Annotated in this window: 51 protein-coding genes, 1 tRNA gene and 1 pseudogene (1 of these 53 only partly in view); 32 read left to right on the top strand and 21 right to left on the bottom strand. The window is 70.1% G+C overall.

Translation table 11 applies throughout. The annotated features are described in order from the left end of the window. The 3 genes in view from FKV25_RS10965 to cysS are tightly spaced (at most 54 nt apart) and all read right to left on the bottom strand, a layout consistent with a single transcriptional unit that may run on beyond the window. Positions 1-424, bottom strand: partial view of an MFS transporter gene (locus FKV25_RS10965; RefSeq protein WP_141518842.1) — the beginning only. Its footprint begins 815 nt before the window's first position; 424 of the gene's 1239 nt are visible here — the first part of the coding sequence; the start codon lies at positions 422-424; its stop codon lies off the left edge, out of view. Then, a complete protein-coding gene (locus FKV25_RS10960) occupies positions 421-858 on the bottom strand; it encodes a SufE family protein (RefSeq protein WP_170218618.1) in 438 nt (145 codons plus the stop codon). The genes FKV25_RS10965 and FKV25_RS10960 overlap by 4 nt, the downstream gene beginning before the upstream one ends. Positions 859-912: 54 nt before the next feature. Further along, entirely contained in the window at positions 913-2295 is a 1383-nt protein-coding gene (gene cysS / locus FKV25_RS10955) for a cysteine--tRNA ligase (RefSeq protein ID WP_141518840.1), read from the bottom strand. Between the two features lie 186 nt (positions 2296-2481). Here cysS and FKV25_RS10950 point away from each other — a divergent pair, with 186 nt between their 5' ends. From FKV25_RS10950 to FKV25_RS10905, 10 genes are all read left to right on the top strand, one after another. After that, positions 2482-2955 (top strand): hypothetical protein, encoded by a 474-nt coding sequence (locus tag FKV25_RS10950; protein WP_425462627.1) that lies wholly within the window; start codon positions 2482-2484, stop codon positions 2953-2955. A gap of 316 nt (positions 2956-3271) precedes the next feature. Continuing rightward, positions 3272-4285, top strand: a complete 1014-nt coding sequence (locus FKV25_RS10945; RefSeq protein WP_141518839.1) for an N-acetylornithine carbamoyltransferase — start codon at positions 3272-3274, stop codon at positions 4283-4285. 76 nt (positions 4286-4361) lie between these two features. After that, positions 4362-5618, top strand: coding sequence for an argininosuccinate synthase (locus FKV25_RS10940; protein ID WP_141518838.1), 1257 nt, complete (start codon positions 4362-4364; stop codon positions 5616-5618). Positions 5619-5630: 12 nt separating this feature from the next. Continuing rightward, on the top strand, positions 5631-6728 hold the full coding sequence (locus tag FKV25_RS10935) for an acetylornithine deacetylase (protein WP_141518837.1): 1098 nt from the start codon (positions 5631-5633) through the stop codon (positions 6726-6728). A gap of 8 nt (positions 6729-6736) precedes the next feature. Beyond that, a complete protein-coding gene (locus tag FKV25_RS10930) occupies positions 6737-8095 on the top strand; it encodes an acetylglutamate kinase (protein WP_141518836.1) in 1359 nt (452 codons plus the stop codon). Further along, a complete protein-coding gene (locus FKV25_RS10925) occupies positions 8092-8718 on the top strand; it encodes a GNAT family N-acetyltransferase (protein WP_246072058.1) in 627 nt (208 codons plus the stop codon). Before FKV25_RS10930 ends, FKV25_RS10925 begins: the two co-directional genes overlap by 4 nt. Before the next feature lies 1 nt (position 8719). Beyond that, entirely contained in the window at positions 8720-9691 is a 972-nt protein-coding gene (gene argC / locus FKV25_RS10920; RefSeq protein ID WP_141518835.1) for an N-acetyl-gamma-glutamyl-phosphate reductase, read from the top strand. After that, the gene (gene argH, locus FKV25_RS10915; protein WP_141518834.1) at positions 9692-10981 is read left to right on the top strand and encodes an argininosuccinate lyase; all 1290 of its coding nucleotides are present in this window, start codon (positions 9692-9694) and stop codon (positions 10979-10981) included. Next, positions 10978-12141, top strand: a complete 1164-nt coding sequence (proB, locus tag FKV25_RS10910; RefSeq protein ID WP_141518833.1) for a glutamate 5-kinase — start codon at positions 10978-10980, stop codon at positions 12139-12141. The genes argH and proB overlap by 4 nt, the downstream gene beginning before the upstream one ends. Next, positions 12138-13406 (top strand): glutamate-5-semialdehyde dehydrogenase, encoded by a 1269-nt coding sequence (locus FKV25_RS10905; protein WP_141518832.1) that lies wholly within the window; start codon positions 12138-12140, stop codon positions 13404-13406. Before proB ends, FKV25_RS10905 begins: the two co-directional genes overlap by 4 nt. Before the next feature lie 152 nt (positions 13407-13558). On the opposite strand, the gene FKV25_RS10900 is transcribed toward FKV25_RS10905, so the two are convergent. After that, positions 13559-13635 (bottom strand) — tRNA-Pro (locus FKV25_RS10900). Positions 13636-13804: 169 nt separating this feature from the next. Between FKV25_RS10900 and hisS the strand changes: the two genes are divergently transcribed. Both hisS and FKV25_RS10890 read left to right on the top strand, forming a co-directional pair. Beyond that, complete coding sequence (gene hisS / locus FKV25_RS10895) at positions 13805-15196, top strand: histidine--tRNA ligase (protein ID WP_281286226.1); 1392 nt, start codon at positions 13805-13807, stop codon at positions 15194-15196. 154 nt (positions 15197-15350) lie between these two features. After that, positions 15351-17246 carry an HAL/PAL/TAL family ammonia-lyase gene (locus FKV25_RS10890; protein WP_141518830.1) on the top strand — a complete coding sequence of 632 codons (1896 nt, stop codon included), beginning with the start codon at positions 15351-15353 and terminating at the stop codon, positions 17244-17246. 7 nt (positions 17247-17253) lie between these two features. Here the strand turns inward: FKV25_RS10890 and FKV25_RS10885 are convergent, their stop codons facing one another. Beyond that, the gene (locus FKV25_RS10885) at positions 17254-19098 is read right to left on the bottom strand and encodes a sensor domain-containing diguanylate cyclase (RefSeq protein ID WP_141518829.1); all 1845 of its coding nucleotides are present in this window, start codon (positions 19096-19098) and stop codon (positions 17254-17256) included. 184 nt (positions 19099-19282) lie between these two features. Here FKV25_RS10885 and FKV25_RS10880 point away from each other — a divergent pair, with 184 nt between their 5' ends. Genes FKV25_RS10880 through FKV25_RS10830 form a run of 11 tightly spaced genes read left to right on the top strand, consistent with a single transcriptional unit; the run spans position 19283 to position 28910 of the window. After that, a complete protein-coding gene (locus FKV25_RS10880; RefSeq protein WP_141518828.1) occupies positions 19283-19606 on the top strand; it encodes a YerC/YecD family TrpR-related protein in 324 nt (107 codons plus the stop codon). Beyond that, positions 19603-20517, top strand: a complete 915-nt coding sequence (hisG, locus tag FKV25_RS10875; RefSeq protein WP_141518827.1) for an ATP phosphoribosyltransferase — start codon at positions 19603-19605, stop codon at positions 20515-20517. The genes FKV25_RS10880 and hisG overlap by 4 nt, the downstream gene beginning before the upstream one ends. Continuing rightward, the gene (gene hisD, locus FKV25_RS10870; RefSeq protein ID WP_141518826.1) at positions 20514-21812 is read left to right on the top strand and encodes a histidinol dehydrogenase; all 1299 of its coding nucleotides are present in this window, start codon (positions 20514-20516) and stop codon (positions 21810-21812) included. The genes hisG and hisD overlap by 4 nt, the downstream gene beginning before the upstream one ends. Continuing rightward, positions 21809-22894: a histidinol-phosphate transaminase gene (gene hisC, locus FKV25_RS10865; RefSeq protein WP_141518825.1), complete on the top strand. Its 1086-nt coding sequence runs from the start codon at positions 21809-21811 to the stop codon at positions 22892-22894. The genes hisD and hisC overlap by 4 nt, the downstream gene beginning before the upstream one ends. Next, positions 22891-23976 (top strand): bifunctional histidinol-phosphatase/imidazoleglycerol-phosphate dehydratase HisB, encoded by a 1086-nt coding sequence (gene hisB, locus FKV25_RS10860; RefSeq protein ID WP_141518824.1) that lies wholly within the window; start codon positions 22891-22893, stop codon positions 23974-23976. The genes hisC and hisB overlap by 4 nt, the downstream gene beginning before the upstream one ends. Beyond that, positions 23976-24575, top strand: a complete 600-nt coding sequence (hisH, locus tag FKV25_RS10855; protein ID WP_211345420.1) for an imidazole glycerol phosphate synthase subunit HisH — start codon at positions 23976-23978, stop codon at positions 24573-24575. Before hisB ends, hisH begins: the two co-directional genes overlap by 1 nt. Then, positions 24572-25324 carry a 1-(5-phosphoribosyl)-5-[(5-phosphoribosylamino)methylideneamino]imidazole-4-carboxamide isomerase gene (gene hisA / locus FKV25_RS10850; RefSeq protein WP_141518823.1) on the top strand — a complete coding sequence of 251 codons (753 nt, stop codon included), beginning with the start codon at positions 24572-24574 and terminating at the stop codon, positions 25322-25324. Before hisH ends, hisA begins: the two co-directional genes overlap by 4 nt. Then, entirely contained in the window at positions 25318-26094 is a 777-nt protein-coding gene (hisF, locus tag FKV25_RS10845; RefSeq protein WP_141518822.1) for an imidazole glycerol phosphate synthase subunit HisF, read from the top strand. Before hisA ends, hisF begins: the two co-directional genes overlap by 7 nt. Beyond that, positions 26084-26689: a bifunctional phosphoribosyl-AMP cyclohydrolase/phosphoribosyl-ATP diphosphatase HisIE gene (hisIE, locus tag FKV25_RS10840; protein WP_141518821.1), complete on the top strand. Its 606-nt coding sequence runs from the start codon at positions 26084-26086 to the stop codon at positions 26687-26689. The genes hisF and hisIE overlap by 11 nt, the downstream gene beginning before the upstream one ends. Positions 26690-26745: 56 nt before the next feature. Then, positions 26746-28335 carry a calcineurin-like phosphoesterase C-terminal domain-containing protein gene (locus FKV25_RS10835; RefSeq protein ID WP_246072057.1) on the top strand — a complete coding sequence of 530 codons (1590 nt, stop codon included), beginning with the start codon at positions 26746-26748 and terminating at the stop codon, positions 28333-28335. After that, on the top strand, positions 28332-28910 hold the full coding sequence (locus tag FKV25_RS10830) for a YdeI/OmpD-associated family protein (protein WP_141518820.1): 579 nt from the start codon (positions 28332-28334) through the stop codon (positions 28908-28910). The genes FKV25_RS10835 and FKV25_RS10830 overlap by 4 nt, the downstream gene beginning before the upstream one ends. A 32-nt stretch (positions 28911-28942) precedes the next feature. On the opposite strand, the gene mtnC is transcribed toward FKV25_RS10830, so the two are convergent. From mtnC to nhaC, 5 genes are all read right to left on the bottom strand, one after another. Continuing rightward, positions 28943-29665 carry an acireductone synthase gene (mtnC, locus tag FKV25_RS10825; protein WP_141518819.1) on the bottom strand — a complete coding sequence of 241 codons (723 nt, stop codon included), beginning with the start codon at positions 29663-29665 and terminating at the stop codon, positions 28943-28945. Continuing rightward, a complete protein-coding gene (locus tag FKV25_RS10820) occupies positions 29662-30219 on the bottom strand; it encodes a 1,2-dihydroxy-3-keto-5-methylthiopentene dioxygenase (protein WP_141518818.1) in 558 nt (185 codons plus the stop codon). Before FKV25_RS10820 ends, mtnC begins: the two co-directional genes overlap by 4 nt. Further along, complete coding sequence (locus tag FKV25_RS10815) at positions 30216-30848, bottom strand: methylthioribulose 1-phosphate dehydratase (protein ID WP_141518817.1); 633 nt, start codon at positions 30846-30848, stop codon at positions 30216-30218. Before FKV25_RS10815 ends, FKV25_RS10820 begins: the two co-directional genes overlap by 4 nt. A gap of 65 nt (positions 30849-30913) precedes the next feature. Next, positions 30914-32269: a sodium-dependent transporter gene (locus tag FKV25_RS10810; RefSeq protein WP_281286227.1), complete on the bottom strand. Its 1356-nt coding sequence runs from the start codon at positions 32267-32269 to the stop codon at positions 30914-30916. A gap of 64 nt (positions 32270-32333) precedes the next feature. Then, complete coding sequence (nhaC, locus tag FKV25_RS10805) at positions 32334-33794, bottom strand: Na+/H+ antiporter NhaC (RefSeq protein WP_246072056.1); 1461 nt, start codon at positions 33792-33794, stop codon at positions 32334-32336. A 282-nt stretch (positions 33795-34076) separates the two neighbouring features. Here nhaC and FKV25_RS10800 point away from each other — a divergent pair, with 282 nt between their 5' ends. Continuing rightward, positions 34077-34676, top strand: coding sequence for an NUDIX hydrolase (locus FKV25_RS10800; RefSeq protein WP_141518814.1), 600 nt, complete (start codon positions 34077-34079; stop codon positions 34674-34676). 63 nt (positions 34677-34739) lie between these two features. Here FKV25_RS10800 and yeiP read toward each other — a convergent pair whose 3' ends face one another. Further along, positions 34740-35306 carry an elongation factor P-like protein YeiP gene (gene yeiP, locus FKV25_RS10795; RefSeq protein WP_141518813.1) on the bottom strand — a complete coding sequence of 189 codons (567 nt, stop codon included), beginning with the start codon at positions 35304-35306 and terminating at the stop codon, positions 34740-34742. Between the two features lie 100 nt (positions 35307-35406). Then, positions 35407-36177, bottom strand: coding sequence for an SDR family NAD(P)-dependent oxidoreductase (locus FKV25_RS10790; protein WP_141518812.1), 771 nt, complete (start codon positions 36175-36177; stop codon positions 35407-35409). Between the two features lie 194 nt (positions 36178-36371). On the opposite strand from FKV25_RS10790, the gene FKV25_RS10785 reads away from it, so the two are divergent. Then, the gene (locus FKV25_RS10785; RefSeq protein ID WP_211345418.1) at positions 36372-37436 is read left to right on the top strand and encodes an acyltransferase family protein; all 1065 of its coding nucleotides are present in this window, start codon (positions 36372-36374) and stop codon (positions 37434-37436) included. 24 nt (positions 37437-37460) lie between these two features. Here the strand turns inward: FKV25_RS10785 and FKV25_RS10780 are convergent, their stop codons facing one another. The 5 genes from FKV25_RS10780 to FKV25_RS10760 form a co-directional block, all read right to left on the bottom strand. Next, positions 37461-40028 (bottom strand): sensor domain-containing protein, encoded by a 2568-nt coding sequence (locus FKV25_RS10780; RefSeq protein WP_141518811.1) that lies wholly within the window; start codon positions 40026-40028, stop codon positions 37461-37463. Continuing rightward, positions 40028-40927 (bottom strand): hydroxymethylglutaryl-CoA lyase, encoded by a 900-nt coding sequence (locus tag FKV25_RS10775; RefSeq protein ID WP_141518810.1) that lies wholly within the window; start codon positions 40925-40927, stop codon positions 40028-40030. Before FKV25_RS10775 ends, FKV25_RS10780 begins: the two co-directional genes overlap by 1 nt. Further along, positions 40924-41613: a hypothetical protein gene (locus tag FKV25_RS10770; RefSeq protein ID WP_141518809.1), complete on the bottom strand. Its 690-nt coding sequence runs from the start codon at positions 41611-41613 to the stop codon at positions 40924-40926. Before FKV25_RS10770 ends, FKV25_RS10775 begins: the two co-directional genes overlap by 4 nt. After that, entirely contained in the window at positions 41610-43613 is a 2004-nt protein-coding gene (locus FKV25_RS10765) for an acetyl-CoA carboxylase biotin carboxylase subunit (protein ID WP_141518846.1), read from the bottom strand. Before FKV25_RS10765 ends, FKV25_RS10770 begins: the two co-directional genes overlap by 4 nt. Positions 43614-43775: 162 nt before the next feature. After that, positions 43776-44555: an enoyl-CoA hydratase-related protein gene (locus FKV25_RS10760; protein WP_141518808.1), complete on the bottom strand. Its 780-nt coding sequence runs from the start codon at positions 44553-44555 to the stop codon at positions 43776-43778. A 147-nt stretch (positions 44556-44702) separates the two neighbouring features. Here FKV25_RS10760 and FKV25_RS10755 point away from each other — a divergent pair, with 147 nt between their 5' ends. From FKV25_RS10755 to FKV25_RS10745, 3 genes are read left to right on the top strand one after another with little or no spacing between them, the layout of a single operon-like run. After that, complete coding sequence (locus tag FKV25_RS10755) at positions 44703-44957, top strand: FeoA family protein (RefSeq protein ID WP_141518807.1); 255 nt, start codon at positions 44703-44705, stop codon at positions 44955-44957. After that, positions 44954-46822 carry a ferrous iron transport protein B gene (gene feoB / locus FKV25_RS10750; protein WP_141518806.1) on the top strand — a complete coding sequence of 623 codons (1869 nt, stop codon included), beginning with the start codon at positions 44954-44956 and terminating at the stop codon, positions 46820-46822. Before FKV25_RS10755 ends, feoB begins: the two co-directional genes overlap by 4 nt. Further along, positions 46819-47085 carry a DUF6587 family protein gene (locus tag FKV25_RS10745; RefSeq protein ID WP_425462626.1) on the top strand — a complete coding sequence of 89 codons (267 nt, stop codon included), beginning with the start codon at positions 46819-46821 and terminating at the stop codon, positions 47083-47085. Before feoB ends, FKV25_RS10745 begins: the two co-directional genes overlap by 4 nt. Positions 47086-47095: 10 nt before the next feature. Here FKV25_RS10745 and FKV25_RS10740 read toward each other — a convergent pair whose 3' ends face one another. Beyond that, the gene (locus FKV25_RS10740) at positions 47096-47977 is read right to left on the bottom strand and encodes a M28 family peptidase (protein ID WP_141518805.1); all 882 of its coding nucleotides are present in this window, start codon (positions 47975-47977) and stop codon (positions 47096-47098) included. Between the two features lie 149 nt (positions 47978-48126). Here FKV25_RS10740 and FKV25_RS10735 point away from each other — a divergent pair, with 149 nt between their 5' ends. After that, entirely contained in the window at positions 48127-48771 is a 645-nt protein-coding gene (locus tag FKV25_RS10735; RefSeq protein ID WP_141518804.1) for a response regulator, read from the top strand. Positions 48772-48879: 108 nt separating this feature from the next. On the opposite strand, the gene FKV25_RS10730 is transcribed toward FKV25_RS10735, so the two are convergent. Further along, a complete protein-coding gene (locus tag FKV25_RS10730) occupies positions 48880-52089 on the bottom strand; it encodes an Rne/Rng family ribonuclease (RefSeq protein WP_141518803.1) in 3210 nt (1069 codons plus the stop codon). Between the two features lie 488 nt (positions 52090-52577). On the opposite strand from FKV25_RS10730, the gene FKV25_RS10725 reads away from it, so the two are divergent. Beyond that, complete coding sequence (locus tag FKV25_RS10725) at positions 52578-53555, top strand: RluA family pseudouridine synthase (RefSeq protein WP_141518802.1); 978 nt, start codon at positions 52578-52580, stop codon at positions 53553-53555. 12 nt (positions 53556-53567) lie between these two features. Here FKV25_RS10725 and FKV25_RS10720 read toward each other — a convergent pair whose 3' ends face one another. Continuing rightward, positions 53568-53984 carry an energy transducer TonB gene (locus FKV25_RS10720; protein WP_141518801.1) on the bottom strand — a complete coding sequence of 139 codons (417 nt, stop codon included), beginning with the start codon at positions 53982-53984 and terminating at the stop codon, positions 53568-53570. Positions 53985-54004: 20 nt separating this feature from the next. After that, positions 54005-54346, bottom strand: coding sequence for a 4a-hydroxytetrahydrobiopterin dehydratase (locus FKV25_RS10715; RefSeq protein WP_141518800.1), 342 nt, complete (start codon positions 54344-54346; stop codon positions 54005-54007). 123 nt (positions 54347-54469) lie between these two features. Here FKV25_RS10715 and FKV25_RS10710 point away from each other — a divergent pair, with 123 nt between their 5' ends. Next, the gene (locus FKV25_RS10710) at positions 54470-55066 is read left to right on the top strand and encodes an NfuA family Fe-S biogenesis protein (protein WP_141518799.1); all 597 of its coding nucleotides are present in this window, start codon (positions 54470-54472) and stop codon (positions 55064-55066) included. A 12-nt stretch (positions 55067-55078) separates the two neighbouring features. Further along, positions 55079-56328, top strand: a pseudogene (locus tag FKV25_RS10705) (hypothetical protein); the annotation flags it as partial.

Below are 56328 nucleotides of genomic sequence, written 5' to 3'. Positions count from 1 at the left end.
CCCGCGGCAGCACGCGCGCGAACAAGGCCATGTAGACCGGGGTCAGGAAGGCCCGGACGAGCCCGTTCAGCGCGACCGCCAGGTAAATGGCGGCCGTGCCCCAGGCCGGCACGTGGCCGCTGGAGACGCCGGCCAGCCACAGCGTGGTCGCGCACAGGCCCAGGCAGGCGAACATGCCCAGCTTGCGGCGCGGGAAGTGATCCACGGCGTAGCCGGCGAACAGCGCCATGCCGATGTAGGGAACGACTTCGGCCAGGCCAACCAGGCCGAGCGCCAATGCATCGCGGGTCAGGCCATAGATGTGCCAGCCCACCGTGACCGCGACGATCTGGTACGACAGCATCGCCAGCAGGCGATAGACCAGCAGGCCGCTGAAGCCGGGATTGCGCAGCAGCGCCCAGGCCGTGGGCGCCGGCGCGGTCACAGGTGCCGGGCGGCCTCGGCCCGGATGAACGCCAGCAGCGAGGCGAGGCCGTTGCTGCGGGTCGGGGAGAGGTGCTTGGCCAGGCCGATGTCGGCGATGTAATCGGCGTCGGTCTCCGCGATTTCGCGCGCGCTGCGCCCGGAGTAGACGCGCAGGGCGAGGTAGATCAGGCCCGAGACGATCGCCGAGTCGCTGATCGCGTGGAAGTCCAGGCGCGAGGCGTCGCCCTGCGGCACGATCCAGACCATCGACTGGCAACCGTGCAGGCGGTGGGTCTCGGTCTTCCAGTCGTCCGGCAGCGCGGGCAGCTTGCGGCCCAGGTCGATCAGGTACTGGTAGCGTTCGGACCAGTCGCCGAAGAAGGCGAACTCGTCGCGGATCGCGGCCTGCGCGTCGGCGGGCGTGGCCTCGAGCGGGAACGGCGTGTGGGGCAGGGGCGTGTCAGTCATCGACGCAGACTCCTGGGAGCGGGACCGGGACGGGCCCGGTCATGCGCGCCTGACCCAGCGTACGCCCTGTGGCGTGTCCTCCAGGACGACGCCCTCGGCGGCGAGCGCGTCGCGGATCGCATCGGCACGCGCGAAGTCGCGCGACTGCTTCGCCGCCACGCGTTCGTCGACCAGCGCCTGGATGCGCGCATCGTCCTCGACCGACGCGCCGCGTGCGAACCACGCGGCCGGATCCTGCTGCAGCAACCCCAGGGCCAGGCCGGCGCCCAGGAGGTCGGCCTTCAGCGCCGGCAGCCCCTCGCTGCCCCGGCCACTGGCCAGCAACGCGCGCGCCTGGCTGGCGATGGCGGCGATCTCGGCGAGCGCCTTGGGCGTGTTGAGGTCGTCGTCGAGCGCGGCTTCGATGCTGGCCGGGATCGCCGGCGCCGCTTCGATGCCGGCCAGGTCGCGCAGGGTCCCGTAGAGGCGGTCGAGGGTGCGCACGCTCTGCTCGATCAGCGCGTCCGACCAGTCCAGCGGGCCCCGGTAGTGCGCCGACAGCAGCGCGTAGCGCAGGGCCTCGGGCGGATGCGCGCGGACGAGGTCGTGGATCCGGGCGATGTTGCCGACGGACTTGGACATCTTGGCGCCGTCGAAGTTGAGCATGCCGTTGTGCAGCCAGAAGCGCGCGAAGGGCTTGCCGCCGTGGGCGCATTCGCTCTGGGCGACCTCGTTCTCGTGGTGCGGGAACTGCAGGTCGACGCCGCCGGCATGGATGTCGATCGTCTCGCCCAGGTGGGCGGCCGCCATCGCCGAGCACTCGATGTGCCAGCCCGGCCGGCCGCGGCCCCACGGCGACTCCCAGCCCGGCAGCGCGTCGGTGGAAGGCTTCCACAGGACGAAGTCGCCGGGGTTCTTCTTGTAGGGCGCGACCTCGATGCGGGCGCCGGCCAGCATGTCCTCGAGTTCGCGGCGCGAGAGCTTGCCATAGCCGTCGAAGCTGTCGACGGCGAACAGGACGTGGCCCTCGGCGGCGTACGCGTGGCCCTGCTCGATGAGGGTGGAGATCATTTCGATGATCTGCCCGATGTGGTCGGTCGCGGCGGGTTCCAGGTCCGGCGGCGCGACGCCCAGCGCCGCCATGTCCTCGCGATAGGCGCGGGTGAAGCGCTCGGCGATCACCGAGATCGGCACGCCCTGTTCGGCGGCCGCGGCATTGATCTTGTCGTCCACGTCGGTGATGTTGCGGGCGTAGGCGAGGGTGCCGAAACGGCGCCGCAGCAGGTCGGCCAGTACCCCGAACACCACGGGCCCGCGGCCGTTGCCGATGTGGACGTAGTTGTAGACCGTGGGGCCGCAGACGTACATGGTGGTACGCGCCGGATCGGCCGGCGAGAAGGCTTCGACCCGCCGGGTCAGGCTGTTGTAGAGATGCAGACTCATGGGTACGCGGTCTTGGGTTCGCGCCATTCTAGCGGTTTGCACGGCCTGGCTGGCGCCCCGACTGCGTTGGAGGGACGAGGGCCGCTGCCCGTGCCGGCGATTGCCGTCCGCGACGACAGCACAGGTTCACCCCACCGGCGGGCCGAGCATTTACAATTTTTGAACAGATACGACCCTGCGAGCGCGATGATCCGTCTCTTCCCCCTGCCATGCCTCCTGCTGGTCGCGGCCCTGTCCGTCCCGGTGTTTGCCCAGGACCGTGTCGTCATCCAGGCCGAGAACGTCCGCTACGACTACGCGCAGGTGCTGCGGGTCACGCCGGTGTACCAGACCCTGACGGCGACGCGGGTCGAGGAGAGGTGCGACCAGACGCCGCGCCCGGAGGACGAGGGGGACTCCCGCCTGTCGCGCATGGTCGGCGCGGTGAAGGACGTGTTCACCCGCGGCAACGACGAAGCGGACGAGGATGCAGGGGCCGCCACGACGGCCAATTGCCGCTCGGTCCCGGTGGAGCGCGAGTTCCAGCGCCCGATCGCCTACGACGTCGACTATCTCTACAAGGGGGCCAAGTTCCGCTCCCGCCTGCCGGAGGACCCCGGCAACCGGCTCCGCATCCGGGTCTCGATCACGCCCGTGGCCACCAGCGTCGAGCGGCCTTGAACCGGCCGTGCCCCCGCGTGGAGATTTCGGTCGCTTGCGTGCTGCCCGGCGGCATGCGAGCATTCGCGTCCTGATGAGCCGCCACTACGCCGACGCCGACGTTCTGACCTCCGCCTGGATGGCGGCGGGCATGACCTCGCGCGCGCGTCGACCGTACCCGCCAACACCGGCTGGGTAGGCGTCATCGCCTGTTTCTGGAGTCGCCCCCCGAACGGGTGACACGAGAAAAGCCCAGCCTGACCGCTGGGCTTTTCTGCTTTCTGGCCCGGCAACCCTCCGACCGGCGCCGGCATGGCGCCCCCTTCTGGAACCCGCGATGAAGCACTTTCTGAATACCCAGGACTGGTCCCGCCCGGACCTCGACGCGCTGCTGGTGCAGGCGTCCGAGTTCAAGCGCAGCAAGCTGGGCAACCAGCTCAAGGGTCGCTCGATCGCCCTGGTGTTCTTCAATCCGTCGATGCGCACGCGGACCAGCTTCGAACTCGGCGCGTTCCAGCTCGGTGGCCACGCGGTCGTGCTGCAGCCGGGCAAGGATGCATGGCCGATCGAGTTCAACCTCGGCACCGTGATGGACGGCGACACCGAAGAACACATCGCGGAGGTCGCCCGCGTGCTCGGCCGCTACGTCGACCTGATCGGCGTGCGCGCCTTCCCCAAGTTCGTCGACTGGGCCTACGACCGCGAGGACATCGTCCTCAAGAGCTTCGCGAAGTACTCGCCAGTGCCGGTGATCAACATGGAGACGATCACCCATCCCTGCCAGGAGCTGGCGCATGCGCTGGCCCTGCAGGAGCACTTCGGCACGGCCGACCTGCGCGGCAGGAAGTACGTCCTCACGTGGACTTACCACCCCAAGCCGCTCAATACCGCCGTGGCCAATTCGGCGCTGACCATCGCCACCCGCATGGGCATGGACGTGACATTGCTGTGTCCGACCCCCGAGTACGTGCTCGACGAGCGCTACATGGACTGGGCCGCGACGAACGTCGCCGAGTCGGGCGGCTCCCTGCAGGTCAGCCACGACATCGAGTCGGCGTATGCCGGCGCCGACGTCGTCTACGCCAAGAGCTGGGGCGCGCTGCCGTACTTCGGCAACTGGGGGCCGGAAAAGCCCATCCGCGACCAGTACCAGCACTTCATCGTCGATGAAGCCAAGATGGCGCTGACCAACAATGGCGTGTTCTCCCACTGCCTGCCGCTGCGTCGCAACGTCAAGGCGACCGACGCGGTGATGGACTCCCCCAACTGCATCGCCATCGACGAAGCCGAGAACCGCCTGCACGTGCAGAAAGCGGTGATGGCCGCGCTGGTGGGTGCTGGTGATTCGTGATCGTTGCTGCGTGACCCTCCGACCACGCCCCCCGCTTTGAACTGATCCCTTCATTCCGAAATTCCTGGACGCTCCCATGCCGCAGCAAACCGCTCCTGCCAATCCCGAATCCCGAATCCCGAATCACGGCGCCAAGGACATCGTCCTGGCCTTCTCCGGCGGCCTCGACACCAGCTTCTGCGTGCCCTACCTGCAGGAGCGGGGCTGGAACGTGCACACGGTGTTCGCCGACACCGGCGGCGTCGATGCCGAGGAGCGCGCATTCATCGAGCAGCGCGCCGATGAACTGGGCGTCGCCTCGCACGTCACCGTCGACGGCGGACCGGCGATCTGGTCGGGCTTCGTCAAGCCCTTCGTCTGGGCGGGCGAGGGCTACCAGGGCCAGTACCCCTTGCTGGTGTCGGACCGCTACCTGATCGTCGAGGCGGCGTTGAAGCGCTGCCAGGAGCTGGGCACGCGCGCGATCGCGCACGGCTGCACCGGCATGGGCAACGACCAGGTCCGCTTCGACCTGGCGGTCAAGGCGCTGGGCGACTACGAGATCATCGCGCCGATCCGCGAGATCCAGAAGGAACACACCGAGGTCCGTGCCTACGAACAAGCCTACCTGGAAGAGCGCGGCTTCGGCGTGCGTGCCAAGCAGAAGGCCTACACGATCAACGAGAACCTCCTGGGCGTGACGCTCTCCGGCGGCGAGATCGACCGCTGGCAGGCGCCGGGCGAGGGCGCGCGGGGCTGGTGCAAGCCGCGCGCCGAATGGCCGGCCGAGGCGCTGCGGGTGAAGATCCGCTTCGAGAACGGCGAGGCCGTCGCGCTCGATGGCGAGGCGATCGCGGGCCACGCGATGCTGGCACGGCTCAACGGCCTGTTCGCGGCCTATGGCGTCGGCCGCGGGCTGTACACCGGCGACACCACCATCGGCCTGAAAGGCCGCATCGTGTACGAGGCCCCCGGCCTGTTCGCGCTGCTGACCGCCCACCGCGCCCTGGAAGAAGCGGTGCTGAGCAAGCAGCAGAACCGCTTCAAGCCCGACGTCGCGCGCAAGTGGGTCGAGCTGGTCTACGAGGGCTTTTTCCATGACCCCCTGAAGACCGACCTCGAGGCGTTCCTCGCGTCGAGCCAGTCGACGGTCAATGGCGAGGTCACGCTGGAAACCTCGGGTGGCATCGTCAACGCGGTCGCGATCGAGTCGCCCCACATCCTCAATGCCAAGGGCGCGACCTATGCGCAGGCCGCCGACTGGGGCGTGGCCGAGGCCGAGGGCTTCATCAAGCTGTTCGGCATGAGCAGCACGCTGTGGGCCGAGATCAACCGCGGCCCGGCGAAGGACTGAGGACGCGACGACGTGCTGGCCAAGACCCTCAAGCACCTGGACGCCCTGGTCGGGTTCGACACGCGCAACCCCCCGCGCGAGATCGGCACCGGCGGCATCTTCGACTACCTGCGCGCGCAGTTGGACGGCTTCGACATCGAAGTCGTCGACCATGGCGCCGGGGCCGTTTCCATGCTCGCCGTGCGCGGCACGCCCACGCGGGTGTTCAACGTCCACCTCGACACCGTGCCGTCGTCCGAGGCATGGTCGGCCGACCCGCACGTGCTGCGCGTGGAGGGCGACCGTGCGATCGGGCTGGGCGCCTGCGACATCAAGGGCGCCGCGGCCGGCCTGCTGACCGCCGCGTCGGTGACGGAAGGCGACGCCGCGTTCCTGTTCAGTACCGACGAGGAAGCGAATGATCCGCGCTGCATCGCCGCGTTCCTCGCCCGCGACCATGGCTTCCGCGAGGCGATCATCGCCGAACCCACCGGTTGCGAGGCCGTGCTGGCGCACCGCGGGATCAGCTCTGTGCTGATGAAGTTCAAGGGCATGGCCGGACACGCTTCCGGCGCCAACGCCATGCAGGCCAGTGCCTTGCACCAGGCCATGCGTTGGGGCGGCCGCGCGCTGGACCATGTCGAGGCGCAGGCCCACCAGCGCTTCGGCGGCCTGACCGGGCTGCGCTTCAACATCGGCCGGGTCGAGGGCGGGATCAAGGCCAACATGATCGCGCCCAGCGCCGAGCTGCGCTTCGGTTTCCGGCCCTTGCCCTCGATGTCCATCGACGGCCTGCACGACACCTTCCGCGGCTTCGCCGACCCCGATGCACTGGCGCACTACGAGGAAACGTTCCGCGGTCCCTCGCTGCCCGGTGGCGACGTCGCCGACGCCGAACGCAAGCGCCTGGAGGCGCGTGACCTGGCCGACGAGCTGGGCCTGCCGATCGGCAACGTGGTCGACTTCTGGACGGAAGCCTCGCTGTTCTCCCAGGCGGGACTGACGGCCTTCGTGTACGGGCCCGGCGACATCGCGCAGGCGCACACGGCCGACGAATGGGTCGAGCTGCGGCAACTCCAGCGTTACACCGAATCCATCATCCGCATCCTTGATACCGGGCGACCGACTTGAACATCGCCATGAACGACATCCGCGAAGACAGCCGCGACATCCAGACACGGCAGACCATCGTCCGCCTGCTGTCCAGCATGGCGAGCGCGAAGGAGATCTCGCAGTACCTCAAGCGCTTCTCGCAGCTCGACGCCAAGCGCTTCGCCGTGGTCAAGGTCGGCGGCGCGGTCCTGCGCGACGACCTCGACGCGCTCACCTCGTCGCTGGCCTTCCTGCAGGACGTGGGCCTGACCCCGATCGTCATCCACGGCGCGGGCCCGCAGCTCGACGGCGAACTCGCCGCGGCGGGCATCGAGAAGCACACCGTCGATGGCCTGCGGGTCACCTCGCCGGAGGCCCTGGCCATCGTGCGCCGGGTGTTCCACGCGCAGAACCTGAAGCTGGTCGAAGCGCTTCAGGCCTTCGACGCGCGCGCCACCTCCATCGTCTCGGGCGTGTTCGAGGCCGAATACCTGGACCGCGACACCTACGGCATGGTCGGCGAGGTCAAGCGCGTCGACCTGGCACCCATCGAGGCCAGCCTGAAGGCCGGTTCCATCCCGGTGATCGCCAGCCTGGGCGAGACCGTCGGCGGGCAGATCCTGAACGTCAACGCCGACTTCGCCGCCAACGAGCTGGTGCAGATGCTCCAGCCCTACAAGATCGTCTTCCTGACCGGCACCGGGGGGCTGCTCAACGAGCGCGGCAAGGTGATCGATTCGATCAACCTCACCACCGAGTACGAGCACCTCGTCGCGCAACCCTGGGTCAACGGCGGCATGAAGGTGAAGATCGAGCAGATCAAGGACCTGCTCGATTCGCTGCCGCTGACGTCCTCGGTCTCGATCACCAAGCCCTCCGAACTGGCGAAGGAGCTGTTCACCCACAAGGGCTCGGGTACGCTGGTGCGGCGCGGCGAGCGAGTCCTGCAGGTCTCGAGCTGGGACGAACTGGACCTGCCGCGCCTGCGCGGCCTGATCGAGTCGGCCTTCGGTCGCGAGCTGGTGCCCGATTATTTCGACACCACGCGCCTGCACCGCGCCTACGTCAGCGAGAACTACCGTGCCGCCGTGATCCTGACCGCGGAGGACGCAGGGACCTACCTCGACAAGTTCGCCGTGCTCGACGATGCGCAGGGCGAGGGCCTCGGACGCGCGGTCTGGCAGGTCATGCACGAGCAGAATCCCAGCCTGTTCTGGCGCTCGCGCAACGGCAATCCGGTCAACGCGTTCTACCACTCCGAATCCGACGGTTGCCTGCGGCAGGGCAAGTGGCGCGTGTTCTGGTACGGCATGGACGGCTTCGATGCGATCGGCCGCTGCGTGGCGCATTGCGCGACGCGCCCGGTGACCCTGCACGACCGGACGGCGACGGGAGCGCAGGCATGACCGCCAATGTCCCCGCCCACATGCACGAGGCGCCGCTGCTGGAAGGCGAGGGCGTGCGCCTTGAACCGATGCAGGCCCACCACGCCGGGGGCCTCGCCCGCGCCTGCGCCGACGGCCGCCTGTGGGAGCTGTGGTACACCGGGGTGCCGCGACCGGAGGCGATGACCGAACACGTGGAGGCCTGCCTGCATCGCCGGGCGCGGGGGCAGCAGTTGCCCTACGTCGTCGTCGGCCGGGGTGATGGCCGCGTCCTCGGCCAGACCAGCTTCTGCAACATCGATGCCGGCAACCGGCGTGTCGAGATCGGGTACACCTGGTACGCCGCCAGCGCGCAGCGCACCTCGACCAACACCGAGACGAAGGCGCTGATGCTGGCGCAGGCCTTCGAGGCATGGCGGTGCATCGCGGTGGAGTTCCGAACGCACTGGTTCAACCAGCGCTCGCGCGAGGCGATCGCGCGACTCGGCGCCAAGCAGGACGGCATCCTGCGCAACCACCAGCGGCTGGACGACGGCAGCTACCGCGATACCGTCGTGTTCTCGATCATCGAATCCGAATGGCCCGCGGTGAAGCGGCACCTCGCCGCACGGCTGGCGCGGCACGCCGCCATGGGAGGACACTGACATGGGCATCACCGTCGGCATCGTCGGCGCGCGCGGCTACGTCGGCGCCGAGCTGATCCGCCTGCTCGCCGCGCACCCCGCGTTCGAACTGGCGTACGTGTCGTCGCGCGAACTCGACGGGCAGCCCGTCGCCGCGCACATCGACACTTACACGGGCGAGCTGCGCTATTGCTCGCCCTCGCACGAGGCCTTGCCAGCGCTCGGCGCGGACGCGGTGGTGCTGGCCCTGCCCAATGGCAAGGCGAAGCTGTGCGTGGACGCGTTCGACGATGCGGTTTCACGCGGCGTCGCCGCCGATCCGGTCATCATCGACCTGTCCGCGGATTATCGGTTCGACGAAAGCTGGTATTATGGGCTGCCGGAACTGACCCGAGGCCGCTACCGCGGCCAGCGCAGGATCAGCAATCCGGGCTGCTATGCCACGGCGATGCAACTGTCCGTGGCACCGATGCTCGCGTATCTCGACGGGCCGGTGCAGTGCTTCGGTGTCTCCGGTTATTCGGGTGCAGGCACCACGCCGTCGGACAAGAACGATCCCGACGCCTTACGCAACAACCTGATGCCCTACGCATTGACGGGGCATGTCCACGAACGCGAGGTTTCCAGTCAGTTGGGTCACCCGATCCACTTCCTTCCACATGTAGCACCGCATTTCAGGGGCCTGACCATCACGGCCAACCTGCCGCTGTCCGCACCGGTCGAGCGGGGCGATGTGATGGCGCGCTATCGCCAGCGCTATGCAGGCGAGCCGCTCGTGCGCGTGGTCGACGAAGCCCCGTGGGTCAGCGCGATCGCGCAGCGGCACCATGTCGACATCGGCGGCTTCGCGGTATCCGCGGACGGTCGTCGCCTGGTGGTGGTCGCCACCGAGGACAACCTGCTCAAGGGCGCGGCGACGCAGGCGTTGCAGAACCTCAACCTGGTCTTCGGGCTGGACGAAATGACGGGCATCCCCGTGTTGGAGAACTGCTGAATGAGTCCACTGCTGTGGCAGAAGCCGGGCGTCAAGGTCGACGCGCGCATCCAGGCATTCCTTGCCGGCGAGGACGTCGTCCTCGACCGCGAATTCTTCCTGTTCGACATCCAGGCCAGTCGCGCGCATGCCGAGGGGCTGCAGCGCATCGGCATCCTGGGTGCCGACGAACTCGAACGCCTGTGCGCCGAGATGGACGCGCTGGCCGATGATTTCCGTGCCGGGCGCTTCATCCTCGACGACCGCCACGAGGACGGCCACTCCGCGATCGAGGCGCGCCTGGTCGAGCGCCTTGGCGACACCGGAAAGAAGATCCACACCGGGCGCAGCCGCAACGACCAGGTGCTGGTCGCCACGCGCCTGTGGCTGAAGGAAAAGCTGTCGGAAGTGGCGGCGTTGTCACGCGAATGCGCCGAGGTGGCGCTGGCGCGGGCCGAGGTGGAGCAGGCCGTGCCGCTGCCGGGCTACACCCACCTTCAGCGGGCGGTGGTCTCCTCGCTTGGCATGTGGTGGAGCGCCTGGGCCGAAGGCTTCATCGACAACGCCGTGCGCGCCGCGCAGACCCACGACTGGGTCGACGCCAATCCGCTCGGCAGCGCCGCGGGCTATGGCGTCAACCTGCCGCTGGACCGCGACCACACCACCGCCGCGCTGGGCTTCGGCCGCCTGCAGGTGTCGGCGACCTACGCGCAGCTGTCGCGCGGCAAGTTCGAGATGGCCGCGATCGAGGCCCTGTGCTCGGCGCTGCTCGACGTGCGCCGGCTGGCCTGGGACCTGAGCCTGTTCACCAGCGCCGAGTACGGTTTCGTGCAGCTGCCTTCGCAGTACACGACCGGCAGTTCGATCATGCCCAACAAGCGCAATCCGGACGTGATCGAGCTGATGCGCGCCAGCTACGCCGCTGCCGCGGCGGCGCGCACCGAGATCGAGCAGTTGCTGTCGCTGCCGTCGGGCTACCACCGCGACCTGCAGTTCTCCAAGGGCGCCATCTTCCACGCCTTCGGCCGCGGCCTGGGCGCGCTGGCCCTGCTGCCTGACCTGCTGCGCAACCTGGAGTGGCAACCCGGGCGCATGCGCGACGCGCTCGAGCCCTCGATGTACGCGACCGACCTGGCGGTGTCGCTGGCGCGCGACGGCATGCCGTTCCGCGAGGCCTACCGCGAAGCCGCCGACCCGGCGCGCTGGGCCGAGGGCGACCCGCAACGCAGCCTGGACGATCGCGTATCGCCCGGCGCCGCCGGCGCCCTGCGCCTGGACAGCCTGAAGCAGCGATGGGAGGCCTTGCGATGAGCGTGGAACAGACGGTATTCGCCGCGCAACCGCTGCCGAACTGGAAGCGCGCGGTGCTCAAGGTCGGCAGCAGCCTGCTCGCCGGCACGGACAAGCTGCCCAGCGAGGACGGGCTGGATCCACGCTACGCGGCGGTGCTGGCGCGCTTCATCATCGAGGCGCGCTCGCAGGGCCGTGAGGTGGTGCTGGTGTCCTCCGGCGCGGTCGCTGCCGGCCGTCGCCGGATCGAGTCCACCAACAGCGGTCCCGTCCAGCGCCAGGCCCTCGCTGCGCTCGGGCAGGCGACGCTGGTGTCGTTCTGGCAGCGCCTGACGGGCATCCCCGCCGCGCAGGTGCTGTTGAGCCACGACGACATGCTCAACCGGCGCCGCTACCTCAATGCGCGCAACACCCTGCGCGAGCTGTTGCGCGTGGGTGCGCTGCCGATCGTCAACGAGAACGACACCGTCGCGATCGACAAGCTGCGCCTGGGCGACAACGACAACATCGCCGCCGCGGTGGCCTCGCTGGTCGACGCCGACCTGCTGATGATCGCCACCGACATCGGCGGGCTCTACACCGCGCATCCCAAGTACGAGCCGTCCGCGGCGCCGATCCTGAAAGTCGACCGCGTCACCGACGAGCTGCTACTCGCGGCCTCCGGCGACCCGGGCGAGCTCGGCACCGGCGGCATGCTGACCAAGCTCGAGGCCGCATCCAAGGCCTCGACCGCCGGCATCCCCACGGTGCTGTTCTGCGGGCGCGACGCCGACGTCATCCGCGCCCTGTCGGATGGACGCCTGCACGGCACCCTGCTGATGGCCGAGTCCGACCCGCTGACCGCGCGCAAGCAGTGGCTGCGCCATGCGCCGTCCTGCGGCAGCCTGATGGTCGACGGCGGTGCCGCCGCGGCCCTGCACCGGCGCGGTGCGTCCCTGTTGCCTGGCGGCGTGGTCCGCGTGGAAGGCGAGTTCCGCCGCGGCGACGTCATCGAAGTCGTCAACGAACAGCCCCGCGGGCCGGCGTTGGCGCGCGGCCTGGCGCAATACGGCGCCGCCGACATGCGGCGCATCGTGCGCCGCCACAGCAACGAGATCGAAGCCGTGCTGGGATTCACCTTCGGTGAGTCCGTGATCCACCGCGACGACCTCGTGCTGCTCAACACCGAGGAGAATGCATGAGCGGATACGTCCGAGACCTGGCCGTGAAGGCCCGCACGGCCCAGCACGCCATCGCCGCCCTGGACGGCGAGGGGCGACGGGCCCTGATCGAGCGCATGGCGTCGGAACTCGACGCGCGCAGCGACGCGATCCTGGCGGCGAACGCCGAGGACATGGCGCGTGCGCACGAGAACGGCGTCAAGGGCGCCATGCTCGATCGCCTCAAGCTCGACGAAGCGCGCGTGGCTGGCATCGCCAATGCCCTGCGCGAAGTGGCTGCCCAGGACGATCCGGTAGGGCAGGTGACCCGCAGCCAGACCCATGAGAACGGGCTGGTGATCGAACGCCAGCGCCTGCCGCTGGGCCTGGTCGCGATGATCTACGAAGCCCGGCCCAACGTGACGGCCGATGCCGCTGCACTGTGCCTGAAGGCGGGCAATGCCGTGTTGCTGCGCGGCGGTTCCGAAGCGCGTTCCAGCAACGCCGCGATCGCCGGCTGCCTGCATGCCGCGCTGCGCGAGAAGGGGCTGCCCGAAGCCGCCGTATCGCTGATCACCGACACGGCGCGGGAGCACGTGATGGAACTGATCCAGTTGTCGGACCTGGTCGACCTGGCCATCCCCCGCGGCGGCGAAGGCCTGATCCGTTTCGTCGCCGAGCACGCGCGCGTGCCGGTGATCAAGCACTACAAGGGCGTCTGCCACCTCTACGTGGACCGCGCCGCCGACCCGTCCAAGGCGATCGACCTGGCGGTGGACGGCAAGACCAGCCGCCCGGGCGTGTGCAACGCACTCGAAGGCATCCTCGTCCACCAGGACCTGGTCGACGACCTGCTGCCGCGGCTGGTGTCCACCCTTCGGGGCAAGGGTGTCGAAGTCCGCGGCTGCCCGCGCACCGTGGCCGCGGCCGAGGGCGTGGTGCCGGCCGAAGAGGCCGACCACGGCGCCGAGTTCCTCGACCTGGTGGTGTCGATGCAGGTCGTCGACGACCTCGACGGCGCGCTCGCCCAGATCGACCGGCATGGCTCGGACCACACCGAGGTCATCGTCACCGAGGACGCGGCCGCGGCCGCGGCCTTCGTGCGCGGTACCCGCAGTTCGGCGGTGATGGTGAACGCCTCGTCCCGCTTCAACGATGGCGGTGCGCTGGGGCTGGGCGCGGAGATCGGCATCTCGACCACGCGCCTGCACGCCTACGGGCCGATGGGCGTGGAATCGCTGACGATCGAACGCTACGTGGTCCGTGGCGACGGCCAGGTGCGCCACCCGGAATCGCGCGTGGCCTGACGAGGCGACCCGCGCCGCGGTGACCCGACGGCCCGACCCGCATCGCGCGGGCGGGCCGTTTTCGCATGGGAGAGGCGGGCGTGTACGCCGGATCCGGGGGCCGGAACGCAGAAAGCCGGCGCGAGGCCGGCTTCCTGGGGAATGAATTCCGTTGGTCGGGGAGACAGGATTTGAACCTGCGACTTCTACGTCCCGAACGTAGCGCTCTACCAGGCTGAGCTACACCCCGACAGCAGAGCGGGCCATTGTAGCCACCGCTCCCGGGGGAGGCAATAGCCTGCGGCGATTTCCTTCATGTTCTTGGGGCGGGCCGGCCACAGCCGGTAAACTGCAGGGCTAGCGTCACAACTCGCCACGCCCTCGCCACGTCGAGCCAGCCCCCGACAGGAGTCCTGCATTTGGCCAGTCAGCCAATCAAGCCCCGCACCCCGCCCGGGGTGATGGAATTGCTGCCCCCCGAGCAGATCGCCTTCCAGCGCCTGCTGGACACGATCCGTCGCAATTTCGAGCGCTTCGGCTTCCTTCCGGTCGAGACCCCGGTGATGGAGCTGTCGGAGATCCTGCTGACCAAGTCCGGTGGCGAGACCGAGCGGCAGGTCTACTTCGTGCAGTCCACCGGCGCCTTGGAGAAGGCCGACGGCGGCCGCCCCGAGCAGGCCCTGCGCTTCGACCTGACCGTGCCGCTGGCGCGCTATGTCGCCGAGCACGAACACGCGCTGGCCTTCCCGTTCCGCCGCTACCAGATGCAGCGCGTGTACCGCGGCGAGCGTGCCCAGCGCGGCCGCTTCCGCGAGTTCTACCAGTGCGACATCGACGTGATCGGCAAGGACGCGCTGAGCGTGCGTTTCGACGCCGAGATGCCGGCCGTCATCCATGCCGTCTTCTCGGAGATGGCGATCGGCAAGTTCACCATCCAGCTCAACAACCGCAAGCTGATGCGCGGCTTCTTCGAGTCGCTGGGCATCGCCGATGCCGAGCGCCAGGCGCTGGTGCTGCGCGAGGTCGACAAGCTCGACAAGCGCGGCGCCGACCACGTGCGCGCCACGCTCGAGGGCGAAGGCTTCGCGCTGGCCGCCGACGTGGTCGACCGCATCCTGGCGTTCGTGGAAGTGCGCTCCAGCTCGCATGCCGACGCGATGGCACGCCTGGACGCCTTGCCCGATGCCAACGACGCGATCCGCAGTGGCGTGGCCGAGCTGCGCGAGGTGCTGGAGCTGGTCAGGGCGCTGGGCGTGCCCGAGTCGCACTATGCGCTCAACTTCTCCATCGCCCGGGGCCTGGACTACTACACCGGGACCGTCTACGAGACCACGCTGGACGACTACCCGCAGATCGGCTCGATCTGCTCGGGCGGCCGTTACGAGGACCTGGCCAGCCACTACACGAAGTCGAAGCTGCCCGGCGTCGGCATCTCGATCGGCCTGACCCGGCTGTTCTGGCAGCTTCGCGAGGCGGGTGTGATCGACGTCGCCGAGAGCACCGTCGAGGCCATGGTCGCGCTGATGGACGGCGACATGCTGGCCGACGCACTGGACATCGCCCGCCACCTGCGCGCCGGCGGCATCAACACCGAGGTGCAGATGGAGCCGCGCAAGATCGGCAAGCAGTTCCAGTACGCCTCGCGCGCGGGCATCCGCTTCGTGGTGCTCGCGGGCGACGACGAGCGCGCGCGTGGCGTGGTCGCGGTCAAGGACCTCAAGCGCGAGATGCAGTTCGAGGTCACCCGCGAGGAACTGGCGCGAAGCCTGCGCGTCGAACTCGAGCAGAGCCGCGCCCTGTCCGGGCGCTGACGACACACGGCCCGCGTGCCGGCGCTGCCAGCAGGCGCCGGCGCGGCGGGCTTCCACCGCCGGGCCCGCGTGGCCCGGCGGCCTTCCAAGCAAGCGCGGGCGGTCGATCGCGATCGCCGGCGAGGGTGGCAGTCCACCCAGGAGAACACGCAAGATGAAGCCGATCCTGCTCGATGGCCGCTCGTTGTCCCGGGCCCAACTGGTCGACGTGGCGTATGGCGCGCACGTCGAGCTCTCCGCCGCGCAGTTGCCGGCCGTGGAACGGGCTGCGGCCTTCCTGGCCGAGCAGGTCCGCCGCGAAGAGCCGATCTACGGTGTCTCCACGGGCTTCGGCAGCAACGCCGACCGCCTGCTGGGCGCGCACCGCCTGCGCGAGGCCCTGCCGGGCGAGGCGGCGTCGACGGAGACCCTGCACGAGGAACTGCAGCGCAACCTGATCGTGACCCACGCGGTCTGCGTCGGCGAGCCGTTCGCGCCCGAGATCGTCCGCGCGATGCTCTGCATCCGCATCAACACCCTGATGCGCGGCCACTCGGGCATCCGGGTCGAGACGCTGCAGGCGCTGGTGGCGATGCTCAATGCCGGCGTCGTGCCGGTGGTCCCGCAACTGGGATCGGTCGGCGCGTCGGGCGACCTGGCGCCGCTGTCGCACCTGGCGATCGTCCTGCTCGGGGGCGGTGAGGCCTTCTTCGAGGGCGAGCGCATGGCCGGCGCCGACGCGCTGGCGCGCGCCGGGCTGGCCCCGGTCACGCTCTCGTACAAGGAAGGCCTGGCGCTGAACAACGGCACCGCGCAGATGCTTGCCTGCGGCGTGCTCGCGCTGCACCGGCTGGAGGAACTGCTCGACACCGCCGACCTGGCCGCGGCGATGAGCATCGATGCCTTCGCCGGACGCCTCGGCGCGTTCGCCGAGGAGGTCCATGCGCTGCGGCCGCATCCCGGGCAGGTGCAGGTCGCATCCAACCTGCGGCGCCTGCTCGATGGCTCCACGCTGTCGGACATCCCGTACCACCTGGTGCCGCGCTTCCGTCCCTGGTTTCCCAGCAGCTGGTCCACGCCCGAAGCGCAGGCGCTGCGTTTCGACATCGGCTGGGACTGGGTGCCCCTGGACCAGCGCCACGGCCGCGAGAAGTTCTACACCCGGTTCCGGCCGTTCCGCGGCGGCAAGAAGCACCAGCCCCAGGACAGCTATTCGCTGCGCTGCATCCCGCAGGTGCACGGCGCGGTGCGCGATGCTGCGGCGCAGGCCGCGCGCGTGCTGGAGGTCGAGCTCAACGCCTTGACCGACAACCCGATCGTGTTCCCGGATGCCGAAGCCGAGCACGTCGAGCAGCAGGTGATCTCGGCCGGCCATTTCCACGGCATGCCGCTGGCGCTGGCGATGAGCTACGTCAAGGCCGCGATCCCGGTGCTGGCCAGCATCTCCGAGCGCCGCCTCAACAAGCTCGTGGACCCGGCGACCAACGACGGCCTGCCGGGCTTCCTGATCGGCAACGAGGATGCGACCGAGTCGGGCCACATGATCGTGCAGTACACGGCCGCGGCCATCGTCAACGACCTCTGCAGCCGGGCGATGCCGACCTCGGTCTACTCGATCCCGACCAGTGCCAACGCCGAGGACCACGTGTCGATGGGCGCGAACGAAGCGCGCCACGTGCTGGCCATGGTCGCCGACCTGGGCAAGGTGCTGGGCCTGGAGCTGTACACCGCCGCGCAGGCGCTGGACCTGCGCCGCGACATGATCAATGCCGCGCGCGAGCTGGCGCGCCGGGGCGATGCCGGGGACCTCGCCGCGAAGGTGGCGGGCCTGCCGGCGACCGACGCGGCCGCGCGGGAGGCCTTCCTGCGCGAGGTCGAGGGCCTGCGCGGGGAACTGGCCGGTTCCGAGGAGTTCCGCCCCGGGCGCGCGGTCGCCGCCGCGCACGCGGCGATCCGCGAGTCGATCCCGTTCCTGGAGCGCGACCGCGCGATGGATGGCGAGGTCGCGATGGCCGTGCGACTGGTCGCGGAGGGCACGGTCCTCGCCGCCGCGCGCAGCGTGGACGCCTGACCGCCCCTCAGCCTGGCAGCGCTTCGCCGGCGGTCCTGACGCAGTCGCGGCCGTCGGACTTGGCCCGGTACAGGGCGCGGTCCGCGCGTTCAAGCGCCTGGTCGATGCCTTCGTCATTGGCCAGGTCCACCTCGTGCACGCCGATGCTGGTGGTGATGCGCAGCGGCGTCTCGGCCGAGTCGCAGGCGCTGCCGGCGAGGGCCTGGCGCGCCTTTTCCGCCAGTCCGGTGGCGGCCTCGAGGTCGTGGCCTGGCAGGGCGACGACGAACTCCTCGCCGCCGAAACGCGCCATGACCGCATGCGCGGGACGCAGGGTGCCTGCCAGCACGCGCGCGGCCCAGCGCAGGCAGCTGTCGCCGGCCAGGTGGCCGTGCTCGTCGTTGATCGACTTGAAATGGTCCAGGTCGACCATCAGCAGCGACAGCGGCGCCGCCTGGGCACGGGCCTCCTGCAGCAGGGCAGGGAGGCGTTCGTGGAAGTGGCGGCGCGTGTACAGGCCGGTGAGCGCATCGCGCTGGCTGGATTCGCGCAGGCGGGCATGCGCATCGCCCAGCTGCGACAGCGCGTCCTGCAGCTCGCTCGTGCGCGCCTTCACCTCGTGCATCAACTGCTGCCTGCCGTCGCGGATGATCCGCTCGTTCTCGTTGCGCAGCGAGGCGTAACGGTAGCCCAGCGCGATTGACAGCAGCAGCATCTCCAGCGCCGAACCGATCTGCACGCCGTACTCGGTGACGAAGGTCTTGGGCAGCAGGGCGAAGGCCACCGCGGCGAACATGGCCGTGCCGACCAGGAAGGCGGCCCAGGCGGCGAGGAAGATCCTGGCCGGGGCATAGCCGCGCCGCAGGACGACGATCGCCTCCACCGCCACCCAGCCGGTGCTGATGAACACGCCCGCCGAGGCGATCGGCACCGAGATCCGGTAGGGCAGGAAGGCCGATGCGATGCCCAGCAGGGCGAACGCCGCGATCAGCAGCAGGCCCACGCGGTCGCCGCGTTGCCAGCGGTTTCCCAGGTCGAGGAACTTGCGCGCGAACTGCTGCACGCCCACCTGGGCCAGGCAGATCGACAACGGCACCGACTTGTCGGCCAGCCACGGCGAGTGCGGCCACAGGTACTCGAAGCCCAGGCCGTTGAGCGTGAACAGCACCAGGCCGAAGGCGGTGAGGTGGAAGACGTACCAGAAGTAGCTGGAGTCCTGCGTGGTCAGCCACAGCACCAGGTTGTAGAAGAACAGGGCCAGGAGGATGCCGTAATACAGGCCGATGGCGAACTGGGCATCGCGCGAGGCCTCGGCGAAGGCAGTAGGCGTGTACAGGCTCAGTGGGATCTGCATGGAGCTCTCGCTCTGGATCCTCACGTACACGTCGACCGGTGCACCGGGCGGCAGTTCGAGCCAGAAGTTGGGGTGCCGGTAGCGGATCGCGCGCGACTGGAAGGGGCGGTGGTCGCCACTCGCGGCGGTCATCCAGCGCCCGTCGGGATAGCGGGCATGGATCTCGATCTCGTCGCTCAGCGCGTATTGCTGCACGAGCAGCCAGCGCGTGGTGGGGGAATCGGCGTTGCGCACGCGTGCATGGAACCAGTACGCGCCGGACTGGAACCCAAAGGAGTTCTTGCCCGGCGGCACCGCCGTGAAGCCGTCGGCGCGTTGCAGGCGTTCGACATCGCCGGCGTCGAGGCCGCCCTCGGCATCGTGCAGGTAGCCCAGGTACGGGTTGATGCCGACGACCGCGTCGCCGCCGGACAGCACGAGCGTCTCGCGCGCCTGCGCGGGCAGGGCGGCGCACAGGCCGGCCAGCACGCACAGCAGCGTGCACAGCAGCCCGACGGCCCCGGAAGATGTTCGGCCCATGCCCTGATCCCTGGATGCGTACCTGGTGGTGGACGTGCCCGGCCGTCCCTCCAGGCCATCCCGAGCGCAGTCTACTGCAGGCCCGCGCCGCCGAAAGGCGCTGAACGGGAGCGCTCACGCCGTTATTGACGCGTTGGTACGCTTTGTCTAATGTATTAGCACGTTAATACATTAGAAGCCGCCCATGAAGCGTCGACACACCGATGACGAGGTCGAGGACTCCATCGCCCAGCTGGCGAGGGCCATGCTCGGCCTGCGCACGACCCAGGCCATGCAGGCGTTCCTCGTCGACCTGTGCACCCCCGCCGAGCTGGAGGCGATGACCGACCGCTGGCGGGTCGTCCCGCTCGTCGCCGAGGGCGTGCCGTACCGGGAGATCCACGATCGCACCCTGGTCAGCGTGACCACGATCGGGCGCGTCGCGCGGACCTTCGAGCGCGGTGCTGGCGGCTATGCCGCGGCGCTGGCGGGCAGCCAGCCTGTCGCCAGCCGGGAGTCGGCGGCATGAGCCAGTCCCCGGTACAGGGCGGTCGCGACCGCCTGCGCATCGCCATCCAGAAGTCCGGTCGCCTCGCCGATCCGGCGCGGGCGCTGCTGACCTCGTGTGGCCTGAGCTGGCGTGAGAGTCGCGACCGCCTCTTCTGCTACGGCGAAAGCCTGCCGATCGACCTGCTGCTGGTCCGCGACGACGACATCCCCGGCCTGATCCGCGACGGCGTCTGCGACCTGGGCGTGGTCGGCCGCAACGTCCTCGCGGAACAGGACATCGCCCTGCGGCGCGACCAGGGCGCGTCGGCCTTCCGGGAATGGCGCTCGCTGGGATTCGGCGGCTGCCGCCTGTCGATCGCCATCCCCGAGACCTGGGAATGGAGCGGGGCGGCACAACTGGCAGGCCTGCGCATCGCCACCAGCTACCCCGCCATCCTCGGCGACTGGTTGCGTGAGCAGGGCGTCGACGCGGGCGTCGTGGAATTGTCGGGCTCGGTGGAGATCGCGCCCAAGCTCGGCCAGGCCGACGCGATCTGCGACCTGGTCTCCAGCGGCGCCACGCTCGCGGCCAACCAGCTCAAGCCCACGGTCACCCTGCTCGAGAGCGAGGCGGTGCTGGCGGGACCGGTAAAGCCCTTCGAGGACAGTCGCGCCGCGCTCGCCGAACTGCTGCTGCGCCGCCTCGATGGCGTGCTGCGCATGCGCCACAGCAAGCTGCTCATGTTCCAGGCCTCCCGCGAGGCGGTCCCCGGCCTGCTGCCGTTGCTGCCGGATGCCGAGTCGCCCACCGTCATGCAGATCGACGGCGGCGATGGCCTCGCGCTCCAGGCCCTGTGCCACGGCGCAGTGACCTGGCAACGCCTGGAAGAACTCAAGCGCGCCGGCGCCCGTGGACTGCTGGTCCTGCCGGTGGAGGGCATGCTGGCATGAATCGGGTCGAATGGAGCCGCCTCGATGCCGGCGCGCGCGCGGCGCTGCTGGCACGACCGGCGGAAATGAACGCGCCCGACGTAAGCGAACAGGTCGCGGCGATCCTGGCCGACGTGCGCGAACGCGGCGACCAGGCCGTGCGCGAATACACGCAGCGATTCGACGGCATTGCCCTCGACGATCCCCGCGTCAGCGCCGCCGAGATGGACGAGGCGTCCGCTTCGCTGCCCGACCGCCTTCGCGGCGCGATCGAGGACGCCGCGACGCGCATCGAGGCCTTCCATCGCGCGGGCATGGCGTCGGACTACGCACTCGACACCGCGCCCGGCGTGCGCTGCGAGCGCATGCTGCGTCCGATCGCCCGCGTCGGTCTCTACGTGCCGGCCGGCTCGGCGCCGTTGCCGTCGACGGCCCTCATGCTCGGCATCCCAGCGCGACTGGCGGGCTGCGAGGAAGTCGTGATGTGCACGCCCCCGCGCGCCGACGGACGCGCCGACCCGGCGGTGCTGCACGCCGCGCGCGTGTGCGGCATCGACCGCGTCTACCGTATCGGCGGCGTGCAGGCGATCGCGGCCATGGCCCGCGGGACGGCGAGCGTGCCGGCCTGCGACAAGCTGTTCGGGCCGGGCAACGGCTGGGTGACCGAAGCCAAGCGCCAGGTGTCCTCCGGTGCCGGCGCGGTCGGCATCGACATGCCCGCCGGACCCTCCGAAGTGTTGGTGATCGCCGATGCCGGCGCGAACCCCGCCTTCGTCGCCGCCGACCTGCTGTCGCAGGCCGAGCACGGCCCCGATTCCCAGGTGATCCTGCTCTCGGACGACGACGCGCTGCTGGAGGCCGTCGACGCGCAAGTGCGTTCGCAACTCGAGCGGCTGCCCCGTGCGGCGATCGCGCGCCAGGCGCTGGCCTGTTCCCACCTCGTTCGCGTGGCCTCCCTGGACGAGGCCTTCGGGATCAGCAACCGCTACGCGCCCGAGCACCTCATCCTGGCCTTGCGCGACGCCCGTGGCTGGCTCCCGCGCGTGCGTCGCGCCGGCTCGGTGTTCCTCGGCGACTGGGCCCCGGAAGCGCTGGGCGACTATTGCAGCGGCACCAACCACGTGCTGCCGACCAGCGGCGCGGCGCGCTATTGCAGCGGCGTCAACGTGTCCAGCTTCCAGGTGGCGATCACCGTGCAGGAAGTCTCGGCCCAGGGCCTGGCCCAGGTGGGCCCGTGCGCAGCCGAGCTGGCCTCGGCCGAGGGGCTGGAGGCGCATCGCCGTGCGGTCACCCTGCGCCTGGAGGCCGTCGCATGAGCGTGATGGACCTGGTGCGCGAGGACCTGCGCGACTTCGCCGGCTACCAGTCGGCACGCAAGATGCGCATCACCGGCGATGTCTGGCTGAACGCCAACGAGTCGGCGTGGGAGAACGCGGGTGTTGGCGATGCCACCCTGCGCCGCTATCCGGAGCCGCAGCCGCCCGGCCTGCGCGAGGCGCTGGCCGGCCTGTATGGCTGTGCGCCGGAGCGCCTGCTCGCCGGCCGCGGCAGCGACGAGGCCATCGACCTGCTGGTCCGCGCCCTGTGCCGGCCCGGCGGCGATGCCGTCGTGGTCACGCCGCCGACCTTCGGCATGTACGCCGTCTGTGCGCGCCTCCACGGCGTGCCGGTCGTGGAGGCGCCGCTGGTCGACGACGGACAGGGCTTCGCCTGCGATTTCGATCGCGTGGGGACGGCCTGTCGTGAATCGCGCGCGCGCCTGGTGTTCCTCTGTTCGCCGGGCAACCCGGTGGGCGCGTCGCTCCCGCTGGCGCGCATCGCCACCCTGGCCGCGCGCCTGCGCGACCAGGCCGTGGTGGTCGTCGACGAAGCCTACGTCGAGTTCTCCGGCCAGGCATCCGCCATTGGACTGATCGATGAGCACGACAACGTCGCCGTGTTGCGCACGCTGTCGAAGGCGCATGCGCTTGCCGCCGCGCGCATCGGCGTGGTCGTGGCGGACGCCGCGCTCATCGAGGTCCTGCAGCGCTGCCAGTCGCCGTACCCGATCGCCACGCCCTGCGCCCGCGCAGCGCTCGAGGCGCTGGCGGACGACGCGCGCAGCGCCACCTCGGCCCGGGTCGACGCCGTGGTCGCCGAGCGCGGTCGACTGGCCGACGCCTTGCGGGACTTGCCGGGGGTGCGCGCGGTCTACCGGTCCGACGGCAATTTCCTGCTGGTGCGCCTGGTCGATGCCGAGCGTGCCTACCGCAGCCTGCTCGATGCCGGCGTCGTCGTGCGCGACGTCCGCGCGCAGGCGCGGTTGGGCGATGCGCTGCGCATCAGCATCGGCACCCCGGCGCAGAACGACCGCGTGCTCGCAGTGCTCGCCGCGCTCGACGTCGAGGTGGACGCATGAGCGGCTTGAAGGCGCCGGTATTGTTCGTCGATCGCGACGGCACCCTGATCGAGGAGCCGGCCGACCACCAGATCGACCGCTTCGAGAAGCTGCGCTTCGTCCAGGGCGTCGTGCCGGCCATGCTCCGCCTGCGCGACGCCGGCTATCGCTTCGTCATGGTCACCAACCAGGACGGGCTCGGCACCGACGCCTATCCGCAGGCCGATTTCGACGGACCGCACGGATTGATGATGCAGGTGTTCGAGAGCCAGGGCATCCGCTTCGAGGAGGTGCTGGTCGATCGCAGCTTTCCCGCGGACAACGCCCCCACGCGCAAGCCGGCGATCGGCCTGGCGATGCATTACCTCAAGGACCGGTCGATCGACTGGGATCGCTCGGCGATGGTCGGCGACCGCGAGACCGACAACGCCTTCGCGCGCAACATGGGCATCCGTGCCTTCCAGCTGCGCACGCAGGAGTTCGGCGGCGAGTGGGACTGGCCGGGCATCGCCCATGCCCTGGCCGACGCGCCGCGCACTGCCCGCGTTCGTCGCGACACGCGCGAGACCCGCATCGAGGTGGAGGTCGACCTCGACCAGGTCGCCGAGCCCCGAGTCAAGACAGGTATCGGCTTCTTCGACCACATGCTCGAGCAGATCGGCAAGCATGGCGGCTTCGCCCTGCGCGTCGAGTGCGAGGGCGACCTGCACATCGACGAACACCACACCGTCGAGGACTGCGCCCTCGCCCTGGGCCAGGCGCTGCGCGAGGCGCTGGGCGACAAGCGCGGGATCGGTCGCTACGGCTTCACCCTGCCGATGGACGAAACCCTGGCCAGCGCGGCGCTGGACTTTTCGGGTCGGCCGTACTTCGTGTTCGAGGGCCGCTTCGGCAGCGAACGCGTCGGCGCGCTTTCGGTGCAGATGGTGCCGCACTTCTTCCGTTCGCTGTGCGAGACCGCGGGGCTGAACCTCAACCTGCAGGTACGCGGCGACAACGACCACCACAAGGTCGAGGCCTGCTTCAAGGTGGTGGCGCGCGCGTTGCGCCAGGCGATCCGCCGGGAAGGCAGCGAGCTGCCCAGCACCAAGGGCGTGCTCTGATGCGCGTGGTCCTGATCGATTCCGGTGGCGCCAACATCGGCTCGGTGCTGTACGCACTCGAGCGGCTCGGCGTGGACGCGGCCCTGAGCGCGGAGGCGGAGACCATCCTTGCCGCCGACAAGGTCATCCTGCCCGGCGTCGGTGCGGCCGGTGCGGCGATGGCACGACTGCGCGCGCACGGCCTGGTCGAGGTGGTGCGATCCCTGCCCCAACCCTTGCTGGGGATCTGCCTGGGCATGCAATTGCTCTATGAGTCTTCGGAGGAGGGCGATGTCGAATGCCTGGGCCGGATCCCGGGCCGCGTGCGCCGCATGGAAGGCGGGGAGGGCCTGCGGATCCCGCACATGGGCTGGAACACACTGGACATCGCCCGCGCTTCGCCGCTGCTCCAGGGCGTGGCGCCCGGTCAACACGCTTACTTCGTGCATGGCTTCGCGGCGCCGGTGGGGCCAGACAGCCTGGCGACGAGCACCCACGGCCAGCCGTTCACGGCGGTGGCCGGGCGGGGCAGCTGTTTCGGCGCCCAGTTCCACCCCGAACGTTCGGCGGGCGTCGGCGCGAGGATCCTCGAGAATTTCATCGCCCTGGAGGCGACATGAGTGCGTTCACCGTATTGCCCGCGATCGACGTGCGGGAAGGTCGCGTGGTGCGCCTGCACCAGGGCGATTACGCCCGCGAGACCCGCTATCCCGTCGAGCCCCTCGCGGCCGCCAGGCGGTATGCCGAGGCGGGCGCGCAATGGCTGCACCTGGTCGACCTGGACGCGGCGCGCGCGGGCGGCTACGGACTGGCCGCGCTGGTGGAATCGATCAAGGCCTGCACCCCGCTCAAGGTGCAGACCGGGGGCGGAGTGCGGCGTGCCGCCGACGTGCAGGCGATCCTGGATGCCGGTGCCGACCGCGTCGTGGTCGGTTCGCTGGCGGTGCGCGAGCCCCAACGCGTCATCGAGTGGGCCACCGCGCATGGCGCCGAACGCCTGACCGTGGCCCTGGATACGCGTCGCGATGCCGACGGCCAGTGGCGCCTGCCCGTTGCCGGCTGGACCGAGCGCAGCGAGCTGACCCTGGCCGAACTGCTGGGCATCTACTCCACCGCCGGCATCCGCCACCTGCTGTGCACCGACATCGACCGCGACGGCACCCTGGCCGGACCCAACCTGTCGCTGTACCGCGAGGTGCTCGCGCTGGCGCCACGCCTGCGCCTGCAGGCGTCCGGCGGCATCCGCGACGTCGCCGACATCCAGGCCGCGTGCGAGGCCGGTTGCGCCGGCGCGGTACTGGGCAAGGCGCTGCTCGAGGGCCGCTTCGAGCTTGCGGACGCGCTCGCGCTGGAAGTCCCCGCATGCTGAGCCGTCGCATCATCCCCTGCCTGGACGTGCGCGATGGCCGGGTCGTCAAGGGCATCCGTTTCCGCGACCACGTGGACATGGGCGACATCGTCGAGCTGGCGCTGCGCTATCGCGACGAGGGCGCCGACGAGCTGGTCTTCTACGACATCACCGCCAGCCCCGAAGGACGTTGCGTGGGCCGCGACTGGGTCGAACGGGTGGCGCGTGCGATCGACATCCCGTTCTGCGTGGCGGGTGGCATCCGCAGCGTTGGCGATGCACGCACCGTGCTGCATGCCGGGGCGGACAAGATATCGGTCAACACGCCTGCGCTGGAGCGGCCCGGACTGCTGGGCGAGCTCGCGGCGGAGTTCGGCATCCAGTGCGTGGTGGTCGGCGTCGACAGCCTGCGCGACGAGGATGGCGAGTGGCGCGTGCGCCAGTACACCGGCGACCCGGCGCGCACCCGGGCACTGGCGCGGCGCACGCTCGACTGGATCGTCGAAGCGCAGGAACGCGGTGCCGGTGAAATCGTGCTCAACTGCATGGGCAGCGACGGCGTCCGCCAGGGCTACGACATCGAACAGTTGCTGCAGGCGCGCCGACTGTGCCGCGTGCCGCTGGTCGCGTCGGGTGGCGCGGGTACGGTCGGGCACTTCGTCGAGGCCTTCGACGAGGCCGACGTGGACGGCGCGCTCGCGGCCAGTGTCTTCCATACCGGCGCCATCGCCATCCCGGCATTGAAGCGCGAACTCAAACGCAACGGCATCGAGGTGCGGCATGTTGACTGAATCCAGGGCGCTCGACTGGGACAAGCAGGCCGGCTTGCTGCCGGTCGTGGTGCAGGACGCGACCACGCTCCGCGTCCTGATGGTCGGGTACATGGACCGCGAAGCGCTGGCGGCGACGCTCGAGAGCCGCCGCGTGACCTTCTACAGCCGTACGCGCAAGCGCTTGTGGATGAAGGGCGAGCAGTCCGGCAATACCCTGGACCTGGTGTCGCTGGAAGCCGATTGCGACAACGACACGCTGCTGGCCCTGGTCAATCCGCGTGGCCCGACCTGCCACCTGGGCACGCGCAGCTGTTTCAGGCAGGCCCCGGGCGACTTCCTCGGCGAGCTCGGCCAGGTCGTGGCCCAGCGCCAGCAGGACCGTCCCGAGGCCAGCTACACCACGCGCCTGTTCGACGCCGGGACGCGTTCGATCGCGCAGAAGGTCGGCGAAGAAGCAGTGGAGACCGCGCTGGCCGCGGTGGCCCAGGACGAGGCGGCGCTGTGCAACGAATCGGCCGACCTGCTCTACCACCTGCTGGTGCTGCTGCGCGCGCGCGGGCTCTCGCTCGACGACGTGGTCGACGTGCTCAAGCAACGCCACCAGATCCGTTGAGCGACACCGGCCGGGCACGGGCATAATCGCCGGGTCTATCCGACCGGGACGCATGGATGTCTGCTTCGTTCGCATTGCCGTTCGTGCTTGCCGCCTTGCTGGCAATGCCGGGCCAGGTTCGGGCCGCGCCCGCGTGCCCCGGCGGCGTCGTGTATCAAGACGACGATCGCGATGGCCGCCATGACCCGGGCGAGCCGGGCGTCGCCGGCGTGCGCGTGTCCGACGGCGTGGACATCGTGGAGACCGGCGACGATGGGCGCTACCGGTTGGCGGCCCGGGCCGATCGTCCGCGCTTCATCGTCAAGCCGCCCGGGTACCGGGTCCCCGACGCCGCGAACGGTCTGCCGGACTTCTGGCGGGCGCCTGACGCGATGGGCGCCGGTTGCGGCGACTTCGCCCTCTGGAGCGACGACGCCCGGCGGGGCGACGCGTCGTTCGCGATCCGCATCATCGCCGATCCCCAACCCAAGTCGGCGGTCGACGTCGATTACTATGCGCGCGATATCGTCGAGCCGATCCTCGCCGCGAGCGGGACAGGCGACGCGGTTGCCGACCTCGGCCTGAGCCTGGGCGACATCGTCAACGACGACCTGTCGCTGTACCCGGCGATGATCGCCCAGACCGCGCGCCTGGGCGTGCCCTGGCTGCACGTGGCGGGCAACCACGACCTCGATGCGGGTGCGGTCGACGACGCCGCCTCGCTGGCGACCTTCCGCCACCACTTCGGTCCCGACACCTTCGCCTGGGAGACGCCGCAGGCGAGCTTCCTGCTCTTTGACGACGTGGTGCACATGCCCGGGGGCTCGCCTTCGTATGTCGGCGGCCTGCGCGAGGACCAGTTCCGCTTCATCGAAGCCTACCTGGCGACCGCGCGACGCGACCGCCTGCTCGTGCTCGGGGTTCACATCCCGTTCTTCGATACGGGCAAGGGGCGGGAGAGCTTCCGGCACGAGGATCGCGAGCGGCTGTTCCGCCTGCTCGAACCCTTTCCCCGCGTGCTGCTGCTGAGCGGGCATGGCCACGTGCAGCAGCATGCCTGGCACGGGCCCTCGACCGGATGGCACGGGCGGCAGCCGCTCCACGAATACAACGTCGGCGCCGCCTGTGGCGCATTCTGGTCCGGCGTCGCCGATGCCGAAGGGATTCCGGATGCGACGATGAGCGACGGGACCCCGAACGGTCACGCGCGCATGGACGTCGATGCGCGCGGCGACTACCGGCTGGCCTGGCTGCCCGCGCGCGATGCGAGCGGCGAGCAGGCCGGCATGTCGCTGCACGCACCACGCGTGTTGCGGCGTGGCGCCTGGCCGGGTTTCGCGGTGTATGCCAACGTCTACATGGGCGATGCCGACAGCCGCGTCGAATACCGTATCGACGCCGGCGAATGGAAGCCGATGGCGCGGGTCGTGCAGGCCGATCCCCGGGTGCTGGCCACCAACCTCGCCGACGATGCCGCCGAAGCGCTGCGTGCCTACGACCGTGCGCCGGAAGCCAAGCCGTCCCAGCACCTGTGGCGGGGCAGCCTGCCGACCGACCTCGCCACCGGCGAGCACCGGATCGAGGTCCGGACCCATGACCGCTGGCGCGGCGAGCTGCGGGCCGCGACGGCCTATACGCTGGTCGAACGCGAGGCGGGCGTCGAATGAGCGCGCTGCCCACCGAGCTGCCGGTCAGGCGCTTCGCCACGGAAGCGGCGTGGGAGCGTTGGCTGGAAACGCACGAAGGCTCGCCCGGAATCTGGTTGAAGATCGCCAAGAAGGATGGCGGCGCCCGCAGCATCAGCTATGCCCAGGCCCTGGACGTCGCACTCTGCCATGGCTGGATCGACGGCCTGAAGCGGGGACTCGACGCACAGTTCTTCCTGCAGCGCTTCACCCCGCGACGTCCGCGGAGCCTGTGGTCGAAGGTCAACGTGGCCAAGGCCGAAGCCTTGGTCGCCGCCGGTCGCATGCGCCCCGGCGGCCAGCGCGAAGTCGACGCCGCCAGACTGGACGGGCGCTGGGACGCCGCCTACGCGTCGTCCAGTCGCATGGAGGTGCCCGAAGCGCTGGCGGAGGCCCTGGCCCGCAATGCGAAGGCGCGGGCATTCTTCGAGACGCTGGACCGGGCGAACCGCTATGCCTTCTGCTGGCGCGTGCATACCGCGAAGAAGCCGGAAACCCGGCGGGCGCGCGCGGAGAAATTCGTGGCGATGATGGCCCGGGGCGAGACGCTGCACTGAGACAGCGTCGGGACGCCCCGCGGCGAGGGGCGTCAGGCGAGCGTGAGCGCGTCGAAACGTTCGACCCGGGCGTGGCCATGCGTGGCCTCGCCCGTACGCGGACTGGGATAGTCCTCCAGGCGATCGACCAGTACCGTGCCGAGCCCCGCTTCACGGGCGGCGTCGAGCTCGGCGACGACGTCCGACAGGAACAGCACGTCCGCGGCCGGCAGGCCCATGGTCTCGACGATGCGCCGGTAGCTGTCCGCTTCGCGCTTGCCGCCGATCTCGGTGTCGAACCAGCCCGAGAACATCGCGGTCATGTCGCCCGCATCGCTGTGCCCGAAGAACAGGCGCTGGGCCGGCACGCTGCCGGAAGAGTAGACGTACAGCGGGATCCCCTCGGCATGCCAGCGCTTGAGCGATCCGGCGGCGTCGGGATAGATGTGCGCGGTGAAGTCCGCGCTGCGGTAGCCGTCGGCCCAGATCATGCCCTGGAGCGCCTTGAGCGCGGTGTGCTTGCGGTCCTGGTCGATCCAGCCCTGGAGCACCTCCGAGACCATGCGGTCGCTGCACATGCCCCCGTTCTCGGTGGCCACCGCGTCGAGCCACTTGCGGACCGCCGGTTCCTGCCCGCGGGTCTGCACGAAGGCGGGAAGGGCACGGCGCGCATACGGGAACAGCACGTCCTTGACGAAGGAGATGCTGCTGGTGGTGCCCTCGATGTCGGTCAGGATGGCCTTCGGCCTGGCGGGTCCGCCGCTGGCGGCGCTCACAGGGCCTGGCCCTTCTCGTAGCGGGGGAATCGCTGGGCGATGTCGGTGCCCGTGAAGTGGCCCACCCAGCCATCGGGCTCGGTGAAGAAGCGGATGGCCACGAAGCTGGGCGAGGGCCCCATGTCGAACCAGTGCGTGGTGCCGTCGGGCACCGCGATCAGGTCGCCGGCCTCGCAGAGGATTTCGTAGACCGCGTCGTCGACGTGCAGGGTGAACAGGCCCGAGCCGGCGACGAAGAAACGTACCTCGTCTTCCTTGTGGAAGTGCTCGTCCAGGAACTTGGCGCGCATCGCCTCGCGCTCCGGGTGGTCGGGCGCGATGCTGACGACGTCGACCGAGCGGAAGCCGCGTTCGGCGACCAGCCGGTCGATGTCGCCGCGATAGGCTTCCATGATCGCTTCGGGGCTGTCGCCGGGGGCGACGGGCTGCCGGGCTTCCCAGCGCTCGAAGGCCACGCCGATGCGCGACAGCTCGGTGGCCATTCGCGCCGGGTCGTCGGTCGACAGTCGCGGGGTGGCGGGATCGGCGTCGCCGAAGATGCGCAGGCGGCTCATTTCAGTTTCCTCGTTTCGAGTTCGCAGGCGAGCAGGAATTCGAACGCCTCCAGGTGGCGCCGGGCCTCGGCCATGTCGCGGCCCCAGGCGTACAGCCCATGCCCGTCGATCAGATAGCCCCACATGCACTGGGCATCCAGGAGGGCATCGACCTGGGCCGCGAGCACGGTCATGTCCTGGCTGTTGGGCAGGACCGGCAGTTCGATGGCCATTTCATGGGTGCTGTTGCCGGCGAAGGCCTTGAGCAGCTCGTAGCCCTCCAGGTGGACATGGCCGGCGCCGGCGTACAGGCGCGAGGCGACGGTCTGCACCAGCGAATGGGTATGCAGCACGCAGCCGACCTCGCCGAAGCGCTGGTACAGGCGCGTGTGCAGCAGGGTCTCGGCCGATGACCGGCGGTCGGTCGCGACCGGTCGGCCCTCGAGGTCGACGACCATGATGCCGTCCTCGGTCAGGCGGCCCTTGTCGCCGCCCGAGACGGTGATGGCGGCGTGCCGTTCGTCCATCCGCATCGAGAAGTTGCTGCTCGTGGCCGGGGTCCAGCCCCGCGCGGCGAGCTCGCGGATGTTGACGATGAGTTCGCCCGCGCAATGGGACAGGCGTTCGGGGTCGTAGGGGAGTGCGCTCATGCCCCAAGTTTAGGCGTTGTTGGCCCCCCGGGAGTAGGCCAACAACGCAAATGCGGCGAAGTCGTTCAGTCGAGGATGAACGGACTGATCAGCACCGCCAGCACCAGCAGCGGCGCGACGACGCGGACCACCCAGCGCCACAGGGCCAGCACGCCCGGCGACAGGGTGTCGAGTTCGTCCTTGAGCAGGCTCTTCTTGACCACCCAGCCGGCGAACAGCGCAATCAGCAGGCCGCCCAGCGGCAACATCAGGTTGTTCGAGACGAACTCGATCATGTCCATGACGTTCTTGTTGCTGATCACGCCCATGCCCTCCGGCACGCGGACGCTGGACCAGATGTTGAACGAGAACACCGTGGCCAGGCCGACGATCCAGCAGATGCCCGCGATCAGCAGCGCAGCCTTGCGTCGGGCCATGCCGACGCGCTCGACGAGGTAGGCGGTGGCCGGCTCCATCAGCGAGATGGAGGAGGTCCAGGCCGCGACCGACAGCAGGGCGAAGAACAGCAGGCCGTACGCGATGCCGAAGGGCATGGCGTTGAAGGCATGCGGCAGCGAGGTGAAGATCAGGCCGGGGCCGCCGCCCTGGGGGTCGATGCCGAAGGAGATGACGATCGGGAATATCGCCAGGCCGGCCAGCAGCGCCACGCCGGTGTCGGCCAGGGCCACGGTCACGCCGACCTGGGGGATGGACACGCCCTTGGGCAGGTAGGCGCCGTAGGTCATCATCGTGCACATGCCCAGGCTCAGGGTGAAGAAGGCCTGGCCCATCGCATCGATGAAGGTGCGGCCGCTGATCTGGGACCAGTCGGGTTTGAACAGGAAGGCCGCGGCCTCGCCCAGGTGGCCGGTGGTGATGCCGTAGATGACCAGGGTCAGCAGCAGGATGAACAGTGCCGGCATCAGGAAGCGGACGGCGCGCTCCAGGCCCTTCTCCACGCCCAGCGCGACCACCGCCACGGTCAGCACCATGAACACCGCGTGCCACGCGGAGAGCTCCAGCGGGTTGCCCAGCAGGCCGCTGAAGGTGGCGCCGGGGTCCGTGATCGGGGCCGCGCCGAACAACTGCGAGAAGTACAGCCAGCTGTAATGCAGCGTCCAGCCGGCGACCACGCTGTAGAAGCTCAGGATGAGCACGCCGGCGACCATGCCGATCCAGCCGATGCTGATCCAGCCCTTCGAGGCGCCGAGGTCCCGGACCAGGTCGGTCAGGGCGTTGACCGGGCTGCGGCGGCCGTGGCGGCCCAGCAGCACTTCCGACATCAGGATCGGCAGGCCGACCAGGGCGATGCAGGCCAGGTACACGAGCACGAAGGCGCCGCCACCGTTGTCGGAGGCCATGTACGGGAACCGCCAGATGTTGCCCAGGCCCACGGCCGACCCGGTGGCCGCGAGGATGAATGCCATGCGGGAGGACCACATGCCGTGGATCGAAGTCTTTTCCATATGCAGTGTCGGTATTCGGTTCGGGCCGTGAGGCGGTGGGTCAGGGGTGGGTCACGATGTTCGGCGTGGGCGTGGTGCGCAGGATCTTGAAGCCCGCGTAGGCCAGCAACGCCGCCACGATCGGATTGATGAGGTTGAAGAACGCGAAGGGCAGGTAATCCAGTGTGGCGACGCCGAGCGTGGCGGCCATGTAGGCGCCGCAGGTGTTCCATGGCACCAGCGGCGAGGTGATCGTGCCGGCGTCCTCGAGCGCGCGCGACAGGTTGACCGGGGCCAGGCCGCGGCGCTCGTACTCGGGACGGTACAGGCGCCCGGTGAGCACGATCGACATGTACTGGTCGGCGGCGACGGCGTTGGCGCCGATGGCGGTGGCCAGGGTGGCGGTGATCAGCGCGCCGGTCGACCTGGCGGCCTTGAGCACGCTGCGGACCATGCGCTCCAGCAAGCCCGTCTTCTCCATGATCGCGCCGAAGCCCATCGCGCAGAAGATCAGCCAGATCGTGTTGAGCATGCTGCTCATGCCACCGCGACTGAGCAGTTCGTCCACCGCCGCGTTGCCGGTGTCGGCCTTGTAGCCGTCCGCCAGCGCGCTCCAGACGCCGGTCATCAGCGCCATCGGCTGCGACAGGCCCTCCTTGCCGGCCAGCTTGACCACCAGCTCGGGCTGGAAGAGCACGGCGAACACGCCGCCGAGCAGCGCCCCGATCATGATGGTGGGGTAGGCGGGGAACTTGAGCATGGCCAGCACGAACACCACCAGCAGCGGGATCAGCAGGTGCAGGCCCAGGTTGAACTGGCCGCCGAGGATGGCCGGCAGGTCGCCGAAGCCGCCCTCGGTGCCCGGTGCGGGCGTGCTGCCCAGGCCCACGGCGGTGAACAGGAGCAGGGCCAGCACGATGCTGGGACCGGTGGTCCAGACCATGTGGCGGATGTGGGCGAACAGCTCGCTGCCCGCGGCGGCGGGCGCGATGTTGGTCGTGTCCGACAGGGGCGACATCTTGTCGCCGAAGTAGGCGCCGGAGATGACCGCGCCGGCGGTGATCGCGGGCGACATGTGCAGGCCGCTGGCGACGCCGATCAGGGCCACGCCCAGCGTGCCCGCGACCGTCCACGAACTGCCGATCGCCAGGGCGACGATGGCGCAGATCAGGCAGGCGGCGGGATAGAAGAAGGAGGGGTGCAGCAACTTGAGGCCGTACACGATCAGGGTCGGGACGGTGCCGCTGAGGATCCAGGTGCCGATCAGTGCGCCTACGGCGAGCAGTATGAAGATCGGCACGATCGCCAGCGAGATGCCATGGACCAGGCTCTCCTGCATTTCGCCCCAGCCAAGACCGTTGCGCAGCCCGACCAGGGCGGCGATGCCGGCGGCGAGCATGAGCGAGACCTGGTTGGCGCCATAGGACGCGTCGGCGCCGTAGACATGCACGGCCCAGGCCAGCAGCGCGGCGAGGAAGAACAGGGGCAGGAACGCCTGTAACAGGCTGGGCGGCCGGGTCATGGACGTCATGCGCGGGCGGCCGTGGCGTTGCGGCGCAGTCGACCAGCGCCCCTGGCGCGGGCGTCCACGGCATGGACGTAGGCGGCCGGACGGCCCCGTGCATCTGCGTTGTTCGGCATCCGGTTCCCCAAGGAAGAATCACGCCCGCGTGGCGTCGATCGCACGCACGGCGAGTCGTGCGGCGGGCCACCATAACCCAGTGAAGAAATAGTGGGCAAGGGAGGGCGCAGCATGCGGGATTTGCGCATACTCCACTGCGTTTCCCCCGTGCTCCAGAACGCAATGGCAGACCAATCCCCCCCTTGGCCGACCGCGACGCCGCCGCTGGCATCGCAGGATCCGGCGGCCGTTTTCGCCGAGTACGCCCGTCGCTGGCCGGATGAACAGGCGGTGGCGACGCAGTTCGCCGGGCTCCTCGGCGACTCCGCGGACCCCTTCGTGCGCGCCCGGCTCGCCGGCCATTTCACCGGTTCGGCCTGGTTGGTGGACGCGAGCGGCGAACGGGTACTGCTGACCCACCATCGCAAGCTCGGGCGCTGGCTGCAGCTGGGCGGCCACGCGGACGGCGATCGCGACCTCGCCCGCGTCGCCCTGCGCGAAGCCCAGGAGGAGTCCGGCCTCGCCGGCCTGGTGGTGGAGGAGGCGCCGTTCGACCTCGACCGTCACTGGATCCCCGCGCGCGGCGACGTGCCGGGGCATTGGCATTACGACGTGCGCTACGTGGTGAGGACCACGAACGACGAAAGGTTCGTCGTCAGCGACGAGTCATTGGCGTTGGCGTGGCGCGACATCCAGGCGATCGCGAGCGACGCGTCGTCGGATGCGTCGATGGCGCGGATGGCGGGCAAATGGCTGGCGCGCATGCGGGCAAGCGCACGCTAGCGAGGCGGTGCGATGGTGGCGCCGATGGGGGTGGGGCTTGCCGCCGCACCCCCTGCGACACGGTCAGTCGGCGCGGCCGGAAAACTCGCCGGTCGTGGTGTTCACCTGCACGCGCTCGCCGTTGCTGATGTACTCGGGCACCATGATTTCCAGGCCGGTGGACAGGCGCGCGGGCTTGGGCCGCTTCGTCGCGGTCCCGCCCTTGAGCTCGGGCGGCGTGTCCACGACCTCCATCACCACGGTCTGCGGCAACTGCAGGCCGACCGGCGCGTCGTCGATCAGCTGGACGTAGCAGCCGGCCAGGTCCTGGACGATGTAGCCCGCGTCGTCGCCGACCACGTTCGCATCGAGCATGTAGGGGCTGTAGTCCTCGTCGTCGAGGAACACGAAGGCATCGCCGTCCCGGTACGAATAGGTGGCCTGCCGGCGGCTCAGCTCGACTTCCTTGAGGTCGTCGTCGGCATCGAAACTGGCATCGGTCTTGTTGCCACCCGGCACGCTGTACATGGTGAAGCGGAAGCGCACGTTGCCCCCGCGTCCCTGCGGCGAGCTGCGCTCGATGTCGCGGATCTGGTACACGCCGTTGTTGTGCTCGACGACGTTGCCCTTCTTGATATCGCTGGCTTTCATGTTGGTTGGAAATGGGGAATGGGGAATGGGGAATGGGGAATGGGGAATGGGGAATGGAGCAGGGGCCTTGAACCATTCCCCTTTCTCCATTCTCCATTCCCTATTTCGGCGCCAACCGCGTCGCGCCGTCCAGGCGGATGGTCTCGCCGTTGAGGTAGGTGTTGCCGAGGATGTAGGCGACCAGGTCGGCGAACTCCTTCGGTTGGCCCAGGCGGGAGGGGAAGGGGATCGAGGCGGCGAGCGACTCCTGCACCGAGTCGGGCATGCCGTCGACCATCGGGGTCCAGAACACGCCCGGGGCGATGGTCATGACGCGGATGCCGAAGCGGGCCAGTTCGCGCGCCATCGGCAGGGTCATGCCGACCACGCCGCCCTTGGAGGCGGAGTAGGCCGCCTGGCCGATCTGGCCCTCGTACGCCGCGACCGAGGCCGTGTTCACGATCACGCCGCGCTCGCCGTCGGTGCCGGCGTCGTTGTGCTGCATCAGGTGGGCGGCGGCCTTGGCCACGTTGAAGCTGCCCACCAGGTTGACCATCACGGTGGCCTGGAAGTTGCCTAGCGGCATCGGCGCCTCGCGGCCGAGGACGCGGCCGGCACCCAGGATGCCGGCGCAGTTGACCACGGTGTTCAGCCCGCCGAGGAAATCGCGCGCCGCGGCGACGTTCGTGGCCACGCCATCCTCGGAGGTGACGTCGGTCTTGAAGTAGCGTGCGTTCGCCTCGCCGAGCGCGGCCACGGCCGCGGCCCCTTTTTCGTCGTTGACGTCGAACAGGGCGACCTTGCCGCCGTGGGCGACCAGGTGCTCGGCGACAGCGAGGCCGAGGCCGGACACGCCGCCGGTGATGATGGCGAGGGAGGAGGCAAGCTGCATGACGATGGTTTCCACGCGGATGAGCCGACCATTCTAAGGCCCACGGGGACCCGCCGGGAGCCCCGGGCGGCCCCGGTGCCCGCCGGTGGCCCGGTGTCCGCGCGGGTTGCGTTTGTCATTCGTGAGTCCGGAGCCGAGGGTCATCGTCGACCGTGGGGGAACAAAGCCTTGCCCAAGCGCGTCCCGCGCTGCGCGTGAACGAGATCGACCTGCTGCGCTTCGTCGCGGCCATGGCCGTGGTGTTCTACCACTACGCCTTCCGGGGCTTTGCCGGTGGCGACCGCACGACCCTGGCCTACCCCTTGCTGGAGTCGATCGCCAAGTACGGTTTCATGGGCGTCGAGCTGTTCTTCATGATCAGCGGCTTCGTGATCCTGATGACGGCCGCCAATGGCAGCCTGAGGAAATTCGTGGTGTCCCGGATCGCCCGTCTCTACCCGGCGTTCTGGGTCTGCTGTTCACTGACCTTCCTTGCGATCCTGCTGATCGGCGCGCCGCACTTCTCGGCGACCTTCGTGCAGTACCTGGTCAACATGACGATGTTGAACGGTTTCGTGCGCGTGGCATCCATCGACGGCGTCTACTGGTCGCTCTTCGTGGAGATCCAGTTCTACGCGATGGTCTCGCTGGTGTTGATGCTCGGGCTGATCGGCCGGGTCCAGGCCCTGCTGCTGGGATGGCTGGCGGCGACGATCGTGCTGGCGTTCCTGCCGATGCCCCTGCCGATGCTGCGCTTGCTGCTGATCGCCGACTACGCACCGTATTTCATCGCCGGCGCCGTGTGCTACCTGGTCTGGTCCTCGGGCGCGAGCGCGGCGCGCTGGGGCATGCTGGCCGCGTGCCTGGGCATGGCCCTGCGCGACGCGCTCGGCGGCCTGCCGCTGTTCGAGCAGCGCTACGACACCCGGATGAACCGTGGCGCCGTGGTGGCGATCATCATGTCCTACTTCGCGGTGATGGCCATGGTCGCACTGCGCTGGACCGGTCCCCTGGCGAGGCGGCGCTGGTTGCTCGCGGGAGCCTTGACCTATCCGCTCTACCTGCTGCACCAGAACATTGGCTACATGATCTTCAACCTGGCCGGGCCCGTGCTCGACCCGCACCTGTTGTTCTGGGGCACCCTGTCCCTGATGCTGTTGGCGTCCTGGCTCGTCCATGTACACGTCGAGCGCCGCCTGTCCGGCCCACTCATGCATGCGTGCGACGAGGTCGTAGGCGAGGGCCTGGACGTGCTCGGCAGCATGCGGCGCAGACGATGAGGTCCACGCGGCCCGATGCCAAGGCTAGCGGACGGCCAGGCGCGGGTACCGCTGCAGGAGTTCGTTGGGCAACAGGCCCGGGGCATAGAGGAAGCCCTGGCCGGTGGTGATCCCCATCGACAGCAGGTAATCGCGCTGGGTGACCTGCTCGATGCCCTCGGCGACCACGCCGAGCCCCAGGCTGTTGGCGATGCCGGTGACCGCCTGGCAGACCGCGACGTCGGACTCGTTGTCGGGGATCCCCTGCACGAAAAGCTGGCTGAGTTTCAGGCCGGTGATCGGCAGGCGGCGCAGGTAGTTGAGGGCACTGTAGCCTTCACCGAAGTCGTCGATGGACAGGGCCACGCCCATGGCGCGCAGTTCGTCGAAGGCGCGGCGCGTGTCGGGCTCGTCCTCGATCAGCACGCGCTCGGTGAACTCCAGCTCGAGCATGCGCCCTTCCAGCCCGGTCTCGCCCAGGGCTTCGCGCACGCTCTGGATGAGGTCCTGGCTGAGGAACTGGCGATAGGAAACGTTGACCGCGATGCGTTCGATCGCCAGCCCGTCCTGTCGCCAGTTGCGCAGCTGGCGGCAGGCCTCCCGGAGCACCCAGCGGCCGATGCCGACGATGTCGCCGGTCGTCTCCGCGTGGTCGATGAAGCGGTCGGGACGCATCTCGCCCAGCGAACGGTTGCGCCATCGGATCAGGGCTTCCGCGCCGCTCAGGCGGCCGCTCGCGAGGTCGACCTGCGGCTGGTACACCAGGTGGAACTCGTCGTTGCGCACCGCGCGTCGCAGGTGGGTTTCCAGCTGCAGTCGCTGCAACTGCTGCTCGGCCAGTTCGGGCGTGAAGCTCTGGCGCCCATTGCGCCCGCGGCGCTTGCTGTCGTACATCGCCACGTCCGCGCTCTGGATGAGCTGCGGCGACCCCATGCCATCCCGCGGCGAGCGGGCGATGCCGATGCTGGCGGTAATGCTGAACTCCTCGCCGTCGACCCGGAAGTTCTCGGCGAAGCTGGCGAGGATCGCGTCGGCCAGCCGCTCCGGCCGGTCGGGATCGTCGTGGAGCATGCACACGACGAGGAACTCGTCGCCGCCGAAGCGCGCCAGCAGGCCCTCGACGTCGACCGCGCGCTCGATGCGCTTGGCCGCCGTGGCGAGCAGGCGGTCGCCCGCGGCATGGCCGAGCACGTCGTTGACGACCTTGAAGCGGTCCAGGTCGATGTAGAGCACGGCGATCTGCGCGTCGCTCGCGTCCTCCAGCCAGCCGTCGAGCTCCTGCAGGATCGCGTCGCGGTTGAGCAGGCCGGTGAGCGGGTCGGTGCGGGCCTGCTGGCGCAGGGATTCCTCGGCATGACGGCGGTCGGTGATGTCCTGCAGGGTACCGGTGAGGCGGGCGCTGTGCGCGGAGCCGACGATCGCTTCGCCGATCACCCGGATCCAGAAGGACTGCCCGCTGCCGCGCACGCCCTCAAGTTCCAGGTCGATGCCGTAGCCGGTCGCCAGCGCGCGTGCGATGGCCTCCTGCAGGCGGGCGCGGTCGCGGTCGCGCAGGCAGTCCAGCAGGCCGTCCATGTCCTGGGGCGCGGGGTGGTTGCCGATGATGCGCTGGGCTTCGTCGGTCAGGTACAAGTGGTTGCGGCCGGTGTCCCACTCCCAGCCGCCGATCTGCGCCAGCGATTGCGCGCGGTCGAACAGGGCGCTGTCGCGCTTGAGCGCGGTGACGTCGGTGAACAGCGACAGCACCTGGCGCGGGCGGTCGCCGCCGGCCGGATAGTGCGGCACCGAGGTGACCGACAGCCAGGTCAGGTGGCGCCGCTCGCGGTGGTAGAAGCCCAGCAGGGTGCTTTCGATCGTGCGCCCCCAGTGCAGGGCCCGCTGCGCCGGCAACTGGCTGGCTGAGATCTCGCGGCCGTGTTCGTCGATGATGCGCCAGTGCTGGGGTTGCAGCTCGTCTTCGAGCTGGCGGCCCTTGCCGATGCCGAAGATCCGCATCGCGGTGGCGTTGGCGAACAGGTAATGGCCTGCGGCGTCCTGCACGAGGATGCCCTGGTCCAGGGTCTCCACCAGCTCGCGGTAGCGCAGTTCCGCGTCGCGACGGCCGCTGAGGTCGCGCGCGACCGCGACCAGCGCCGGGCGGCCGTCGTACTGCATCGCCGCCGAGTGGACCTCGACCGGGAACCGTGTGCCGTCGGCGCGCATGTTGGTGACTTCGATGACGTAGGTCTCGCCCCGGTCCAGTGTCTCCAGGACCGGCACGAGGTGGTCGCGCGGCAGTTCGGGGTTGAGGACATGGATGGGCCGGCCGATGATCTCGCCGCGGCTGCGGCGGTAGGCGGCGATGCCCGCCTTGTTGAGGTCGAGCACGATGCCGTCGTGGTCGATGATGCTGACCGGGTCGGGCACCGCGTCGAAGAGGGCGTCGTAGCGCTGCCGTGCATGCTCGGCGCTCTCGAGCGAGGCCTGCAGGGCGTCGCGCGCCTCGGCCAGCAGGGAGCGGATGTCGTCGGGGACGTCGTCGCGCGACATCGCCAGGTCGAGCGCATCCACCGTGCCGGCGCCCGCCATGCGGGGGGTGCCGACAGGCGACGAGGCGCTCGAGTGGCGGCTCATCAGCCGGCTCCGCCGTCCAGGGCGCGCCCGACCTTGCTGCCGGTCTCCCGGCCCAGCCGTCCCGCGAGCCAGCGCCCGGTCGCGGCCAGTGCGTCGAGGTCTACCCCGGTCTCGATGCCCAGTCCATGGAGCATGTAGACCACGTCCTCGGTGGCGACGTTGCCGCTGGCGCCCTTCGCGTAGGGACAGCCGCCGGCCCCGGAGACCGAGGCGTCGACCACGGCGACGCCCGCCTCCAGGCAGGCGAGGATGTTCGACAGCGCCTGTCCGTAGGTGTCGTGGAAATGCACCGCGAGTGCCGGCAACGGCACTTCGCTGGCGACCGCGAGGAGCATCTCGCGTGCCTTGCCAGGGGTGCCCACGCCGATCGTGTCGCCCAGCGAGACCTCGTAGCAGCCCATCGCATGCAGCTGTCGCGCCACGCGGACCACGTCGGCCAGCGGCACCTCGCCCTGGTAGGGGCACCCGAGCACGGTGGATACGTAGCCGCGCACGCGCACGCCGTCGTCGCGCGCGCGCTCGAGCACCGGCGCGAAACGCGCCAGCGATTCGTCGATGGAGGCGTTGATGTTCTTGCGGTTGAACGCCTCCGAGGCCGCGGTGAACACCGCGATCTCTTCGACGCCGACCTCGCGGGCGCGCTCGTAGCCCTTTTCGTTCGGGACGAGGACCGGGTAATGGACGCCCTCGCGGCGCGCGATCCCGGCGTAGACTTCGGTCGCGTCGGCGAGCTGCGGGACCCAGCGCGGGCTGACGAAGCTGGTGGCCTCGATGCTGCGCAGCCCGGTCGCGGACAGGCGGTCGATCAGGGCGATCTTGTCGGCGGTCGCGACCTGCACCTTTTCGTTCTGGAGGCCGTCGCGCGGGCCGACCTCGACGATGCGCACCGCCGGCGTCACGGCAGCACCCCCAGGTTCAGCGCGCGCACGTAGGGTGCGTACAGCGCCAGGGCCTGGTCGTGGTCCCGCACCGGTGCGTCGCACTCGATCGTGAGCACGTAGCGGTCATTGACCAGCGAGAGCAGGGGCTCGTTGCCAACCTCTACGTCCGCGGACGCAGGCACCGAAATCACGTAGGCGTCGCCCGTGGCCGTGCTGCCGACCACCGGCAGCGTCGACGGACCGCCGCGCACGCGCAGCATGACCGGTTCGGCCTCCAGCGCCTTGCGCGACTCGACGAGCATCTCGACGTTGGCGCGCGCCATCTCGCGGATCAGCTCGCGCGTGTTCTCCAGGGTTTCCTGCATGCCGAGCGCGCGGGCGCTCTCCGGGATCGGGTAGCGCGAGTCCGAGATCTCGATGCGGCAGCTGTCGTCGCCATTGCCATCGGCGTCCTCCTTGCCATAACTGGCGACCACTTCCTGGACCGAGCACTGAGTCCAGGCCAGCGGCCGCCCCGCGATCATGGTCGCCGCGGGCAGGGCCCGTGCCATCGCGATGGCGCGGCAATCGTCGTCGGCGCCCGTCTCGACGGGTCCGGTCGCCGCGGCCTTGCCGGGGTCCACCCCGTCCTGGCCACATCCCGCAAGCACCAGCAGCAGGACCGCCGCGCCGGCGCCCAGCAGGGCGGCGCGAGGGCGGCTCACGCCACCTCCAGGGCGACGAGGACCGCGTCGGCCTCGACGAATTCGCCCTCGGCGGCGGAGATACGGGCGATGGTGCCGTCGCGGGGAGCCTTGAGGCTCAGTTCCATCTTCATCGCTTCGATCACCATCAGCTCCTGTCCCGAGACCACCGCGTCGCCCACCGCCGATTTCACCACCACCACGCGCCCGGGCATCGGCGCGAGGACGTTGTCGGCGGCCGCACTGTCGCTGCCCCCTTCGCGGCGATACATCGCCACGGACTGCAGTCGCAGCCGCTGGCGACCGTCGTGGACCACCCACATCGGTCCATCGACGTTCACCGAAACGCGCAGGCCCTGACCATCGATACGCAAACCGAGGACGCCATCGGCCAGCGGCCGGGCGCCACGGACGTCATGGGCACGGCCGTCGTATTCGATTCGGTAGTCGCCGCCGCTGCCCTGCGCATGCAGTTCGAGCCGCTCATCGCGGTGCAGGAAGGCCAGGCTGCGGCGACCGCCGTGGCCGAGCCGCCAGCCGTCGCTGATGGCCCACGGGGAACCCGGATCATGCGAGGCGAGTGCCTGTTCGCGGCTCTGGCGCTCCTGGGCCATCAGGCGTGCCGCGGCGGCGGCCAGCAGCATCCGTGCGTCGACCGCCTCGTCGACGGCGGTGAACTCCTCCAGGTGACGGTCCAGATAGCCGGTGTCGATCGTGCCATCGACCACCGCCGGATGGCGGGCCAGGCGCTCGAGGAAGGCGATGTTGGACTTCGGGCCCTCGATCGCGCACGCGGCGAGCGCATCGCGCAGGCGCGCGAGTGCACGCGGCCGGTCCAGGTCCCAGACGATCAGCTTGGCGATCATCGGGTCGTAGTGGATGGTGACGGTGTCGCCTTCCACCACGCCCGAGTCGATGCGCACGTGCGCATCGGGGGCCGGCAGGCGCAGGCGCTCCAGGCGCCCCGAGCCCGGCAGGAAGCCCGCTTCGGGGTCTTCGGCGTAGAGCCTGACCTCGATCGCGTGGCCATTCTGGCGGACCGCGTCCTGCGCCAGCGGCAGCGCCTCGCCGGCGGCGACGCGCAGCTGCCACTCGACCAGGTCCAGCCCGGTGACCATCTCGGTGACCGGGTGCTCCACCTGCAGGCGGGTGTTGATCTCCATGAAATAGAACTGGCCGTCCTGGCCGACGATGAACTCGACCGTGCCGGCGTTGACGTAATCGATCGCCAGTGCGGCCTGCACCGCGGCCTGGCCCATGGCCTGGCGCAGCTCGGGGGTGAGGAAGGGCGAGGGTGATTCTTCCAGGACCTTCTGGTAGCGGCGCTGGGCCGAGCATTCACGCTCGTTGAGGTGCATCGCCGCGCCATGGCGGTCGCCGAAGACCTGGATCTCGATGTGGCGCGGCTTCTCGACGTAGCGTTCCAGCAGTACCCGATCCTTGCCGAAGGCGTTGCGGGCCTCGCGCTGGCAGCTCTCGAGGTTGGAAATGAACTCCGCGGCGGCACGGACGATGCGCATGCCCTTGCCGCCGCCGCCGTGCGCGGCCTTGATCATCAGCGGATAGCCGATCCGGTCGGCCTCGGCTTGCAGAAGGTCTGCGGACTGGTCCTCTCCGGTGTAGCCCGGTACCACCGGCACGCCGGCCGCCTGCATCAGGTCCTTGGCGCCGGCCTTGCTGCCCATCTTGCGCATCGAGGCGGCGCGGGGGCCGATGAAGGCGATGCCGGCGGCTTCAACCGCGTCGGCGAACTCGGCGTTCTCGCTGAGGAAGCCGTAGCCGGGATGGATGGCCTGGGCGCCGGTCCGGCGCGCGACCTCCAGGATCGCGTCGCCCCGCAGGTAGCTGTCGGCGGGCCGCGGGCCGCCGATGCAATGCGCTTCGTCGGCCTGGCGTACGTGCTGCGCATCGGCATCGGCCTCGGAGAACACCGCGACGGTGCGGATGCCGAGCCTGCGGCAGGTGCGGATCACCCGGCAGGCGATCTCGCCCCGGTTGGCGATCAGGACGGTGTCGAACATCGGCTGGGGGGACTTGGGCGGCATCATGCGGTCTCTTCGATGGCGGGACGGACGACGCCAGGACCCACGGAAGCGTCGTTGTACGGGGAGAGGGGCGGGCGGGCTGTCCAGCCGCGCGGGGCGATCATCCGGGCGCTCATGGACGTGATCGCGGCGTGGCGCTCAGGCCCACTGCGGCCTGCGCTTGTCGAGGAAGGCCGACAGTCCCTCCTGGCCTTCGGGCGAGACCCGCAGGCGGGCGATCAGGGCCGCGTTGTCGGCGTCGTGGCGGTCGCGGTCGGCATGGGAAGCGACCTGCCGGACCAGCGCCTTCGCCGACGCAGAGGCGATCGGGCCGGCCTTGAGCAGGAGCTCCACCTGGCGGTCGATCGCCGTGTCCAGCGCATCGGGCGCCACGACCTCGTGCAGCAGGCCCATCCGCGCGGCCTGGTCGGCGTCGAAGATCTCCGCGGTGGCGAACCAGCGCCGGGCCTGGCGCGCACCGATCGCCTCGACCACGTACGGCGAGATGACCGCGGGCAGCAGGCCAAGCTTGCTTTCGGTGAGTCCGAACTTCGCGCCGCGGGCGCCGATGGCGATGTCGCAGCACGCCACCAGGCCGACGCCACCGCCGAAGGCGGCGCCATGGACGCGGGCCACGGTGGGCCTGGGCAGTTCGTCCAGGGTACGCATCAGGCGCGCCAGGGCGAGCGAGTCCTCGCGGTTCTCCGCCTCGCCGGCGGCGGCCATGCCTCGCATCCAGTTCAGGTCCGCGCCGGCCGAGAACGACGCCCCTTCGGCCTCCAGCACCACCACCCGTACCGACGGGTCGCGCCCGAGCCCCTCCAGCGCCTCGGTCAGGGCCGCGATCAAGCCGGCGTCGAAGGCGTTGTGGAGGTCGGGCCGGTTAAGCCGCAAGCGCGCCACGGCGCCCTCCGTCCGGCTCAGCAAGGGTGGATTCATCCGCGCACCATACCTGTCGTGTCCGTGAGCCCTCCATGATAGCCGGAGGCCGGGGACGGGGACGAAGCGGCCACATCCGGGCACGTCCGCGACAGGCGCTCGGATGCTATTATTGAGAACAATTCGTATTTGCTCCCGGGTGCTCATTTGAAGCTGTCTGAACTGCCGCGTCGCACCGCGGCCACGGTCGAATGCGTGGAGGACGCGCTGCCCAACGACGCCATCGCCCGTCGCCTGCGCGAGTTGGGCTTCGTCGCCGGCGAGCGCGTGGAACTGATGGCCGCCGGGCCGTTCTCGGCCGAGCCGCTGCTGGTGCAGGTGGGCTACACGCGCTTCGCCCTGCGTCGCAGCGAGGCGGCGCGCGTGCGCGTGTCCACCGCTGCCGTCGGAGAGGCGGCATGAGCGCGGCCGACTCCATGCGCCTGGCCCTGGTCGGCAACCCGAACTGCGGGAAGACGGCGCTGTTCAACCAGCTGACCGGCAGCCGGCAGAAGGTCGCCAACTACAGCGGCGTGACCGTGGAACGCAAGGAAGGCGCGTTCAGCGCGCCGTCGGGCCGCCGCTACGCCATCCTGGACCTGCCGGGCGCCTACAGCTTCCATGCCGCCAGCCTCGACGAGGCGGTGACCCGGGACGTCTGCCGCGGCTTCTACCCGGGCGAGGCCGCCCCGGACGTTGTGATCTGCGTCGTCGACGCGACCAACCTGCGCCTGCACCTGCGCTTCGCCCTGGAAGTGCGCGAGCTGGGCAAGCCGATGGTGCTGGCGGTCAACATGATGGACGCGGCCGAGCGCCGCGGGGTCCGCGTCGATCTCGAGGCGCTCGAGCGCGAGCTCGGCGTACCGGTCGTGCCGACGGTGGCGGTGCGCCGAGACGGTGCCCGTGAGCTGGTCGCCCGGCTCGACGGCATGAGCGCCACCGCGCAGCCGCCGAAGCAGCGCATGCCCGACGGCGCGGCCGAGGACGCCGAGGCCCTGCACGCCGAGACCCGGCGCCTGCTGGCGCTCGCGGTGAGCATGCCGCGGCGCACGGCGAGCATCGACGACGCGCTCGATCGCTGGTTGCTGCACCCGGTGTTCGGCCTGGCCGCCCTGGCCACGGTGATGTTCCTCATCTTCCAGGCGGTCTACGCCTGGGCAACACCGCTGGCGGACGCGATCGATGCGGCCACCGGCGCGCTTGGCGGCTGGACCGCCGGCGCGCTGCCGGCAGGACCGGTCAACAGCCTGCTGACCGACGGCATCATCGCCGGCCTCGGCGGGGTGATCGTGTTCCTGCCGCAGATCCTGATCCTGTTCGCCTTCATCCTCGCCCTCGAAGAGTCGGGCTACCTGCCGCGCGCGGCCTTCCTGCTGGACCGGTTGATGGCGTCCGCGGGGCTGTCGGGCCGGTCCTTCATCCCGCTGCTGTCGAGCTTCGCCTGCGCCATCCCCGGCATCATGGCGACGCGCTCGATCCAGGACCCGCGCGATCGCCTGGCGACGATCATGGTCGCCCCGCTGATGACCTGCTCGGCGCGCCTGCCGGTCTACGCGCTGCTGATCGGTGCCTTCATCCCGGCGCAGGACGTGGGCTGGTTCAACCTGCAGGGCCTAGTGCTGTTCGCGCTCTACATGGCCGGCATCTTCAGCGCACTGGTGGTGTCCTGGGTGATGAAGAAGTGGCGTCGCGACAAGAGCGAGCACGCGCTGATGCTGGAACTGCCGTCCTACCGCATCCCGCATCCGCGCGATCTCCTGATCGGGCTGTGGGAGCGCGCCTGGATCTTCCTGCGGCGGGTGGGCGGCATCATCCTGGCCCTGACCGTCCTGCTGTGGTTCCTCGCGAGCTATCCGGCGCCGCCGGAGGGCGCCATCGGCCCCGCCATCGACTACAGCCTGGCCGGCCGCATCGGCCATGCGATGACGGCGGTGTTCGCGCCACTGGGCTTCAACTGGCAGATCTGCATCGCCCTGATCCCGGGCATGGCGGCGCGCGAGGTGGCCGTGTCCTCGCTGGCGACCGTGTACGCGTTGTCGGTAACCGACGACGACGCCGCGATCGAGGCGCTCAAGCCGATCATCAGCGACGGCTGGTCGCTGGCGACCGCGCTGTCGCTGCTGGTGTGGTTCATCTACGCGCCGCAGTGCATCTCGACGCTGGCCACCATCAAGCGCGAGACCGGCTCGTGGAAGCAGGTCGCCATCAGCGCCGGCTACCTGTTCGGCCTGGCCTACCTGGCGGCCTTCGTGACGTACCAGGTCGCCGTTGCGCTGGGGGCCGGATGATGGAGGCGTCGCTGTTCGCGCAGTACGTGGCGATCGCGCTGGCGGTGCTCGCCAGCGCCATCCACGTGTTGAACCGGCAACTGCCCGGACCGATGCGACGCCTGCGTGTCGCGTGCGCGGTACCCCTGCTGCGGGCGGGACGGCCGGCCTGGTCCGTGCGCCTGGGTCGGTGGATCGCGCCGACGCGCGTCGCCGCGGGCAAGGCCGCCTGCGGCGGCTGCGATGGCTGCGGTCCCGGCGATACCGCGACCCGCCAGCCCTGAGGGTCGGCGCTCAGCCCGCCATCGCGTCCCAGCGACGCAGGGCGTCCTCGATCGCGTCCAATGCCCGCGCGGCGGCTTCGGCGTCGACCTTCTCGACGGTGTCGTGCTGGCTGTGGATCACGTCCATCACCCGCGGGGCGGTCGCCGGCGGCTTGCCTGCATACATCGACAGGATGCCTTCGATCTCGGACGCGCCGACCAGCGAATAGGACACCGCCGGCCAACCGGCCTTCAGGAACGCCTGGTGGTCGGTTGGCGGGTATTGCTCGCCCACCGACAGCCCGATGCCCGCCGCCCGGGCACCGTCGCGCGTGGCGCGGGCGATGGCGCTCTCCGCCTCGGGGCTCATCATCCAGATCGTGTCGCCCCAGCCGAAGACGTCGAAATTGACGTAGAGGGCCGGGCGTTCGCCCGCCTGTTCGACATAGGCGTGCGCGCCGACCAGACCGCGCTCCTCCAGGTCCCACAGGGCGACCGCGACGCGGTGCCGGGCCAGCGGGCGCTCGCGCAGGCGCTCGGCCAGGGCCAGCACGACGGCGGTGCCGCTGGCGTTGTCGGTCGCGCCGCGCCCCGTGTCAACGCGGTCGAAATGGGCGCCGAGCAGCAGCAAAGGCGCGTCGGCCGCACCTGCGACCGGTGCCAGCAGGTTGGTGCCGCGCTCGTCTTCGCGGACGAAGGGGGCGGGTCGCCAGTCGAGGCCGATCGCCGAGAGGCGACGCTCGACGGCCTGCCGGCGCCCGTCGCCGTCGTCGGCGGCCGAGATCGCGGCGACGTCCTGGCGCCAGGCGTCGGCGAGGCTGCCCGGCGGGGGCGCCGGCATGTCGGCGGGGGCGTGGGCACAGGCCGCCAGCGCGAGGCCGAGCAGGGCGAGGGTGGTAGGGCGGATCGACATGCGGTGTTCCCCTGTGGGTCTGCGCGCAGTGTGCCGCAGCCGCGGCCCGGCGGCGTAGGCCAGGGGTCATGAAGTTGCGCGTCCCGGGGGCTGCGCGTAGCCTCCCGCGGAGTCAAGGAACGAAATGCCTCATGGCAGGTGGTGCAAGGATGACGATCCGGGTGTACCTCATCGACGACCATGCGCTCGTGCGCGCCGGCATGCGCATGATCCTCGCCGGCGAGACCGACATCGAAGTGGTCGGCGAAAGCGAGAGCGGCGACGCCGGACTGCCCGAGATCCGGCGGCTGTCGCCCGACGTGGTGCTGTGTGACCTGCACCTGCCGGGCATGAGCGGGCTGGAGGTGACCGAGCGCATCGTCCGCTCCGGCGGCCCGCGGGTGATCATCGTGTCCGTCCTCGAGGACGGACCCATGCCGCGCCGCCTGCTCGACAGCGGCGCCTGTGGCTACGTGGGCAAGGGCGGCGATGCCAGCGAACTGCTCAACGCCGTCCGCGACGTCTACCGCGGCAAGCGCTACCTGGCGAGCAGCGTCGCCCAGCACTTGGCCTTCTCCAGCATCGACGGCGACCGCTCGCCGTTCGAGGCGCTTTCGGCGCGCGAACTGGAGGTGGCGATGCTGCTCGTGCAGGGCATCCGCCAGGAGGAAATCTCGCGGCGCCTGAGCCTGAGCCCCAAGACCGTCAGCACGCACAAGCGGCGCCTGTTCGCCAAGCTGGGCGTCGAGGACGCCATCGCGCTGGCGCGGCTGGCCGACCGCCACGGGCTCAGCGACCCGGCCCTGCTGGGTTAGGCGTCCCGCGCGACGCCCCCGGGCAACGCCGCGCGCACGAAAAAGGCCGCCCGGAGGCGGCCTGCTCGCTTGTTTCGAAGCGGGGCGCCAGGGCGCCCCGCGTGCGGCTCAGGCGTGACGCTTGTCGGCCTCGCCCGGCTCCCGTGCATCGTCCTGCGTCGCGACGGCTTCCTCTTCTTCCTCGGCGTCGCCGCTGGCGGTCGTCTCGCCGGTCGTGGCCGGCGTATCGAAGAGGGACGCGGTGCGGGGCATTGCGGCCACCGCCGTCGCGGCCACGTCGGCGGGTGCGGGCGCGGCTTCGCGGGCGACCTGGGCCTCGGCGACGTCGCCGGCTTCGGCGCTGCTCGCCGCTTCGACCGGTGCGGGCGCGGAGCGGGGTACCGGTGCGTCGCTCACAGCGGCTGCGCTCGCGGGCTCGCCTGCGGGCGTCACGTCCGGCTCGGCTGCCACGACCTCGCGGGGCACCACGTCGCTGGACGCGACCTCGGCCTTTTCCGGGCGGCTTGCTTCGCTGGCGGGAGCAGCCATCTCGGCAGCCACTTCGAACGCCGGTTGGGTCAGTCCGCCGGCATCGGTTGCGACGGGAGTTGCCTGCGCCGTGGCCGGCGCCGCACGGGGCGCTTCAGGCGTTGCAGCCGCGGCGACATCGTCGCGCGAGTTGCCAGCCTGGGCCTCGTCCGCGCGCGCGGCTGGCTTGACGGCGGGGGCGGGGAGGTCGTCGAAGTCGAACTCGGGCTGCGAGCGGCTGACGTCGAGCGTGACCGCCGGCGTTTCCTCGGTCGTCGCGCTGGCGGTGGGACCCGAAGCCGGCGCTTCCGCCGCGGCGTCCACGGCTCGCGACTCGGTGCCAGCCTCGTCGTGGCGCGCCCCGGAGGCGTGGTCCGCGGTCGAATCGTCGGCGTTCGCCACCGTCTCGCCCGCGTCGTTGCCTTCACCGGCGCCACCGCTGCGGCGACGGCGACGACCGCCCCGGCGGCCGCGACGACGGCGTGCACCGCCCTCGCTGCCATCCTGCGCGGCGTTCGGATCGTGCTGCGGCGCGGACCGGGCCTCGCCCTGGGCCGCGTTGGTGGCAGTCGCATCCTGGCTCGGTGCGACCGCATCAGCGGCCTGCGCGGTCTCGATCGCGGGTTCCGCGACCGGGGCCGACGCGATCGCGGCAGCGGCCGGGGCCTCGGGCCGGGGCCTGGCGGCGGGCTTGGCCTCGGCGATCTCAGGCGCGTTCTGCGTGCGGGTGTCGACGGCGTCGGTGGCGGCCGACTCCTGGCGGGCCTGGCGACCACCGCGCGAGCGACGGCCGCGGGCCTCGCCCTGGCGTGCCTCGCCCTTGGCCTCGGTGGGCCTGGCTTCCTGCTTGCCCTCGCGAGACGCGTTGCCCTTGGCGGCTTCGCGCGTGGCGTCGCGACCGGCGTCCTTCTGGCCGTTGCCGCGGCGCGCGTCGTCGCGACGGTTCGAGGCCTTGCGGCCATCGCGACCATCACGGCGATTGCCGCCGCGCGACTCGCCACGGCCTTCGCCGCGTTCGCTGCCGCGCTCATTGCGCCCGGAAGTCGCATCGGCTTTCTTGCGTGCCGGCTTGGGCGCTTCGTCCGAGGTGCCGCCACGGAAGAAGCGCAGGATGCGTTCGACCACGCCGACCGAATGGGTCGGGGCGGCCACCGGCGCGGCCGCGACCGGCGCGGGTTCCGCTTCGGGCGCCGGCTCGCGCAGCGGCGCGGGACGGGTCGGCTTGACCTTGGTCACGGCCGGTGCCGCCGGGATGTTGAGGTGGGCCTTGGTCAGCGCATGCGTCGGCAGCTTGCGCGGGGTGCCGCGACGGTAGCTGGGCTTGTTGCTTTCCTCGTCGAGCTCGTTCTCGCGGATGCGGGTGACTTCGAAGTGGGGCGTCTGCAGCTGTTCGTCGGCGACGATGACGATCGGCGCGTCGTGGCGCTGCTCGATCTCGCTCAGCGCGCGGCGCTTCTCGTTCAGCAGGAAGGTCGCGATCTCGGTCGGCGCCTGCACCAGGACCTGCCCGGTGTTGTCCTTCATGGCGTGCTCTTCGGCCAGGCGCAGGATCGACAGCGACAGCGACTCGACGCTGCGCATGCGACCGTGGCCTTCGCAGCGCGGGCATACGATCTGGCTGGACTCGCCCAGCGACGGGCGCAGGCGCTGGCGGCTCATCTCGAGCAGGCCGAAGCGCGAGATGCGGCCGACCTGGACGCGGGCGCGGTCCTGCTTGAGCGCCTGGGCCAGGCGGTTCTCCACCTCGCGCTGGTGGCGGTTGGAGGACATGTCGATGAAGTCGATCACCACCAGCCCGCCCAGGTCGCGCAGGCGCATCTGGCGCGCGACTTCCTCGGCGGCTTCCAGGTTGGTGTTGAACGCGGTCTCCTCGATGTCGCCGCCCTTGGTGGCACGCGCGGAGTTCACGTCGACCGCGGTCAGGGCCTCGGTCTGGTCGATCACCAGGGCGCCGCCGGACGGCAGGCGCACTTCGCGCTCGTAGGCGCTCTCGATCTGCGACTCGATCTGGAAACGGTTGAAGAGGGGGGTATCGTCGGTGTAGTGCTTGAGCTTGCGCAGGTTGTGCGGCATGACCTGCTCGACGAACTCGCGCGCCTCGGCGTACATCTCGTCGGTGTCGACCAGGATCTCGCCGATGTCCGGGCGCATGTAGTCGCGCAGCGCGCGGATGATCAGGCGCGACTCCTGGTAGATCAGGAACGGCGAGGGCTTGCTCAGCGCCGCGCCGGTGATCGAGGTCCAGACGCTGACCAGGTAGTCCAGGTCCCACTGCAGCTCTTCGGCGTCGCGGCCCACGCCGGCGGTGCGGATGATCACGCCCATGTCGTCGGGGATCTGCAGCGCGTCCATCGCGCGCTTGAGCTCGGCACGGTCCTCGCCCTCGATGCGGCGGGAGACGCCGCCCGCGGTCGGCGAGTTCGGCATCAGCACCATGTAACGGCCGGCCAGGGAGATGAACGTGGTCAGGGCCGCGCCCTTGTTGCCGCGCTCCTCCTTCTCGACCTGGACGACGACCTCCTGGCCTTCCTTCAGCAGCTCGCGGATCGAGGCCTTGTTGTGGTCGACGCCGGACTGGTAGTAGTCGCGTGAGATTTCCTTCAGCGGCAGGAAACCGTGGCGCTCGGAGCCGTATTCGACGAACGCGGCTTCGAGGGAGGGCTCGAGTCGGGTGATCTTGCCCTTGTAGATGTTGGACTTCTTCTGTTCCTGGGCTGGCTGTTCGATGTCGATGTCGTACAGGTTCTGCCCGTCCACGATCGCGACACGCAGTTCTTCTGCCTGCGTTGCGTTGATCAGCATTCGCTTCATTGTTGCGTCCTCGCGCGCTTCGACCGCGCGGAACGCCATGGCGTTTCGCCTCTGGACACTGCGGCCCTGCCGTCGCTACGCCCGTGGCGCGCGCCGGCAAGGCTTTCAATTTCCAGCGCTACGACACCACGGCACGCCGCGGGAGCGCTTGTTGTTGCTTTCCAGTTGGAGCCCCGGCGATGCGGGCATCATCGGGGCAGGGACCGATGGCGGTCGGGCCGGAGCCGTCGCGCCACGCGGTGGTTTGTTCATCTTGACGGTTTGACCCGTCCGGCGAACGCAGGTTCCGCCGGCCGCACTTGCTAACATGGCTGTCCCGAGGACAGGGGTCAGACGCGGACGGATTCGCAGGCCGGGCTTTCGGCCCTGTGTCTCCGCGGGTTCCAGGCGTCGCGTACATGCCGCGACGGGATTGGAACTGGCGGGTCGACTTCCTGCGAAATCAAAACCTTAGCTCGCGTCGCGAGTGTATCAGATAAGCCCCGAAAATGAGCCTTCCAGACGCCCCAGAAGCCCGCGCCGGCGCACGTATCGTGCGCGTCCCCGAAGACCGTGCCGGCCAGCGCCTGGACAATTTCCTGCTGGGACAGTTGAAAGGCGTCCCCAAGTCATTGATTTACAAGATTGTTCGCTCGGGCCAGGTACGGGTGAACAAGGGCCGGGCGAAGGCCGACCGCAAGCTGGAGGCGGGCGACGAGGTGCGGGTTCCCCCGATCCGGGTCGCAGAGCAGGGTGAGACGACCCCGCCGCCCAAGGGTTTCCTGGCCGCGATGGAAGCGGCGATCGTGTTCGAGGACGCGCGCCTGCTGGCGCTCAACAAGCCCTCCGGCGTGGCCAGTCATGGCGGCAGCGGCATCAGCCATGGCGCCATCGAAACCTTGCGCGCGCTCCGTCCCGGGCAGTCGCTGGAACTGGTGCACCGGCTCGACCGCGACACCTCCGGCCTGCTCGTCGTGGCCAAGAAGCGATCGGCGCTGACCGAGTTGCAGGCGTTGATGCGAGAGGATCCGTCGGTCAAGGGCCAGCGCATCGCCAAACGCTACCTGGCCCTGCTGGTCGGACGCATGCCCGATGGCGTCATGAGCGTGGACGCGCCGCTGCACGTGGGACTGCGGCAGGGCGGCGAACGCCACGTGCAGGTGAACCCTGCCGGGAAGCCTTCGCTCAGCCACTTCAGCGTGATCGAACGACGCGGCGGGCACTCGTTCTGCGAGGTGCGCATCGAGACCGGGCGTACCCACCAGATCCGGGTCCATGCCCAGCACATCGGCCACGCGGTCGCCGGCGACGCGAAGTACGGCGACGAGGACGTCAACCGCCGCCTGCGGGAGCAGGCCGGCCTCAAGCGCATGTTCCTGCACGCCTCGACGCTGGAATTCAGCCTCGACGACGGGCGCGTGCCCTACCTGCTCAACGCGCCGCTGCCGGCTGAGTTGTCGGCCGTGCTGGACGCGCTCGCGGGTTGATCCGCGAGCGAATCACAATTCGTTCGGCGCACGCTGCTCGCGAGCCTGGCAGAGTTCCGAATCCGGCGTGGGCGTGAAGTTCATCGGCACCTGGATGGTCTGCGGGACGGGCGCGCCGTTGCGCGTGGCCGGCTTGAACTCCCAGGCCTGGACGCCATCCCGGGCGGCGCGGTCCAGCGCTTCGGCGCCACTGCCGGAGAGCACGACGATCTCGGTGGGCCTGCCCTCGGGGCCGACGACGACCTTCATCGTGACCTTGCCGCCGATGTCATTGCACGACAGGTCGAGCGGATAGTCCGGCGGCGGGGTGTGCACCGCCATCACCTCGGTCGAACGGACGACCGGCGCGCCGGTGTCGGCGGGCTGGCAGCCGACGAGTGCGAGCCCGGCGGCGACGGCGAGGACCAGGTGCGGCGTGTGTCGATGCATGTCGTGCTCCGGGGTCGGGGTCAGGCCGCCAGGGCCTCGGCCTTCGCGGCGCAGATGAAGTCGTTCTCGCTCAGGCCGCCCACGTCATGGGTGGAAAAGCGCACCACGCAACGGTCGTAGTGCACGCCGAGGTCGGGGTGGTGGTCCTCGCGGTGCGCGATGAAGGCGAGCGCGTTAACGAAGGCCATCGTCTGATGGTAGTTGTCGAAGGTGAAGGTCTTGCACAGGGCGTGTTCGTTCTCGGCCAGCGACCAGCCCGGCAACTGCGGCATCAGTTCGCGGATGCGCGCCTGGCTGAGCCGGTGCTCCTTGCCGCTGCGCGGTACGCAATGGGCCTGGGCGAGGGGGATGAGGTCGTTCATGGCGGACGGTCCTTGCAGGGTGGGGCGGCGGTCGGACGCGTCCAGATGAACGGTCCGCAAGCATCCTGCCCCAGTAGGCGGGGAGGCGGCGCGATGGCGCGTGCATCCCGTTAGAATACCGCCATGATCCAGATTTCCGAATCCGCGCAGTCCCACTTCCGCAAGCTGATCGAACGCGAGGCCCTGCCGGGGCTCGGCGTTCGCCTGTCCGCCGTCAGGCCCGGCACGCCAAGCGCCGACGTGCGCCTGGAGTTCGCCGAACCGGGCGACCTGGCCGGCGACGAGTGGGCGGTCGACTGCGAAGGCTTCACGCTCTGGCTGGACAGCGCGAGCACGCAGTACCTCGACGGGGCGGAGATCGATTTTGAAACCCGCGCCACGGGTGGCCAGTTGCAGATCCGCGCGCCGCGGATCAAGGGCGAGGCGCCGGACGGGTCCGCCTCCCTGGTCGAGCGCGTTCGCTGGATCGTGGAGCAGGAGATCAATCCGCAGCTGGCCCAGCACCGCGGCCACGTCGAGGTACAGGAAGTCACGGCCGACGGCGTCGTCTACCTGCGCTTCGGTGGCGGTTGCCATGGCTGCGGCATGGCCGATGTCACCCTCAAGCAGGGCATCGAGACCACGCTGCTGTCGAAGGTGCCCGGCGTGACGGCGGTGCGCGACGCGACCGACCACGACACCGGCACCGCGCCGTACATCAGCCGCGATCCGGCGGCCTGAGCGCCGGGCGGCATGTTTTCGGCCGCTGATCTCATCGATGCCGTCCAGCGCAGGCTGCGGCTGACCCACCGACGCGCGCATCCACCGGGAGAGTATCCGCCGGGCTGGTCGCAGTGGTTCGACGCCATGCGCGAGGCGCGCGGCGAGGTCAGCGGTGCGCCAGCCGCAGCCATGGTCGCCCTGTTGCGCGCCCGCCCGCCCGTGCCGCCGCCCCGGGGGCCGTTTCGCGACCTGGGGAGGTGGCAGGCGTTCAAGGCGGTCCTGCGCCAGGACCTGTCCAACGAGCCCGCTGGCGACCGCGGACTTCGCATCGCGTCGGGCGTGCTGTCCTTCCTGCTCAACGCCTTCTTCGCCTCGATGCTGCTCTGGCTGCTGTTCGCACCCGCGCGCGTGGCACCGCCGGCCGCCGAGGGCGAGGAACTGGTCGTGCAAGTGGAGTATGTCGGCGAGGGCACGCCAGAGACGCCGGGGGGTGGGCCGGAGACGCCGGTGCCCGAGCCGGTCGAGGCGCCGGCGCCCACGCCTTCCCCGCTGCCGGTCGAGGCGACCCCGCCAACTGCGACCGCGGAAGTCGAGCCCCAGGCACCATCCCCGCGGCCCGCGCCGGTACTGCCACCGCTCGACGCGAGCGCGGCCGTCCCCGAGCTCACCGCGCCCAGCACCGTGGTCGTTGAGCGCGAAGTGCCCACGCCGCGTCCGCCGGCGCCGACGGTCGAGCAGCGCGTGATGGTCAGCGAGCCGGCGCCGGACACGACCGGTGCCGTGTTCCTGCCGCCGCCCACGCCGGTGGTCGCACCGGCGCTGGACGCCCCGGAACTGGTCAGCGATCAGCCCGCGGTGCGCCCGCGCGAGGTGCCCGTGCCCGAGACCGCCCCGACGCCTCCCGTGCTCGAGGTGCAGGAGCGCGCGGTCGCGGCAGCGCCGAGCCTGCAGGGCGACGCGGTGCCGGTGCAGGCACGCGAGATTCCCACGCCGGTGCGACGTCCCGAGCTGGATACCCGGCCGGCCCCCGCGATCGAGGCGCCGGCCTTGCAGGCGAGCGAGCCGGTCGCCGTGCGCGAAAGAAGCATCCCCCAGCCGGCGCCCCGCGAGTCACCGCCGTCCCCGTCCCGGACCGCCGACCAGACTGCGCCCGTGACTCCGTCCGAATCCCCGTCCAGCGCGGGTGCACCGGCGCCGGTCGCGGCCAGCGAAGGCGCGCGGACACCCGCCGAAGCGGCCGCGGCGCCGGGGGCTACGACATCGACCGCGCCCGCCGCTCC

The organism is Marilutibacter aestuarii, assembly GCF_006546775.1.
GTDB lineage: Bacteria > Pseudomonadota > Gammaproteobacteria > Xanthomonadales > Xanthomonadaceae > Marilutibacter > Marilutibacter aestuarii.
This window is presented reverse-complemented; position numbering and strand designations above follow the sequence as displayed.

Coding starts and splice junctions, on each gene's coding strand:
- FKV25_RS10885 (WP_141518829.1), bottom strand. CDS start 19,098: ATGGGCCGAACATCTTCCGGGGCCGTCGGGCTGCTGTGCACGCTGCTG.
- yeiP (WP_141518813.1), bottom strand. CDS start 35,306: ATGAAAGCCAGCGATATCAAGAAGGGCAACGTCGTCGAGCACAACAAC.
- hisIE (WP_141518821.1), top strand. CDS start 26,084: ATGTTGACTGAATCCAGGGCGCTCGACTGGGACAAGCAGGCCGGCTTG.
- FKV25_RS10735 (WP_141518804.1), top strand. CDS start 48,127: ATGACGATCCGGGTGTACCTCATCGACGACCATGCGCTCGTGCGCGCC.
- hisH (WP_211345420.1), top strand. CDS start 23,976: ATGCGCGTGGTCCTGATCGATTCCGGTGGCGCCAACATCGGCTCGGTG.
- FKV25_RS10950 (WP_425462627.1), top strand. CDS start 2,482: ATGATCCGTCTCTTCCCCCTGCCATGCCTCCTGCTGGTCGCGGCCCTG.
- FKV25_RS10760 (WP_141518808.1), bottom strand. CDS start 44,555: ATGAATCCACCCTTGCTGAGCCGGACGGAGGGCGCCGTGGCGCGCTTG.
- FKV25_RS10745 (WP_425462626.1), top strand. CDS start 46,819: ATGATGGAGGCGTCGCTGTTCGCGCAGTACGTGGCGATCGCGCTGGCG.
- argH (WP_141518834.1), top strand. CDS start 9,692: ATGAGTCCACTGCTGTGGCAGAAGCCGGGCGTCAAGGTCGACGCGCGC.
- hisC (WP_141518825.1), top strand. CDS start 21,809: ATGAGCGTGATGGACCTGGTGCGCGAGGACCTGCGCGACTTCGCCGGC.
- hisB (WP_141518824.1), top strand. CDS start 22,891: ATGAGCGGCTTGAAGGCGCCGGTATTGTTCGTCGATCGCGACGGCACC.
- hisG (WP_141518827.1), top strand. CDS start 19,603: ATGAGCCAGTCCCCGGTACAGGGCGGTCGCGACCGCCTGCGCATCGCC.
- FKV25_RS10725 (WP_141518802.1), top strand. CDS start 52,578: ATGAGCCTTCCAGACGCCCCAGAAGCCCGCGCCGGCGCACGTATCGTG.
- proB (WP_141518833.1), top strand. CDS start 10,978: ATGAGCGTGGAACAGACGGTATTCGCCGCGCAACCGCTGCCGAACTGG.
- FKV25_RS10710 (WP_141518799.1), top strand. CDS start 54,470: ATGATCCAGATTTCCGAATCCGCGCAGTCCCACTTCCGCAAGCTGATC.
- FKV25_RS10945 (WP_141518839.1), top strand. CDS start 3,272: ATGAAGCACTTTCTGAATACCCAGGACTGGTCCCGCCCGGACCTCGAC.
- nhaC (WP_246072056.1), bottom strand. CDS start 33,794: ATGACCCGGCCGCCCAGCCTGTTACAGGCGTTCCTGCCCCTGTTCTTC.
- FKV25_RS10765 (WP_141518846.1), bottom strand. CDS start 43,613: ATGTTCGACACCGTCCTGATCGCCAACCGGGGCGAGATCGCCTGCCGG.
- FKV25_RS10790 (WP_141518812.1), bottom strand. CDS start 36,177: ATGCAGCTTGCCTCCTCCCTCGCCATCATCACCGGCGGCGTGTCCGGC.
- FKV25_RS10820 (WP_141518818.1), bottom strand. CDS start 30,219: ATGAGCCGCCTGCGCATCTTCGGCGACGCCGATCCCGCCACCCCGCGA.
- cysS (WP_141518840.1), bottom strand. CDS start 2,295: ATGAGTCTGCATCTCTACAACAGCCTGACCCGGCGGGTCGAAGCCTTC.
- FKV25_RS10890 (WP_141518830.1), top strand. CDS start 15,351: ATGAAGCCGATCCTGCTCGATGGCCGCTCGTTGTCCCGGGCCCAACTG.
- FKV25_RS10740 (WP_141518805.1), bottom strand. CDS start 47,977: ATGTCGATCCGCCCTACCACCCTCGCCCTGCTCGGCCTCGCGCTGGCG.
- FKV25_RS10810 (WP_281286227.1), bottom strand. CDS start 32,269: ATGTGGTCCTCCCGCATGGCATTCATCCTCGCGGCCACCGGGTCGGCC.
- FKV25_RS10780 (WP_141518811.1), bottom strand. CDS start 40,028: ATGAGCCGCCACTCGAGCGCCTCGTCGCCTGTCGGCACCCCCCGCATG.
- FKV25_RS10720 (WP_141518801.1), bottom strand. CDS start 53,984: ATGCATCGACACACGCCGCACCTGGTCCTCGCCGTCGCCGCCGGGCTC.
- FKV25_RS10800 (WP_141518814.1), top strand. CDS start 34,077: ATGGCAGACCAATCCCCCCCTTGGCCGACCGCGACGCCGCCGCTGGCA.
- FKV25_RS10880 (WP_141518828.1), top strand. CDS start 19,283: ATGAAGCGTCGACACACCGATGACGAGGTCGAGGACTCCATCGCCCAG.
- FKV25_RS10940 (WP_141518838.1), top strand. CDS start 4,362: ATGCCGCAGCAAACCGCTCCTGCCAATCCCGAATCCCGAATCCCGAAT.
- FKV25_RS10815 (WP_141518817.1), bottom strand. CDS start 30,848: ATGAGCGCACTCCCCTACGACCCCGAACGCCTGTCCCATTGCGCGGGC.
- argC (WP_141518835.1), top strand. CDS start 8,720: ATGGGCATCACCGTCGGCATCGTCGGCGCGCGCGGCTACGTCGGCGCC.
- FKV25_RS10905 (WP_141518832.1), top strand. CDS start 12,138: ATGAGCGGATACGTCCGAGACCTGGCCGTGAAGGCCCGCACGGCCCAG.
- FKV25_RS10835 (WP_246072057.1), top strand. CDS start 26,746: ATGTCTGCTTCGTTCGCATTGCCGTTCGTGCTTGCCGCCTTGCTGGCA.
- feoB (WP_141518806.1), top strand. CDS start 44,954: ATGAGCGCGGCCGACTCCATGCGCCTGGCCCTGGTCGGCAACCCGAAC.
- hisF (WP_141518822.1), top strand. CDS start 25,318: ATGCTGAGCCGTCGCATCATCCCCTGCCTGGACGTGCGCGATGGCCGG.
- hisD (WP_141518826.1), top strand. CDS start 20,514: ATGAATCGGGTCGAATGGAGCCGCCTCGATGCCGGCGCGCGCGCGGCG.
- hisA (WP_141518823.1), top strand. CDS start 24,572: ATGAGTGCGTTCACCGTATTGCCCGCGATCGACGTGCGGGAAGGTCGC.
- FKV25_RS10830 (WP_141518820.1), top strand. CDS start 28,332: ATGAGCGCGCTGCCCACCGAGCTGCCGGTCAGGCGCTTCGCCACGGAA.
- FKV25_RS10925 (WP_246072058.1), top strand. CDS start 8,092: ATGACCGCCAATGTCCCCGCCCACATGCACGAGGCGCCGCTGCTGGAA.
- FKV25_RS10730 (WP_141518803.1), bottom strand. CDS start 52,089: ATGAAGCGAATGCTGATCAACGCAACGCAGGCAGAAGAACTGCGTGTC.
- FKV25_RS10715 (WP_141518800.1), bottom strand. CDS start 54,346: ATGAACGACCTCATCCCCCTCGCCCAGGCCCATTGCGTACCGCGCAGC.
- FKV25_RS10930 (WP_141518836.1), top strand. CDS start 6,737: ATGAACGACATCCGCGAAGACAGCCGCGACATCCAGACACGGCAGACC.